Source organism: Pimelobacter sp. 30-1, from assembly GCF_018831735.1.
GTDB lineage: Bacteria > Actinomycetota > Actinomycetes > Propionibacteriales > Nocardioidaceae > Nocardioides.
In genome coordinates this window covers 337,282-393,552 of the sequence record NZ_NHTS01000001.1, presented here as the reverse complement: position 1 = coordinate 393,552, position 56,271 = coordinate 337,282, and the positions used below count along the sequence as shown (strand labels likewise).

The following is a 56,271-nucleotide window of genomic DNA, read 5'->3' as shown; positions in this document are numbered from 1 at the left end:
CCGGGCGCGCCTCCAGCGCGACGACCTGGGGGTGGGCGGGGCGGAGCTCGGCGGCGTCCTCGACGACGACGATCCGCTCGGTGGGGTCGACGGCGGCGAGGAGGGCGGCGAGGAGGGTGGTCTTGCCGGTGCCGGTACCGCCCGTGACGAGAAAGGCGGCGCGGGCCGCGACGAGGGCGTGGAGCACGTCGAGTCCCTCGGGGGTCAGCGCGCCGGCGGTGCGGAGCTCGTCGAGCGAGAAGCCGCCGCGGCGCGGGACGCGGAGCGAGACGGCCGTGCCCGGGTGGGCCAGCGGCGCGAGGACGGCGTGGCAGCGGGTGCCGTCGGGCAGGCGCACGTCGGCGTAGGGGGACGCGTCGTCGAGGCGACGGCCGCCGCTGGCGACGAGGCGCTGGGCCAGGCGGCGGCAGCTCTCCTCGGAGTCGATCCGGACCTCGGTCTGCTCCAAGCCCCGGCCGCGGTCGATCCGGACCGGGCCCGGTCCGTTGACCAGGACGTCGGTGACGCCGGGCAGGCGCAGGAGGGGGTCGAGCGGGCCGGCGCCGATGATGTCGCGGCGCAGCGCCTCGTAGACGGCGAGCACCGCGGCGTCGCCGACCGGGCGGCCGGCGGTGCGCAGGGCTTCGGCGACCCGGTGGGGGCTGAGCGCGCCGGGGCCGGCGGTGAGCCGGAGGCGCGCCTCCTCGACCAGGGCGGCGAGGGCGGGGGCGTCCGCGTCCATCAGGCCACCGCCTCGCCCGCCGGGCGGGCTGCCGCAACCGCGGCACCCGGGCCGGCCGCCGGCTCGCCGAGGATCCCCGCGACGGCCCGGGCGAGGGGCCCGCGCAGGGAGCGGAGGGGTCCGAGGCCGAGGTCGACCGCCTCGGACAGTCCGCGCTGGTCGCGCATCTGGACCAGGACGGGCAGTCCGACCGCGCGGGCGACCTCGTCGGGCGCGAACGTCTCGCCGCGCAGCACCAGGGCGGGATCGGCGTGGTCGGCGAAGCGGGTCCGCATCCGGGCCGCGCCGGCGACGCCGGTGACGCTGGCGAGCGTGACGACGAGGAGCTGGTCGCAGCGGGCGGCCACCTCGTCGACGAGGGGGTCGGGCGAGCGGGGCAGGTCGACGACGACCACGCGGTGACCGCGGCGGGCCGCGGAGAGCACCTCGCGCACGGCGAACGCCTGGAGGGAGGGGACCCGGGCGTCGACGTGCCACGAGAGGACCCCGAGCGAGCCGCGGCGGGGCAGGGCCTCGCGCAGGGCGCGCGCGGAGAGCCGTCCGGTGGTCCGGCTCAGGGCGTCCCAGCGGAAGCCGTCGCGTCCCTCGAGCCCGAGCATCCGGTCCAGGCCCGGACCCTGGGGGTCGCAGTCGACGACCGCGGCCGCGCCCGAGCGCGCCGCCCACTGGCCGAGGGCACAGGCGAGCGTGGTCGCCCCGGCCCCGCCGCTACCGCCGACGACGCCGATCACCCGTCCGCGGTCGGGCTGCTGCTCGGTGAGGTCGGCCAGCTGCTCGACCAGCCAGCCCGCGGATCCGGGCAGCTCGACGACCTGCTCGGCACCGAGGTGGAGCGTCGTGCGGAAGAGGTCGTCGGGAGCCCGCTCGCGACTCAGCACGAAGACGTGCGGCCGGGACTCGGGCGCCACCTGCGCCACGGCGGCGGCGAGGTCGGCGCCCACGAGCACCACGGAGGCGCGGCTCCAGGTCACCAGCGCGGTCAGGGGGTCGCCGGCGATCTCGGGGGTCACGTCGGCCGCGGCGGCGAGCGGGAGGAGCTCGGCCAGGAGGGCGTCATCAGCGGTCACCACCAAGGGCGGCCCGTCCGTACGACGACGGGCGGGCCAGGACGGGTTCGAGGGTCGGTTGCGGGTCATGACGACCTTCTCGCCCGGGCCCGCGAACCCCACGCCCCAGCGGCGCGGGGCTGTGGACGAGCGGCCCCCGGCGGCGCGCTGTGCACGGCTGGTGGAGCGGCCTGGGACGGGTGCGACCTACGATGGTCCCCATGGCCTCCGCGGGTACGCCGCCGACCGCTGCGTTCTTCGACCTCGACAAGACGATCATCGCCAAGTCGAGCGTGCTGGCCTTCAGCAAGCCGTTCCAGGCCGGCGGCCTGATCTCCCGCCGCGCGGTGCTGCGCTCGGCGTACGCCCAGTTCGTCTTCATGGTCGGCGGGGCCGACCACGACCAGGTCGAGAAGATGCGCCAGTTCATGTCCCAGCTGTGCGCCGGCTGGGACGTCGCGACGGTCCGCGAGATCGTCGCCGACACGCTCCACAACGTCGTCGACCCCCTCGTGTACGACGAGGCGGTGCGCCTCATCGAGGAGCACCACGCCGCCGGGCGCGATGTCGTCATCGTCTCCACGTCGGGCAGCGAGGTGGTCGAGCCGATCGGCGCCCTCCTCGGCGCCGACCGCGTCGTCGCCACCCGGCTCAAGGTCGAGGACGGCCGCTACACCGGCGAGATCGAGTACTACGCCTACGCCGAGGAGAAGGCGAACGCGATCCGCGACCTCGCCGAGAGCGTCGGCTACGACCTGGAGAACAGCTACGGCTACTCCGACTCGGTGACCGACGTGCCGATGCTGGAGGCCGTCGGCTTCCCCCACGCGGTCAACCCCGACAAGGAGCTGCGCAAGGTCGCGGCCGCCCGCGGCTGGCCGGTGCTGGTCTTCACCCGGCCGGTCGCGCTGCAGTCCCGGCTGCACCTGCCGCCGCCGAAGCCGACCCTCGCCGCGCTCGCGGTGGGCGGTGTCGTCGCGGTCGGCACCGCGGTCTGGATCGGCGCCCGCCGCCGCACGTTCAGCGACTGAACCGGCAGGCGGCCCCAACCGGCCACACTCCCCCGGCCACGCCGAAAAGACAACCCTTGAAGGTGCCTCGGCAGCGGCGTACAAAGGACTTCAAGAACTCAAGAGCAACACGTGATCCCGGTACCCACGCGGCGATCCACCCTTCCTAACAGGGCGCTGAAACTCGGAAAATGTCCGGGGCAGCAATTACCGGTGCACGCCTGGTAGCCATGGTTCACGTGTCAGCGGTGGCACCCGAGACGTTCGTCGGCTCGGGTGCCACCTGCATGTACGGGCAGGTGCGGGCTATTCCGCGTCGCGCACGAGCGGGCTCGCCTCGGCGGCCGCCGCATAGGCCTCGGTCGCGTAGAGCAGCCAGGCGTGCATCCCGGCCGGACCGCCGCCGGCCCAGCCGCGCAGGTTCGACTCGTACTGGGGCCGCAGCGCCAGGTGCGCCGCCTCCGGTACGACGAGCGACTTCTCGTCGACGCCCTTGGCCGCCAGCACCAGCCGCTCCGCGGCCCGCGCCACGACGCCGTTGTGGGAGCCGAACGGCGCCGCCGTGACCAGCTCGGCATGGACGACGGCCGCGACCGCGAGCGCCGGCGCCTCGGTGGGCGCGGTGACCAGCTCGGCGATCCCCCGCAGCTTGGCCGCGGACTCGCCGTCGCGCGGTCGGCCGAGGAGCTCGTCGGGGAGCACCCCGCGCGCGGCCAGGGTGTGCATCCGGGCGAGCGCCTGGAGCGGCTGGCGGCGCAGCACCGGGACGAGCGAGAGCAACTCGGTCGCCAGTCGTACGGCGTCCGCCGCGATCTCGTCCCCCTCGCCCGCCCGCACCTGAGCGAGCGTCGCCGTCGAGCCCTCGAGGACGGCGCTCGCGTGGGCACCGCGCAGCAGCGACTCGGCGGTCAGGTCCGGACCGGTCCGGCGCAGGCCACGGTCGCGCAGCAGGACGTCAATGCCGTCGCGGGCCGCGGCGAAGCCGGACGGGACGCCCTCGAGCGAGACGAGCCAGGCATGGGGGTCGGAGGTCACGGCAGCAGCCTAGAAGGGCCGTCCCGGACGACGTTGCGCGCCTGCTGAGCGTGCCTCCACGATCCGGGCGCCCGCTCGCCGTACCCTCGGCGGGATGGCTACCGACTCCACCCCCAGCGCTGCGCCCGGTCTCTGCTTCGGGGCCGTGGCCGAGGCGTACGACCGCGGCCGCCCGGGCTACCCGCGCGAGGCCGTGGCGTGGCTGACCGGCGACGAGCCGCTGTCGGTGCTGGAGCTGGGCGCCGGGACCGGCAAGCTGACCGAGCACCTGGTCGCGCTCGGGCACGACGTGCACGCCACCGATCCCGACCCGCGCATGCTCGACCGGCTGGCCCTGCGGCTGCCCGAGCTGCGGGTCTCGCAGACCAGCGCCGAGGAGATCCCCGCCGCCGACGCGACGTACGACGTCGTGGTGGTCGGTGAGGCCTACGCGTGGTTCGACCACGACCAGGCCCTGCCCGAGATCGCCCGGGTGCTCAAGCGCGGCGGCTCGCTGGCGTTCGTGCGCAACGTGCGCGACGAGCGGATCCCGTGGGTCAAGCGGCTCGGCGGCCTGATCGGTCGCCAGAGCGCCGGTACGGGCGTGGGCGACGAGCTCGAGGCGTCGCCCTACTTCGGGCCGGCCGAGGAGACGACGTTCAAGCAGTGGCAGGTCATCGACCGCGCGTCGGTGCAGGACCTGGTCCGCTCGCTGCCCGACGTCGCCGGACTCGAGCGCAGCGCGCAGGAGTCGCGGATCCGCGAGGTGCTCGCGTTCTACGACGACTTCGGCCGCGGCATGGACGGCATGCAGCTGCCCTACGTCACGGAGTGCTTCCGCGCGGTCGTCGGCATCCAGCCCAAGACCGTCGCGAAGAACCCGGAGCCGGTCGCCGCCGACGGCGGCCCCGAGACGGCCGAGGGCACCGAGCGCGCGGAGGGCGCGTCGGCCGCCGGTGAGTACGCCGGCGAGTACGTCGGCGAGCCCACCGTCCCGGTCGCGCTGGCGCCCGCCGTGGAGCCGCCGGCCGACGACGACTCCGGCATGCTGCTCATCGACTTCCGCTGACCTTGGCCCTCGCTCCGGCGAGGTAGCGCGCGACATAGGGCCGCACGGGCTGGTCGTCCGCGTCGCCGAGCCCGATCAGCACCCGGTAGACGAGTGGGCCGAGGAAGTCGGTGACCGCGGCGTCGAGGTCCGTGTTCGCCGGCAGGTCGCCGCGGTCGAGGACCCGCTGGAGGACCGGGCGGCCGCTCGCGACGAGCGGGTCGCCGTCGCGCAGGAGCGCGGCGATCTTGGCGTCGTGCTGGGCCTCGCCGAGCAGCGCGCGGTAGGCGAGGCCGGCGTGCGCGGAGCCGAGGAAGGCCAGGACGGCGCTCGCGTAGGCGCTGAGCTCGGCGGCGGAGCTGCGCCCGGGCGGCGTGCGCAGCTCACCCGCGGCGTCGTGGGTGGTGGCTTCGAGCAGGATCTCGGCCTTGGACGACCACCAGCGGTAGACGGTCTGCTTGCCCACCCCCGCCCGGGCGGCGATGCCGGTCATCGTCATCGCGGCGTAGCCCACCTCGACGAGGAGGTCGTCGACGGCGTGGAGCACGGCGGTACGGGCCGCCTCGCTGCGAGGGCGACCAAGGGCCGGAGGCAGCGGACTGCTCATGCGCGCGATCCTAGGCGGCGAGGGCGACGGGACGGCGGGCGCTGCGGAGGGTGAGCACGCCGACCACGGCGACGAGCACCGCGGCGGCGGCGACGAAGACCAGTCCGGCGTCGCGCAGCCCGATGGCGCTCGCGAGCAGGCCGACACCGATCGCCGGGACCGCGAGCATCAGGTAGAGCCCGGCGAAGAAGGACGACGACACCGCCCCGCGGCTGACCGGCTCGGCCTGCTCCACGGTGAGTGCGAGGCCGGCGTTGAGGCACAGCCCGCTCGCGAGGCCGAGGACCGCAGCGGCGACCAGCAGCGGGACGAGCAGGACGGCGGCGAGAGCGAGTGCCAGCGTGGCGGCAGCGACCACGAGTCCGGCGCAGCCGACGACGATCGCCGTGCGCGGGCCGGTGCCGCGGGCGGCGAGCTGGCCGAGCGCCATCCCGCCGAAGGCGAGGAAGACGACGAAGCCGGCGAGCGCGTGGCTGTCGTGGTGCAGCGCGCGGGCCAGGAAGAGCGACGAGACCGCGGTCAGCACGCCGATCGCGGCGAAGCCGCTGCCGGCGGCGAGCACCGCACGGACGAAGGCGCCGCGGATCTCGGCCGGGACGGACAGGCGCTGGAAGCGCACGCTGGCCCGGCCGGCGTGCTCCGGTGCCGGGACGAAGGCGTACAGGCCGGCCGCGGCGACGACGGCGAGGGCGAGGTGCACGCCGTAGGGGACGACGAGGGGCGCGCCCGCGAGCTCGGCGACGATCCCGGCGAGGAGCGTGCCGACCGCGAGGCCGCCGGCGTTGGCGCCCACGGCGAGCGCCCCGGCCGTCGTACGGCGCTCGGGGGCGAAGGCGTCGATGAGGGCGGCGGTGCCGGTCCCGCTCATCAGTCCGGCCGCGAGACCCGAGACGACGCGGGCCACGACGAGCAACGGGAGCGAGGGCGGCAGCAGGAAGAGGACGGCACTCAGGCCGGCGAGGGCGGTCGCGGCGACCAGGACAGGACGCCGGCCGACCTGGTCGGAGAGCCGGCCGAAGCAGAGCAGGGCGCCGACGACACCGAGGGCGTAGACCGCGAACAGGATCGTGACGGTGAGCTCGGAGAAGTCGAGGCGCGCGGAGTAGATCGCGTAGAGCGGCGTCGGGAGCGTCGTACCGAGCATGGTGACGAGGAAGGCGAACGCGATCGCGGCGATCGCGGGGCGCGGCAAGGGCTGGGGCGGGTTCATGGGGTCTGCCTTTCAGGAAACGAGACGCTCTGTCTCGTTTCTCGACGCTAGCAGAACCGAGACGGAGCGTCTCGTATTTGTGAGCAGCGGCACCCCGCTCCGCCGGTGCATGATGAGTCCCATGCGGACGGAGCGACGGTGGCGGCGCGGGCGCGGGCGGCTCGGGAGCGAGGCCGACCGGGCGGCGTTCCGGGCGCTGCACCAGGCGTCCCTGGCCGCGCCGGCGCTGCGCGAGGGACTGACCACGGCGAGCGCGGAGCGGGCCGTGCGGCACCTGCGCAACCTGCTCGGTACGCCGGCCGTCGCGATCACCGACACCGAGGCGGTCCTCGCCTGGGACGGACTCGGCACCCACCACCTCGACCAGGCCCCCGTGGTCGGACTGCTCGCGATCGAGAAGGGGGCGCCCCGGACCGTCGATCGCAGCCAGCTCGGCTGCTCGGTCGGTGGCTGCCCGATCCGGACCGGTGTGGTGAGCCCGCTGGTGGTGGAGGGGCGGGTGCTCGGGACCGTCCAGGCGTTCGCGCCGACGCCGACGGCGGGACTGGTCCGGGCGACCGAGGAGGTCGCCGAGTGGGTCTCCGGGCAGCTCGCGCTGGCCGAGCTCGACGCCCACCGCAACCGGATGATCGAGGCCGAGGTCCGCGCACTGCGCGCCCAGATCAGTCCGCACTTCGTCTACAACTCGCTCAACGCGATCGCGAGCTTCGTCCGGACCGATCCCGACCGGGCACGCGAGCTGCTGCTGGAGTTCGCGGACTTCACGCGCTACTCCTTCCGGCGGCACGGGGAGTTCACGACGCTGGCCGAGGAGCTGCGCTCGATCGAGCGCTACCTCCTGCTGGAGCAGGCGCGGTTCGGTGACCGGCTCCAGGTGACGCTCAACGTGGCGCCGGAGGTGCTGCCAGTCGTCGTACCGTTCCTCTGCATCCAGCCGCTCGTCGAGAACGCCGTCCGGCACGGCCTCGAGAGCGTCGAGCAGACCGGCCACCTGACGATCGTCGCGCACGACCGCGGGCACGAGGCGGTGCTGGAGGTCGAGGACAACGGGGTCGGCGAGGACCCCGACAAGGTACGGCGCGCGCTCGCCGGCGACGTCGCGCTCGACTCGGTCGGCCTCGGCAACGTGGACGCACGGCTGCGCGCGACCTTCGGTGACGACTACGGTCTGGTCGTGGAGACCGCTCCGGGGGCCGGGACCAAGGTGATCGTGCGCGTGCCGAAGTTCGCGCCGGGGGTGAGCGTGTGAGCGGCCTGCGGGTGCTGGCGATCGACGACGAGCGCCCGGCTCTGGACGAGCTAACCTACCTGTTGCAGGCCGACGACCGGGTCGCCGAGGTGGTCGCGTGCCAGTCGGCGACCGACGGGCTGCGGATCCTGCGCGAGCGCGAGGTCGACTGCGTCTTCCTCGACGTCCAGATGCCCGGCCTGAGCGGGCTCGAGCTGGCCGAGGTGCTCGGCCGGTTCAAGCAGCCGCCGCCGGTGGTGTTCGTGACCGCGCACGAGCAGCACGCGGTGGATGCCTTCGACCTGCACGCGGTCGACTACGTGCTCAAGCCGGTCCGGCCCGAGCGCCTCGCTGAAGCCGTACGACGCGTGCTCGGCGGCACCGCTCCCCCACCGCCCGCGAGCGACACCCAGGTCGCGGTCGAGCGCGGCGGCGTCACCCGGTTCGTCGACCGCGGGGACATCACGCACGTGGAGGCGCAGGGCGACTACGCCCGCCTGCACACCGCCAACGGCGAGGCGTACCTGGTCCGGGTGCCACTGACGACGCTGGAGGAGGAGTGGGCCGAGGCCGGGTTCCACCGGATCCACCGCTCGTTGCTGGTCGCTCTCGCCCACGTCACCGAGGTCCGCACCGAGGCCGGGCGCACCTCGGTACGGATCGGGGCGACCGAGCTGCCCGTCAGCCGGCGGCACACCCGCGGGCTGCGCGACGTGCTGGTCCGGCGGGCGCGCGCGGGCTCATGACCGAGCGGGTACGGGTCACCGGGCCGCCGCGGCACACCGCCGCGGCCGCGGGCCGACCCGCGAGCCGGCTCGGCGACGTCCACGAGCAGACCGCGCTGGGCGACGTCTACCTGCGCTCGCTGCTGCGCGAGCAGCTCGGGCTCGCCGCCCGGGTGCTCGGCGTCCTCGCGCTCACCCTCGGCGTCCTGCCGATCGCGTTCCGCCTCGCCCCGGGGCTGGCCGACGCGCACCCACTGGGGATCCCGCTGCCCTGGCTGTTGCTCGGCGTCCTGGTGCACCCGTTCCTGCTGCTCCTCGCCTGGCGCTACGTGCGCCGGGCCGAGCGCAACGAGCGCGCGTTCGCGGACCTCGTCGGGGGCGAGGAGCCGTGAGCTCGGCCGCCGTACCGGGGCTGGTCGCGGTCGTCCTGGTGACGCTGGTGACCCTGGCGATCGGCATCTGGGGGCTCAAGGTCTCGCGCACGACGAGCGACTTCTTCGTGGCCTCGCGGACCGTGCGGCCGGGGCTCAACGCGTCGGCCATCGGCGGGGAGTACCTCTCCGCGGCGTCCTTCCTCGGCATCGCCGGGCTGCTGCTCGTCGGCGGGGCGGACATGCTCTGGTACCCCGTCGGGTGGACCGCCGGCTACCTCGTGCTCCTCGTCCTGGTGGCGGCCCCGCTGCGCCGCTCGGGGGCGTACACGCTGCCGGACTTCGCCGAGGCGCGGCTCGGCTCACGCACCGTCCGCGCCGCCTGCTCGCTGCTGGTGGTCGGCATCGGCTGGCTGTACCTGATCCCCCAGTTCGAGGGCGCCGGCCTGACCCTGCGGACCGCGATCGGCGCGCCCGAGTGGGCCGGCCCGGTCGTCGTCGGCGGGGTCGTGCTCGCCAACGTGACCGCCGGCGGGATGCGCTCGGTGACCTTCGTCCAGGCGTTCCAGTACTGGCTCAAGCTGACCGCGATCCTGGTACCGGTCGCCGTCCTGCTCGTGGTGTGGTGGGGCGACGGGCGGCCGAGCAGCCCGGCGGGTGCCGACGGCTGGTCGATCCCGGTCGCGGGGGACGGCGGGATCGGGCTGTACACGACGTACTCGCTGATCACGGGGCTGTTCCTCGGCACGATGGGCCTGCCGCACGTGGTCGTGCGCTTCTACACCAACCCCGACGGCCGCGCGGCCCGCCGGACCACGGTCGTCGTCCTGGCGCTGCTGGGGCTGTTCTACCTCTGGCCGCCGGTCTACGCCGCCCTCGGCCGCGTGTACGCCGGCCGGCTGGTCGACGAGGGACGCTCCGACGTCCTCGTGCTCGAGCTGCCGCGCCTGATGCTCGGCGGCCTCGGCGGCGACCTGCTGACCGGCCTGGTCACGGCGGGCGCGTTCGCGGCGTTCCTGTCGACCTCGTCGGGACTCGCGATCGCCGTCTCCGGCGTGCTCACCCAGGACGTCACCACGCGCCTGGTCGGCGAGCGGCGCGGCGGGGTCGCGGCCTTCCGGCTCGCGGCGGTCGTCGCGGTCGTGATCCCCGTCGTCGCGGCACTGCTGGTGCGCAACGTGGGAGTGGCGCAGTCGGTGGGCCTGGCGTTCGCGGTGGCCGCGTCGACGTTCTGCCCGCTGCTGGTGCTCGGCATCTGGTGGCGGCGGCTGACCGACGCCGGTGCGCTGGCCGGGCTCGCGGCCGGCGGGCTCGGCGCGGGCGGGGCGGCGATCGCGACACTGGCCGGCTATGCGCCGGGGGGATGGACCGGGGCGCTGCTCGCGCAGCCGGCGGCGTGGAGCGTGCCGCTCGCCGTACTGGTGATGGTGGGGGTGTCGCTGGGGACGGCGAGCCGGGAGCCGGTGCATGCGCGGCGGTTCCTGGTGCGGCTGCACACGCCGGAGACGTTGGGGGCGGACCGGAGGTGACGGTGCTCGCCGGCTGATCTGCGTAAGGACGCGCGTGGTTCTGCGTCCCTCCAGTGGCCCCGGCGCCGAGGCCGTCCCTCCCGGACAGGCAGCGCACCACGGAGCTGCTGAGCGGCTGCGCGTCCCCACGGCACGCAGCCGCTCAGCGAACGGCGATCGAGTGATCGACCAGCGCGTGGGCGAGGTCAGCCGGTGAACTCGGCCGGGTGCGGTCCCACCCGCCCGTCCCGCTCCAGCCCGTCGACGGCGGCGAGGTCCGCCGCGGTCAGCTCGAAGCCGTCGAGGTCGAGGTTGGCCGCGATCCGGGACGGGGTGACCGACTTGGGGATGACGACGCGGCCCTGCTGGAGGTGCCAGCGCAGGATCACCTGGGCGGGCGTGCGGCCGAGGCGCTCGGCGATGGTGGTGATGGTCGGGTCGGTGAGGAGGGCGCCCTGGGCGAGGGGGCTCCAGGCCTCGGTGACGATGCCGAGGGCGGCGTCGGCGGCGAGGATGTCGCGCTGCTGGAGGGCGGGGTGGAGCTCGACCTGGTTGACGGCGGGGACGGTGCCGCCGAGGCCGGCGACCCGGTGCAGGTGGTCGGGCAGGAAGTTCGAGACGCCGATGGCGCGGACCCGGCCGGCGGCGTACAGCTCCTCGAGGCCGGTCCAGGCGTCGAGGTAGCGGTCGTTCGCGGGGGCCGGCCAGTGGATCAGGTAGAGGTCGGCGTGGTCGAGGCCGAGGCGCTCCAGGCTGGCGTCGTAGGCGGCGACGGCGGAGCCGTGGTCGCTGTTCCAGAGCTTGGTGGTGACGAACAGCTCGTCGCGGGCGATGCCCGAGGCGGCGAGGGCGCGGCCGACGCCCTCCTCGTTGCCGTAGATCGAGGCGGTGTCGATGCTGCGGTAGCCGGCTTCGAGGGCGGCGCTGACGGCCGCCTCGGTCTCGTCGTTCGGGACCTGGAAGACGCCGAAGCCGACCTGCGGCATGACGACTCCGTTGTTGAGCGTGACCTGCATCTGCATGGGATCCTCCTGGGGTACGGGGTGGGTTCAGACGGCGACGGGTGTCGCGACCGGAGCAGGGGTACGACGCAGCTCGCCGCCGGGCGCCAGAGCGGCGACGACGAGCACGACGAGGCCGGCGGCGGTGATGGCGGCGCCGGCCCAGAGGGGTGAGGTGTAGCCGAGGCCGGCGGCCAGGGTGAGGCCGCCGATCCAGGCACCGAGGGCGTTGCCGACGTTGAAGGCGGCGATGTTGGCGCCCGAGGCGAGGGTGGGCGCGCGGTCGGCGTAGGCCATGACGCGCATCTGGAGGCCGGGCACGGTCGCGAAGCCGACCCCGCCCATGAGGACCAGGGCGATCACGGTGAGGACCGGGCTGCTCGCGGTGAGCGCGAAGCCGGCCAGGACCACGATGAGGGCAGCGAGGACGACGAGCAGCGTGCGGACCAGGTTGCGGTCGGCGGCCCGGCCGCCGAGGACGTTGCCGGCGACCATGCCGGCGCCGAAGAGCACCAGCAGCAGGGGGACGGCGCCGGAGGCGAAGCCGCTCACCTCGGTGAGCGTGAAGGCGATGTAGGTGAAGCCGCCGAACATGCCGCCGTACCCGAGGACGGTGACGGTGATCGAGAGCCAGACCTGGGGGCTGCGGAAAGCGGCGAGCTCGGCGCGGGGGCTCGAGGCGGGCGCCGCGCCGCGGGCGGCGGGGACGAGCGCGGCGATGCCGACGAGGGCGAGGACGCCGATCACGGTGATCGCCCAGAACGTCGAGCGCCAGCCGGCGGCCTGGCCGAGCAGGGTGCCGAGGGGGACGCCGAGGACGTTGGCGAGGGTGAGTCCGCCGAACATGAAGGCGATGGCGCTGGCCTTGCGCTCGGGCGCGACGAGCTGGGCGGCGACGACGGAGCCGATGCCGAAGAAGGCGCCGTGGCACAGGGCCGCGACGACGCGGCCGGACATCATGGTGGCGTAGTCCGGCGCGAGGGCCGAGATCAGGTTGCCGAGGATGAAGAGCACCATCAGGCCGAGCAGCGCGGTCTTGCGCGGCACCCGGGTGAGGGCGAGGGTCAGCACGATCGCGCCGACGGCGACGCTGAGCGCGTAGCCGGAGATGAGGTAGCCGGCGGTCGTCTCGGTGACGGCGAAGTCGTCCGCGACCTCGGGCAGCAGGCCCATGATCACGAACTCCGTCAGGCCGATCCCGAACCCGCCGATGGCGAGCGCCACGAGTGCGACTGGCATGGGCAGTTGCTCCTACGAAGAGAGAGGTGCGGTGAGTAGCGTGGGGAGATAGTCGGCGTCTGCATTAGTTGCACACGCGCCTTATCGATAGTTGCACACGCGCACTATCCGCGCAACTCAGGTATGCTGACCCGAGCAGGGACCGACGAGAGGAGCCCCGATGGGCATCGCCGACGACGCCGTGGAGATCCGCGCGCAGGGCTGGCGCACGCTGGCCGCCGTCCACGGACTCATCGAGGCGGCCCTCGAGAAGGCGCTCCAGCGCGAGCACGGCCTCTCCGTGGTCGAGTTCACCGTGCTCGACGCGCTCAGCCGCCAGGACGGCTGGCACATGCGGATGCAGCAGCTCGCCCGCGCGGCGGCGCTGTCGGCGTCCGCGACGACCCGGCTGGTCACCCGGCTCGAGAACCGCGGGCTGCTGACCCGGATCCTGTGCGCCGACGACCGGCGCGGCATCTACACCGAGCTCACCCCGGCCGGGCGGGCGCTGCTCGCGAAGGCGCGCCCCCTCCACGACGAGGTGCTGCGCACGACGCTCGACGAGGCACAGGAGATCCCCGAGCTCGCCGGGCTCGCGGGCTTCGTCGGCTCGGTCGCCGCGAGCTAGGCCTTGGCGACGGTGCCGTCGGCGTCGCGACGCACGGCGTCACCGACCTCGACGGCGTTCCAGACGTCCTTGTCGACGCGGGCCTTGACGATCGCGCCGCCGGTGGTGCGCACCTTGAGCCGGCGGTACATGTTGGCTCCGTCGTAGAGCCCCCGCGACTTCTTGACGACGACACCTTCCCAGGCCTCGGTCATGACGGTCTCCTCTCCGAGGTTCGACGAACCCGTCAGGACCGACCTTAGTCAGGCGACCGCAAGCGCGGGGGCGAGCGCGCGGACGCGGTCGACGACGAGCTCGGCGACGCGCGGGTGCGGGCCGATGACGTCGGCGACGACGCAGGCACCGGCGGCGAGGGCGTCGTGGCGGGCCTTGCGGTGGAAGTGCCCCGTCGCCAGCAGGTACGACGACACGGCGTCACCGCGCCGCACGACCTCCGCGAGCCGGGGTCCGCGCCCCGACAGCGTCGCGAGGCGCACGGGCGCACCCCAGGCGTGGGCGAGCAGGTGGGCCGCGTGGTCGAGGTCGTCGAGCGCGGCCGGGTCGGAGGAGCCCGCGGCGACCATGACGACGGGCTGGCCGGGCAGGGCCCCGGCGGCGCGGAGCCGGTCGACCTGGGCGGCCGCGAGGTGCGGGTCGGGACCGAGCGCGGGGCCGAGCCGGACCAGGTCCGGGCGGGCGCCGGCCTCGACGGCGGCGGGGAGGTCCTGGCGCAGGTGGTAGCCGGTCGAGAGCAGCAGCGGTACGGCGACCACCGGGGTCGTCGCCGCGCCCACGGCGTCGGCGAAGAGCGGCGCGCACAGCTCGACGTACGACGTCGTGGCGGTCCAGCCCAGCCGCTCCCCCGCGACCCGCGTGATCACCCGGGCGACCTCGTTGCCGGCGGCGGTGCGGGTGCCGTGGGCGACGGTGACCAGGTGCGGGGCGCCCGTCACGACGCGACCGCCAGCCGGTAGCCGCGCTTGACCACGGTCTGCACGACGCGGGTGCCGAGGGCGGCGCGCAGCCGGGCCACGGCCATCTCGACGGCGTGCTCGGAGCCGGCGGTGCCCGAGGGCAGCGCGACGAGCAGGTCACGGCGCGAGACGACGGTGCCCGGGTTGACGAGCAGGGCCTGGAGCACGGCGTAGGGCGCGGGCGAGAGCTTGACCTCGACGCCGTCGAGGAGCACGTCGTCGCCGTGGAGCAGGAGGGTGTGGCCGGCGACGTCGATCGACGTACCGGCGGCGCGGGAGGGCAGCTCGGCCTCGAGCTGCTTGACCATCGCGGCGAGCCGGGAGCGGTCGGGGTAGATCGACGGCACGCCCCACATCTCGAAGGCGGCGGCGGTGACCGGTCCCACGCACGAGGCGATGACGTCGGCCTGGAAGGCGCTGACCACCTCGTCGCGGTGGCCGGTGGTGCCGGCGGCCTCCATCATCGCGGCGATCGCGGGGGCGGCGGTGAAGGTGACCGCGTGGACGCGGCGCTCGGCGACGGCCTCGATCAGGCCGAACATGGGCTCCGGGTCGGCCGCGCCCTCGACCCGGTAGACGGCGACGGTGGTGACGTCGGCGCCGAGCCGGCGCAGCGCGTGGGCGGCGAGCGAGAGCGACTGCCCGTGCTCCTGGACGACGATCCGCCGGCCCTGGAGGTCGCGTCCGCGCAGGTGCAGGAGCACGTCCTCGAACGCCTCGGACTCCGGCGCCCACAGCTCGCGCAGGCCGAACCGGCGCAGCGCGCCGACGCTCTTGGGCCCGCGGGCCAGGATCTCCGCGCCGGACAGGTGGGTGGTGAGGGCGTCGAGCCGTCCCCAGCGCTCGGCCGCGGTGAACCAGGACTTGAGGCCGATGCCGGTGGTGGCGACGAAGATGTCGACCGGCTGGGCCAGCACCTCCTCCGTCGCGGCGCGCAGGCCCGCCTCGTCGATCCGGTTGGGGTCGACGGACAGCGCCGGCGCGTGGACCACGGTGGCGCCGCGCCGCTCCAGCAGCGCGATCTGCTCCTCGGCCCGCCGCGCCGCGGTCACGCCGATCGTGAATCCGGACAGGGGCAGGTCAGTCACGACGCGATTGTCTCGCGCCGCGCGCCCACCACCACAACGCCGTCGACCACGCGGACGTCGTACGTCGGTACGGCGACCGCCGGGTCGTCCAGGCAGACGCCCGTACGCAGGTCGAAACGCTGCTTGAGCAGCGGGCTCGCGACGAACGGGACGTCGGTCTCGTCGCGCGCGGTCGTGCCGACGATGCCGCGGGAGAGCACGGAGGCCTGCCCGAACGGGTCGAGGTTGGCGAGCGCGAAGACCTCGTCGTCGTAGGTCCGGAAGACGGCGACGTCCTCACCGCCGACGAGCGCGACGACGCCGGACTCGCGCTGGACCTGGTCGAGGCGGCACACCGCGGTGCCGAGCGTGAGCGTCGTCGCGCGCGCCTCCTCCTGGAAGGCGATCGCGGGCGCGGGCATCCCGGGCGCGTTGACGAAGGAGACGAACCGGGCGAGCTTGTCGGGGTCGTCGATGGTCGCCTTCCACTCGTCGAAGTAGGAGTCGACGTGGCGCGCCATCGCGGCCTCCAGCTCGGCGCCGAGGCCGAGGACGTCGTCCACGACGACCGCACGGACCCGGTCCAGGCCGCCGATCTCGGCGACCCAGCTCGCGGTGCGCTGCAGCCGGTCGGCGGTGCGCACGTAGTACATGAGGAAGCGGTCGAGGTAGCGGACGAGCTCCTCGTGCGAGAGGTCGCCGGCGAGCAGCTGGGCGTGGGCGGGGACGGCGCCGCCGTTGCCGCCGACGTAGAGGTTCCAGCCCTTCTCGGTGGCGATGACGCCGAAGTCCTTGCCGCGCGCCTCGGCGCACTCCCGGGCGCAGCCGGAGACACCGCCCTTGAGCTTGTGGGGCGAGCGCAGGCCGCGGTAGCGCAGCTCGAGCTCGACGGCGAGGCCGACCGAGTCCTGCACGCCGTAGCGGCACCAGGTGGAGCCGACGCAGGACTTCACCGTGCGCAGCGACTTGCCGTAGGCGTGGCCCGACTCCATGCCGGCGTCGACGAGCCGCTTCCAGATGGCCGGCAGGTCCTCCATCCGGGCGCCGAAGAGGTCGATCCGCTGACCGCCGGTGACCTTCGTGTAGAGCCCGTAGTCGCGGGCGACCTCGCCGATCACGATCAGCTTGTCGGGTGTCACCTCGCCGCCGGGCAGGCGCGGGACGACGGAGTAGGTGCCGTTCTTCTGGAGGTTGGCGAGGTAGGCGTCGTTGGTGTCCTGGAGCGTCGCGTTGGCGCCGTCGAGGACGTGGTGGTTGAGCAGGCTGGCCAGGATCGACGCCACGGCGGGCTTGCAGATGTCGCAGCCGCGCCCGCGGCCGTGCCCGGCAACGATGTCGTCGAAGCGCTGGTAGCCGTGCACCGCGACGACGTCGAAGAGCTCCTGGCGGGTCAGCGCGAAGTGCTCGCACAGCGACTTGTCGACGGTACGACCGGTGGCGGCGAAGTGGTCCTCGACGATCTTCTTGACCACGCTCTTGCAGGACCCGCAGGTGGCACCGGCGCGGGTGCACGCGGTGACGCAGCCGGCGTCGTCGCAGGATCCGCCCTCGGCGACGGCGGCGACGATCTCGCCCTTGGTCACGTCGTTGCAGGAGCAGACCTGCGCCTCGTCGGGCAGACCGATCTCGGCCACGCCGCGCCCGGCCGGGAGGATGAGCTCCTCGGGGTTGTCGGGCAGTGCCATGCCGGAGCCCACGAGCGGGCGCAGGACGCCGTACGCCGAGGCGTCGCCGACGAGGATGCCGCCCAGCAGCTCGTAGCGGCCGCCCTCGTCCTCCCGGACCACGAGCTTCTTGTAGACGCCCGCGACGGCGTCGGCGAAGACCACCTCGAGCGCGTCCTCCGCCGTGGCGAACGCGTCGCCGAAGGAGGCGACGTCGACGCCGAGGAGCTTGAGCTTCGTCGACATGTCGGCGCCGGTGAAGGCACCGGCCGCGCCACCGAGCAGGGTGTCGACGACGACCTCGGCCATCGCGTAGCCGGGCGCGACGAGGCCGTACATCCGGCCGCCGGGTGCGGCGCACTCGCCGATCGCCCACACGTGCGGGTCGGAGGTGCGGCACTGCTCGTCGACGAGCACCCCGCCGCGCTCGGCGAGGTCGAGGCCGGCGGCCCGGGCGAGCGCGTCGCGGGGGCGGATGCCGGCCGAGAAGACGACGACCTCGGCAGCGAGCGGCTCGTCGCTCCCCTGGAAGCGCAGCCCGGCGACCCGGCCGGACGCACCGACGATCTCCTCGGTGACCACACCGGTGTGCACCCGCAGGCCGAGGTCGCCGATGTGGCGGGCGAGGGTCGCGCCGCCGGCGTCGTCGACCTGGACCGCCATCAGGCGCGGTGCCATCTCGACGACGTGGGTCTCGACGCCCAGCTGGTGCAGCGCGTTGGCCGCCTCCAGACCGAGCAGGCCGCCGCCGATCACAACGCCGCTGCGCGCGCCGGCGCAGGCCGCCCGGATCGCCTCCAGGTCCTCGATCGTGCGGTAGACGAAGACGTTGCCGAGGTCGTGACCCGGCACCGGCGGCACGAACGGCGCCGCGCCGGTGGCGAGCACGAGCTCGTCGTAGGGGTGGACGGCGCCGTTGGCGGTGACGACGGTGCGGGCCTCCGGGTCGAGCGCCACGGCCTCGGTGTCGAGGTGGAGCGCGACCCGCGGGTCGTCGTACCCACCGTCGGGGAGGAACGAGAGCGCCTGGGCACCCACCTCGAAGTAGGACGTCAGCGCCACCCGGTCGTACGCCGGACGCGGCTCCGCCCCGAGCACCGTGATGTCGTGGGTCTCGGTGAGCCCGCGCTCGATCGCCGCTTGCACGAAGCGGTGGCCGACCATGCCGTGGCCGACGACCACCAGGCGGCGGCGCTGCTTGCGGAGGTGCTCAGGTGCCATCACAGGCGTCCTTTCGTGGCGAGGGCCGGGCGGCTGGCGAGCAGCTGCCGGACCGTGCTGGCGCAACCACCGCAGCCGGTGGTCGCGCGGGTGGTGTCGCGGACCTGCTCCAGCGAGGAGCAGGCCCGGATCCGGCCGGCGGTGACGCCCGCGCAGGCGCACACCTCGGCGTCGTCGGGGAGCGTGCGCTCCGCGGCCGTGGGCTCCGGGAGGAGCAGCCGGCCGGGCTCACCGGGACCGAGCGCGGTGCGCCGGTCGAAGTGCTGGGTGATCAGGCCGACCCGGGACAGGTCGCCGACCAGCGTCGCGGCGACGATCCGGCCCTCGCGCACGACCAGGCGGCGGTGCGAGCCGGAGATCGGGTTGGCGACCTCGACGACCTCGCCACCGGCGGCGACCTCGGCCGCGGCGTCGCCGAGGACGGCGACGTCGAGGCCGGTGGCGCGGAGCCGGGCGACGACCCGGCTGCCGTCGTACCGGGTGGCCTCGCCGGCCAGGACCCCCGCCAGGACGCCGGCCTGCTCCCAGGCGGGTGAGACGAAGCCGGTCGTGCGGCCGTCGTGCTCGGCGCAGTCGCCGAGGGCGTGGACCGCCGGGTCGGTGACGCTGGCCAGCCGGTCGTCGACGACGATGCCGCGACGGACCTCGAGCCCGGCACCGCGGGCCAGGGCGGTCGACGGGCGCCCGCCGGCGGTCAGCACGACGAGGTCGGTGTCGAGCGAGTAGCCGTTGTCGAGCCGCAGCGCGACCCGGCCGGCGGACGGGTCGTCCGCGCGGTCGAGGAGCCGGACGGCACGGGCGCTCGTGTAGACCGCGACGCCGAGCCGGCGCAGGTCACGGGCGAGGATCCGGCCCGCGGCGGTGGTGAGCTGCTGGTGCAGCACGTGGTCGGCGCCCTCGACGATCTCGGTCACGATGCCGCGCGCACCCAGCGCCCGCGCCACCTGCAGACCCAGCAGGCCGCCCCCGACCACGACCGCGCGGCGGCCGGTGGGGAGGGCGGCGACCAGGCGCTCGCAGTCGGCGAGCGAGCGGAAGGCGTGCACGGCGTCGTGCAGCGCGCCGTCCGCGCGCACCAGGCCGCGGATCGGCGGCAGCGTGGGGATGGCGCCCGTGGCGAGCACCAGCGCGTCGTACGGGAGGCGGGTGCCGTCGGCGAGCACGACCTCGCGCCACTCGCGGTCGATCCCGCTCACCCGGGCGCCGCGACGCAGGTCGATGCCGTGGTCGTCGTACCACTGGGGGGAGCGGAGCGTCAGCGACGACGGCCGGTAGGTGCCCTCCAGGACCGCGGACAGCAGGATCCGGTTGTACGGCGGCGCGTCCTCGTCGCCCAGCACCGTCACGGCGAGCGAGCGGTGCGCGCCGCGCGCGACGAGCTCCTCCACCAGCCGGGTCGCGGCCATGCCGGAGCCCACGACGACGACGCGGCGGGGGCTCGGGTTCATGACGCCCATGCAACGGGACGGAGGTTTCGCTCCGGGTGCGTCGCGCTGCACCACGATGTCAACGAGTCCTCACGGCCTCACCGGACGGCGCCCACCCCCGAGGGAGGATGACGTCATGCCCGCACCGGCCCGGCGTCTCGGAGCGCCCCGGAGCACCTACCTCGCCGGTGTCCTCGTCGCCGCCGGCGTCGCCGCGCTGGCCCGGCTGCCGTTCCTGAGCCGGCCCCTGAGCGCGGACGAGGCGGGCTACTGGCTGCTCGCGCGGGACTGGTCGCCCGGCTCGTCGCTGTACGGCGACTACTGGGTCGACCGGCCGCCCCTGCTGCTCTGGCTCTTCCGGCTCGGCGGCGAGCTCGGTGGGGCGAGCCTCCCGGTGGACGGGCTCACCGTCCCGGGCGTGCGCTGGGTCGGGGTCGTCGCGGCGGCCCTGACCGTCGTGCTGACGGGCCTCCTCGCGGCCCGCGTCGAGGGCCGGCCGTCGCTGCTCGCTCCGGTGCTGGCCGCGGCGCTGCTCTGCTCACCGCTGCTGGGCATGCCCGAGGCCAACGGCGAGGTGCTCGGCATCCCGTTCGTGCTGCTGGGGCTGGCGGTCCTGGTCGGCACGCTCGGGGCACCCGCCGGGCGTCGTACGCTCGCGCTGACGGCGGTCGCGGGCGGGGCCGGCATGGCGGCCGCCCTGGTGAAGCAGAACCTCGTCGACGCCCTCGTCTTCGGGGTCGTCGTGCTCGTGCTCTCCCACCGCGACGTCGACCGGATCGGCCGGCGGCTCGCCGCGCTCGCCGCGGGCGCCCTCGCCGTCCTCGGTACGGCGCTCGCCGGCGCCGCCGTCCAGGGCACCACCCCCGCCGAGCTGTGGGACGCCGTGGTCACCTTCCGGATCGAGGCCTCCGCCGTGATCGGCTCGTCCGCGTCGGCGGCCACCCCCCAGCGGTTCGGCGAGGTCGCGGTCGCGTTCGTCGTCAGCGGAGCGGCCGCCGTGCTCCTGGCCACCGTGGCCGTCGTCGGCCGGAGGATCGCCGGCCCGGGCCCGCGGGCGGTCCCCGTGGCCGCGCTCGTCCTGGTGGCGTGGGAGGTCGTCGGGGTCGTGGGCGGCGGGAGCTACTGGCTGCACTACCTGACCGGGCTGCTGCCCGGGCTGGTGCTGCTGGTCAGCGTCTCCCGGGCGCCGGTGCCCGCCGGCCCGGCCGCGCCCGCGATCCCCGCCCGGACCGCCGCCCGGACGGTCGTCGGCGCCTGCGTGACGCTGGCCGTCGTCTCGGCCGCGATCGCCTGGGGGCACCAGGTGCGCACCCCGCACCGGATCGATGCCGATGCCCGGGCGGAGACCTGGCTGCGCGCCCACGCCGACCCCGGCGACGGGGTGGTGGTCACGTTCGGCAACCCCCAGGTGGTCGCCGGCAGCGGGCTGCGCAGTCCCTACCCGCACCTGTGGAGCCTCCCGGTGCGCGTCCGCGATCCCCACCTGCGCACGCTGCAGCAGGTGCTCGACGGCCCGGACGCCCCGCGCTGGATCGTCGTCTCCGGGCACGAGGTGGCGACCTGGGGCGTCGACCCGACGGCCGCGCGGCGGGTCGAGGACCACCTGCACCGGGCCTACGTCGAGCGCGCGGGCTTCGGCGTCCTGCACGTGTGGGAGCGCCGCGCGCCCTGACCCTGCGGCTTCATCTTCGCTTCATCGAGGAACTCCTACGGTCCGGGCATGCGCACCGTGATCCCACCGGACGGCCCCGCATGAGCCCGCGGGCCTGGGGCCGGCTGCGGTTCGCGGCGTCGTGGCTCGTGGCGCTCGGCCTGGTCGTGGTCGTCGTACCGCGGGCGGTGAACGTGTCGTGGACGGGCGTCCTGCCGGTGCTGCTCGCGATCCCCGTCCCGGCCGTGCTCGGCCTGGCCGGGCTGTGGCTGCTCGGTCTCTACGTCCACTCGTTCGTGCTCACCGCGGCGGCGCCGAGCCTGACCCACCGCCGTGCGCTCACCCTCAACGTCACCGGCAGCGCGGTGGCCAACGTCATCCCGCTCGGTGGTGCGGCCGGCGTCGAGCTCAACCGCCGCATGATGAAGGCCTGGGGCATCAACACCCGCTCGTTCACCGGCTACACGCTGCTCACCAACCTGTGGGACATCGGCGCCAAGCTGCTCCTCCCCCTCGTCGGGGTGCTCGCGCTGACCCGGGCCGGCGAGGCGGTGCTGCCGCCCCTGCGCGATGCGGCGCTGATCGCCTCGGGCGGGTTCGTGCTGCTCGTGGCGGCGGCCGGGGTGCTGCTGGCGACGTCCCGCGGGGCCGGGCTGATGGGCGGCGCGCTGCACGACGTACGCCGGGAGTGCACGGCCCTCATCGCCCGCGGCTGGATGCGGATGTCCCTCGGGATCACCGGGTACGTCGCCCTCCAGTGCCTGCTGCTCGGCCTCTGCCTCCACCTCACCGGCGCCGGTACGACGCCCGCCGACGTGATCGCCGGCTTCGCGGTCGAGCGCCTGGTCACGATCGTGCCGGTGACCCCGGGCGGGATCGGGCTCGCGGACCTCGGCCTCGCCGGCGTGCTGCTCGCCCTCGGCGGCGACCCGGCCGGGGTGGCCGCGGCGATCGTGCTCTACCGGCTGTTCGTCTTCGCCGTGGAGATCCCCGTCGGCGGCGGTGCCCTCGGCCTGTGGCTGCTCGGGCAGCGCCGGAGCGCACGGCGCTCGGCCACGCCGGGTCTCGAGCTGCGCAGCGGCCCGGTCCGCCGCGTCGCCCACGTGACCGACGTCTTCCTGCCCCGGCTGGGCGGCATCGAGACCCACGTCGACGACCTCGCCCGCCACCAGCGCGCGGCCGGTCTCGACGCCGAGGTGCTCACCCCTCCGGTCCCGGGCGCCGTCGCCGATCCCCCCTGGGTACGACGAGCGCCCGTGCGCGAGGCCCGGCGCGCCGTCCGCGAGGGCCGGTACGACGCGGTGCACGTCCACGTCTCGCTGTTCTCCCCCTACGGCCTCGGTGTCGCCCGCGCGGCGGCCGCGGCCGGCGTACCGACGCTCGTGACCGTGCACTCCCTGTGGACCGGCGCCGGTGGGGTCGTCCGGCTGGCAGCGCTGGCCTGGCTGCGCCGCTGGCCGGTCGCCTGGTCGGCGGTGAGCGAGGCCGCGGCACAGGTGTGCCGCCGGGCGCTGGGCGGCGCCGAGGTCGCCGTCCTGCCCAACGCCATCGACGTGGATCGGTGGCGCCCCGGACCCGCGGCCCTGGGGGGTGCCGCGGACCACCCGGTGGTGATCGTGAGCGTGATGCGGCTGATGCCGCGCAAGCGCCCACTGCAGCTGCTCAAGATGTTCCGGGAGGTCCGCCGACTGACCCCGGGACGCGACGTCCGGCTGGTCGTCGTGGGCGACGGGCCGCTCTGGGGGCGGGCCGATCGCTACGTGCGCCGGCACGGGCTGAGCGACTGCGTGACGATCACCGGCCGGGTCAGCCGGCGCGACGTGCGCGACGTCCTGCGGACCGCGTCGCTCTACGTCGCGCCGGCACCACGCGAGTCCTTCGGGATCGCCGCACTGGAGGCCCGCTGCGCGGGTCTGCCGGTGGTGGCCCACCGCGGCAGCGGGGTCACCGAGTTCGTCCGGGACCGGGTCGACGGGCTGCTGGTGCACGACGACGCCGAGATGGCCGTCGCGCTCGCCGACCTGGTCCAGGACGACGGGATGCGGGCGCGGATGGCGGCGCACAACCGCCGGGTCGCCCCGCCGCTCGACTGGTCGGACGTCCTGGAGCGCACGTCGACGCTCTACGGCGCGGCCGTCGTACCGGTCGCGGTGGGGGCCTGAGGTGACCACGATCGTCTCGCTCCACGCGCACCCCGACGACGAGGCGCTGCTGACCGCCGGCTGGTTGGCCCAGCGCTCGGCCGCCGGGGACCGCGTCGTCCTGGTCTTCGCGACCGACGGGGACGCCGGGCTCGCGGCGGCCGCCCAGCACGGCGACCTCGGCCGGACCCGTCGCGGCGAGGCCGCCGCGTCCGCGCAGGCGCTCGGCGCCGCGCGCGTGGTGTGGCTCGGGTACGCCGACTCCGGCATGGCCGGCGCACCGACCGCCGGCTCCGGCCGGCTCGCGGACGCCGGCGTCGACGAGGTCGCCCAGGCCCTCGCCGCCCTGCTCGACGAGGAGGACGCCGACCTCCTCACCGGGTACGACGACCGCGGTGGCTACGGCCACCCCGACCACCTGCAGGTGCACCGGATCGCCCGCCGCGCCCAGGACCTCGCCGTCCGGCGACCGCTGCTCCTGGAGGCGACGATCGACCGCACCTGGCTGGTCCGCCTGCTCCGCGTCGCGCGTCCGCTGGCGAGCCGGCTGCCGGGGCTCACGCTGCCCGGCGACGACATCTACTCCGCCCGCACCCCGGCGCTGCTGCGCATCGACGTGCGGGACCGGCTCGCGGCCAAGCGGGCCGCGCTCGCCGCGCACGCCTCGCAGGCGGGCGGGGGTGTGCGGACGATCCGCCTGCTGCTCGCCCTGCCGCGGCCGCTGGCCCGCCGGCTGCTGGGTGTCGAGTGGTTCCTGCGCGTGCCCTGACCGGGACGCTCAGCCGATGACCTCGGCCGCGCACACCTTGAACTCCGGCATCCGGCTCGACGGGTCCAGCGCGTCGTTCGTGAGCCGGTTGGCGCCGACCCAGTGGAAGGGCACGAACACCGTGTCCGGGCGGATGGTCATGACCACGCGGGCCGGGGCGGTGAGCTCGCCGCGACGGGTCCGGACGACGACCGGGCCGCCGTCGGTGGCGCCGACCCGCTCGGCGAGCAGGGGGTGGAGCTCGACGTACGGGCCGTCGTCGGGCAGCGAGCGGATCCGCCGGGTCTGCGCGCCGGACTGGTACTGCGCGAGCACCCGGCCCGTCGTCAGGTGCACGGGGTAGTCGGCGTCCGGCTGCTCGGCGGCGCCGGCGTGCTCGGCGACGACGAACCGGGCGCGGCCGTCGGGCGTCGCGAAGCCGTCGGCGAACATCCGTGGGGAGCCCCAGAAGACGCCTCCCTCGGCCCGGATCCGGTCGTAGGTGATGTCCGAGTAGTCGGCGCGGCCGCCCGCCGAGGCGCGGCCCAGCTCGGCGAAGACCTCCTCGGGGTCGGTCGCGAACGGGACCGGGGCGTCGAGTCGCGCGGCCAGCCCGGCGATGACGTCGAGGTCGCTGCGCACCCCCTCGGGCGGAGTGATCGCGCGCTGGCGCAGGACCACGCGGCCCTCCAGGTTGGTCATCGTGCCGGTCTCCTCGACCCACTGGGTCACCGGCAGCACGACGTCGGCGAGCGCGGCGGTCTCGGACATCACGAGGTCGCAGACGACGAGCAGGTCGAGGGCCTCCAGGCGCCGCGTGATGTGGGTGGCGTTCGGAGCGGAGACCACGATGTTGGACCCGTGCACCAGCAGCGCCCGCGGGCCGCCGGGCGTCCCCAGCGCGTCGAGCAGCTCGTACGCCGAGCGCCCCTTGCCCGGCAGCGACGCCGGGTCCACGCCCCACACGGCCGCGACGTGCGCGCGGGCGGCGGGGTCGTCGATCATCCGGTAGCCGGGCAGCTGGTCGGCCTTCTGGCCGTGCTCGCGGCCGCCCTGGCCGTTGCCCTGGCCGGTGAGGCAGCCGTAGCCGGCGTACGGGCGGCCGGGCATGCCGAGCGCGAGCGCCACGTTGATCCAGGCCAGCACCGTCGCGGTGCCCTGGGCGTGCTGCTCGGCCCCGCGGGCGGTCAGCACCACGACCCGGCCGGCGCCCGCGAGTAGGTCGGCCAGCGCACGCACCTCGTCGCTCGCGACGCCGGTCACCCGCTCGACCCGCTCGGGCCACCACGCCGCCACCGAGCGCCGTACGGCGTCGAAGCCGGTGGTGCGCGTGGCGACGTACTCCTCGTCGACCGCACCCGCCGCGTCGAGCAGGTGCAGCACGCCCAGGGCGAGCGCCAGGTCGGTGCCCGGGACGGGCTGCACGAACAGGTCGGCCCGCTCCGCGGTCGGCGTCCGCCGCGGGTCGACGACGACCACCCGGCCACCGCGCTCGCGGAGCCGGTCGAGGTGGCGCGCGGCCGGCGGCATGGTCTCGGCGAGGTTGGATCCGACGAGCACCACCACGTCGGCCTGCTCGATGTCGGCGAGCGGGAACGGCAGCCCCCGGTCGATGCCGAACGCCTGGTTGGCCGCACTCGCCGCAGAGCTCATGCACCACCGGCCGTTGTAGTCGATCTGGCTCGTGCCGAGCGCGACCCGGGCGAGCTTGCCGAGCTGGTAGGCCTTCTCGTTGGTCAGCCCGCCACCCCCGAAGACGGCGACCGCGTCGGCGCCGTGCTCGGCCCGCAGCGCGCGCAGCCGCCCGGCGACGAGGTCGAGCGCCTCGTCCCAGCCGGCCGCGCGGAGCGTGCCGGTGGCCCGGTCGCGGACCAGCGGGGTGGTCAGCCGCTCCCGGCTGCCGCGCAGCTCGCCCGCCGTCCAGCCCTTGCGGCACAGGGCGCCCTCGTTGACCGGGAACTCCTCCCAGGCACGCACCTCGATGCCCGCGCGACCGGCGCGCGCGACCCGCATCCCGCACTGGAGGCTGCAGTAGGGACAGTGGGTCTCGGTCACGCTCATGGGGCCATTGCACGGCGCCCCGATTTCGGGACCGCGAGCGCTGGGTGCACCCCCGCGTCAACGTCTCCTCACGGTCTCACGGGACGACCCGGCGTCGGCGGCCTCCGCCGGCGATGAGAACCTGTCCCTTCTCGGAGAACCGCCACCAACCCCCCGTGGCCGCGTCTGAAGGAGTGCTCGTGACCGCCCTGAACCCCACCTTGCAGCCGATCTTCGACGAGATCCTGGCCCGCAACCCCGGCGAGACCGAGTTCCACCAGGCCACGCGTGAGCTGCTCGACAGCATGGATCCCGTCGTCCGCCGGCACCCGGAGTACACCGACGCCGCGATCATCCGCCGCATCTGCGAGCCGGAGCGCCAGATCATCTTCCGGGTCCCGTGGGTCGACGACGCCGGCCAGGTGCAGCTCAACCGCGGCTTCCGGGTCGAGTTCAACTCGGCGCTCGGGCCGTACAAGGGCGGCCTGCGGTTCCACCCGTCGGTCTACCTCGGCATCGTGAAGTTCCTCGGCTTCGAGCAGATCTTCAAGAACGCGCTCACCGGCATGCCCATCGGCGGCGGCAAGGGCGGCTCGGACTTCGACCCCAAGGGCCGCAGCGACGCCGAGATCATGCGCTTCTGCCAGTCGTTCATGACCGAGCTCTACCGCCACATCGGCGAGTACACCGACGTCCCCGCGGGTGACATCGGCGTCGGCGGCCGCGAGATCGGCTACCTCTTCGGCCAGTACAAGCGGATCACCAACCGCTACGAGTCGGGCGTGCTCACCGGCAAGGGCATCGGCTGGGGCGGCTCGCTCGTCCGCACCGAGGCGACCGGCTACGGCACGGTCTACTTCGCCAACGAGATCCTCAAGGCCCGCAAGAGCTCGTTCGAGGGCAAGACCGTCGTCGTCTCGGGCTCGGGCAATGTCGCGATCTACGCCGCCGAGAAGGCCATCGAGCTCGGCGCCACCGTCGTCGCGTGCTCCGACTCCAGCGGCTACGTGGTCGACGAGAAGGGTCTCGACCTCGATCTCCTCAAGGAGGTCAAGGAGGTCCGCCGCGAGCGGCTGTCGGCGTACGCCGAGGCGCGCGAGTCGGCCCGCTTCGTCGCCGACGGCGCCGTGTGGGACGTCCCCTGCGACATCGCGCTCCCCTGCGCCACCCAGAACGAGCTCGACGGCGACCACGCGCTGGCCCTGGTCCGCAACGGCTGCACCGTCGTCGCCGAGGGCGCCAACATGCCCTGCACCCCCGAGGCCGTGAAGGTCCTCACCGAGGCCGGCGTCGCCTTCGCCCCGGGCAAGGCCGCCAACGCGGGCGGCGTGGCGACCAGCGCGCTGGAGATGCAGCAGAACGCCTCGCGCGACTCGTGGACCTTCGCCCACACCGAGGAGCGCCTCGAGGAGATCATGGTGGGCATCCACGCCCGCTGCCTCGAGACCGCCGACGCCTACGGCGTGCCCGGCAACTACGTCGCCGGGGCCAACATCGCGGGCTTCATCCAGGTCGCCGACGCGATGCTGGCCCTCGGCGTCATCTGAGGCCGGGCCGCACCAGGCTCACACCCCGGTGTACGTGCGTCCCCGGCGCACGTACACCGCCCAGGTGACCAGCGCGCACAGCGCGTAGAACGCGGTGAACACCGCGAAGGCGCTCTTGGTGGCGGCCAGCGGCTCGCTCACCCACGGGCTGTTGAACGTGATCGGGATGAGGAAGCCGCCGATCGCGCCGACGGCGCCGATGATCCCGACGGCGGCGGACGACGTACGGGTGCCGTCGAGGAGGGCGAGCTCGCGCTCCGGGCTGCCCGCGGCCGTGGCCCGCACCGCGTCGGAGCGGTGGATCGCCGGGATCATCTTGTACGTCGAGCCGTTGCCGATCCCGGTGCACGCGAAGACGACGAGGAAGACCCCGAGGAACAGCGGGAAGACGTCGGCGTTGGCCTCGACCGCGGCCACCTGGGCCTCACCCGCCTGGGCCGGGATCGGCGTGAGCAGGCTCAGCGTGCCGAGGATCCCGATCGTGCCCAGCACCAGGCCGCCGAAGGCGATCAGCGTGACCCGGGCACCGCCGAAGCGGTCGGCGAGGTAGCCGCCGAACGGCCGGGTGACCGAGCCGACGAGCGCGCCGAGGAAGGCGTAGTAGGCGAAGTTGATGCCGGTCCCCGGTGCGCCCGGGCCGGCCTGGTGCCAGAAGTTGAGCTTGATGAGCAGCGGCATCGCGGCGGAGTAGCCGATGAACGAGCCGAACGTGCCGATGTAGAGCAGCGCCAGGACCCAGGTGTGGCGGTGCCGGACGACGCCGATCTGCTGGCGGACGTCGGTGCGGGCGTTGGCCAGGTTGTCCATCCGGAAGCAGGCGGCGAGGACGGCGACCACGGCCAGGCCGGCGTACGCCCAGGCGGCGCGCTCGAGGTGGACGCCGCCCGCGCTCGCGGTGACCAGGCCGAACAGTCCGGCGCCCCCGACGAGCACCGGCAGGAACAGCTGGATGATCGCGACGCCCAGGTTGCCGCCCGCCGCGTTGAGGCCGAGCGCGGCGCCCTTGAGGTGGGCGGGGTAGAAGAAGTTGATGTTCGCCATCGAGCTCGCGAAGTTGCCGCCGCCGAAGCCCGCGGTCGCCGCGATCACGCAGAACACCCAGTAGGGCGTGCTCGGCTGGGTGACGAACCACGCGAACGTCAGCGTCGGCACGAGCAGCAGCGCGGCGCTGACCATCGTCCAGTTGCGCCCGCCGAAGCGGCCGACCGCGAGCGTGTAGGGCACCCGGATCAGCGCGCCCACGAGGTTGGGGATCGCGACCAGGAAGAACAGCTGCTGCGGCGAGAACGTGAAGCCCTGGGCCAGCAGGAACGCCGAGCTGACGCTCCAGATCAGCCACACCGAGAAGCCGAGGTGCTCGGCGAAGATCGACCAGACCAGGTTGCGCCGGGCGATCGGGGCGCCGGTGGACTCCCAGAACGCCGGGTCCTCGGGGCGCCAGTCGTCGATCCACCGACCGCGGCGGCGGGCCGGGGCGAGCAGATCGGTACGTGGGCTGGTGATCGTCATCGGGACTCCTGCGGTCGAGCGACTGGTCGCCCTCAGCCTGAGGCGGCTCCGTTTCGCCCTGCGGCGCCCGCGGATGTCGTCAGGTCAACTCCTGCTCACGGGCTCACGCGTCCATCAGGCCGGACTCCCACGCCCGCGCCGCGACCTCGACCCGGTTCCGGGCGTCGAGGCGCTGCTGGATGCTCGTCAGGTGGGCCTTCACGGTGCCGAGCGCGATGTGGAGCTCGGCGCAGATCTCGGCGTTGGTGCGCCCCCGCGCCACCAGCCGTACGACGTCCAGCTCGCGGGCGCTCAGGTCGGGCAGCGGCCGCCCGGTCCGGTGCGCCTGCCCGCGGGTGCGCTCCAGCAGGGGGACCGTGAGCTCGGGGCTGATCAGCGCGTCACCGGCCGCGGCGGCGCGCACGGCGGCGACCAGGAGGGCGGGGCCGGAGTCCTTGAGCAGGAAGCCGTAGGCGCCTGCGGCGAGCGCCTGGTCGACGTACTCGTCGTGGCCGAAGGTGGTCACCACCACGACGTTGGTCAGCGCACCGACCTGGGCGGCGACGTCGAGCCCGCTGAGCCGCGGCATCCGGATGTCGAGCAGCGCGACGTCGGGCCGCAGCCGCCGGATCGCCTCGACCGCGGCGACGCCGTCGCCGCACTCGGCGACGACCTCGATGTCGTCCTGGGCGCCGAGGATCATCGCGAACCCGGTCCGGACCATCTCCTGGTCGTCGGCCAGCACCACCGTGATCGTCATGGGCCCTCCCGGGGCAGGATGAGCTCGGTCTCCCAGGCGCCACCGGGCGCTGCTCCGGCGCGCAGCGAGCCGCCGAGCAGCTCGGCGCGGTGCCGGACCCGGGCCAGGCCGGAGCCGTTGCCGGCGCCGACCCCGCCGGCGGCGACACCGTCGTTGCGCACCAGCAGACGGATCCCCTCGGGGTCCATGGTCCGGTCGAGCCGGACCAGGACGACGGTCGGCCGGGCGTGCCGGTGCACGTTGGTCAGGCTCTCGGTCAGGGCCCGCTGCAGCACCGCACCGGCGGCTCCGGGCGCCTCGGCGGAGCCGGGCAGGTCGATCTCGACGTCGACCCGGGCGTCGGTGGTCGTCGCGAACCGCTCGGCCACGTCGTGCAGCGCGGCCAGACCGGCGCCGGGGGCCGAGGCGGGTGCCTCGCCGGACTGGGCGACCAGTGCCCGGATCTCGCTGAGCGCCTCGTGCGCGGAGCGCTCGATCCGGGCCAGGGCCTCGGCGGACCGGGGATCGGACGAGACCGCGCCCGCAGCCTGGGCGAGCACCACGATGCCGGTCACCTCGTGCGCGACGAGGTCGTGCAGGTCGGCGGCCATCCGGGCCCGCTCCTGGGTCCGCATCAGCTCCGCGGCGGCGGCGACCCCTTCTTCCTGGGTGCGCACCAGGGCGCCGATGGCGAGGCTGACGGTGCAGGCGGTGAGGCTCGCGAGCATGAGCAGCGGGCCGATGCCCTCGTACCAGAGGCCCACGGGCTGCCCGACCGCGAGGAGGACGGTCAGCCCCACCAGCAGCCGGTCGGCCGGGCCGCGCTGGCGCCAAGCACCGACGCCGGTCAGGAGGACCAGGCCCCAGGTGAGCGTGGCGCTCCACATGCCGTCGAGGGCGAGCACGGTGCCGAGGGCGGCGGCGAGGACCAGCCCGGCGGCGTACCAGCCGCGGGCGAGGGGGCGGCGCTGCGGACGGCCGACCCAGGCGCCGATGGTGAGCTCGGCATCGACGTGGAACGCCGTGCCGAGCACCATCGCGAGCAACACCAAGGGGTCCGCCCACGCGACGAGGTCGAGGAGCAGCACCAGCGGCAGCGGAACCACCACCAGCCGGCGCAGCCTCGTCATGTCCGTCACCCTACTGAGCCGGGGCGGCTCAGCCGGCCATCCGGACGTCGCGGCTGATCAGCTCGACGAGGACGCCCTTGGGCACGGCCGTGGCCTCGCCGACGAGGCTCTGGCCCGGCAGGGACGGCGCGGTGACCGTGCCGAGGTCGGGGCCGCCCTGGGTCGTGACGGTGACCTTGCCGCCGGAGAAGCGGGCGTGGAACGCCAGCTCCTTGCCGTCGACCGTCGCCCGCGAGCTGTAGGAGCCGTCGGGGTTCTCGATCGGCTTGCCCGCCCCCGGGTAGGGCAGGGTGAGGAACACCCGGACCCGGCCCGCCCGGTCCTTGTTCAGGTCGAGGTTCTGCACGAGCAGCTGGGCGGACGCGCCCTGCTCGGCGGTGTCGATGTCGACGTACGCCGTGGAGACCTCGTCGTTGTTGCGCGAGACGACGTACGGCCGGCCGCGCAGGTTGACGTGGGTGACGTCGGCGCCGGGCAGCGCCTTCTCGACGCGCTCGGTGAGGTCGTTGGTCAGGGAGCGGGCACTGGCCTGCTCGGCGACGGCGACACCTCCGACGAGGACGACCGGGACGGCGAGGCTGGCGATGATGGGCATGATGCGCATGGTTCTTCCTTCTCTGGTTGGGTTTCTTGCTTCTTGGGGGTTCAGGAACGGGCGACGGCGAGCAGCAGCGGACGGCTGCAGCGCACGGCCAGCAGGACGCCGGCCAGGCCGATCGCGGCGGTGAGGGCGAGCATCCCGACGCCGGAGGCGGAGACCCCGCCGCCCTGGAGGGTGAGCGGTGCGGCGGCGAAGATGCCGGCGCCGGTCGCGAGGGCGGTGCCCACCACGACGGGGACCAGGCTCTCCAGGGTCCGGGCCCGGTCGAGGACGGTGACCGGGACGCCGGCGTGCCAGAGCCGGCGGTAGGTCTCGCGCCGGTCGAGCGTGGTGGCGGCGACCGTGATCGCGGTGGCCGACGCGGCGACGAGGAACGAGGTGAGCAGCACGACGAGGGCGGCCACGGCGAAGTCCTCGGGGAACTGCGCGTCCCGGCTGGCGACGTCCGCGCCGCTCGCGGCGGGAGCCCCCGGGAACGCGGCGGCCAGCGCGCCCCGGGCCTGGTCGGCCGCGGCGGGCGCCGTGGGCAGCCGCACCTGGAGGGTGGTCGTCTCGGTCCCGGCGGCCGAGACCGCCCACAGGACGTCGGGGTCCCCGACCCGGACGGGCAGGTCGAGACCGGCGGTACGGAGGGCGTCCTCGGCACGATCGGCAGCGGCCCGGGCGCCGTCCGCCGGGACGACGACCTCGTAGGTACGGGCCGTTCCGGTCCCGAGGTCGCCCGCACCGGCGACCTGGAACAGAGCCAGGAAGCCCGCGACGAAGGCGGCCAGCACCACACCGGACACCACCCGCCAGACCGCACGGGGGTCGTCGAGCACCCGGCGGGCGGCGAGCAGCAGGCCCGGTCCGCGACCGCGGGCGAGGACCAGCATGATCCGGCCGAGCAGCGTCACGACGAGCGGACCGATCACGTTGAGGACGCCGAACAGGCCGGCGAACACGATCATGACCAGCACCAGGCTCGCACCGTCGCTGCGGGCGACCTGGCTGAAGACGACGACCACCAGCGCGGCGACGGCGACCCGCCACCAGCCGGGGCTGCGCGGCGTGTGGGCCTGGACGACGGCGAGCGGGTTGCGCAGCGCGGCGCGCAGCGTCGGGGCGGCGCTGGCGGTCAGCAGCAGACCGGCGCCGGCGACGAGGCCCAGCCAGGCGATCGCGTCGAGCCGCAGGTCGCCGGTGCGGAACCGGCCCCCGCCGACACTCACCCGGGCCACGAGCGGGGTCAGCGCGAACGTGACGAGCCAGGCCGCGGCGGCACCGGTGACGACGACGAGCCCGACCTCCAGGGCGAGGCAGCGTCGCAGCAGACCCGCCGGGGCGCCGGCCAGGCGCAGGGCGGCGAAGCGCTCCGAGCGGCGCCGGGCGCCGAGGCGTACGGCGGCACCGCCCAGCGTGAGCACGGGCACCACGAGCAGGACGGCCGCGATCCAGCCGAGGGCGACGTACTGGGTGCCCTCGGACTCCTCACCGGACGCCGTCCCCGCGAACCCGTCGATCCGGGTCGGCGCGACGAGCGTGCCGTGGGCGACGGGGTCCTGCCAGATGGGGGTGTCGCGCAGCGTGCGCACCGGGACGCCGACGACGGCGACGAGCTGGTCCGGTCCGGCGACGGCGTCGTCGCCCAGCGTGACGGCCCCGGCGTCCTTTCCACCGAGGGCCGCGGCCTGGGCCGGACGGTCGGCGAGCAGCGCCCGGAGCGCCGGCGACCACGCGGCCTGTCCCGGCGCGGGGAATGCCCGCATGCCCGGCGGCACCGGCAGGTCCGCGGCGTCCGCACCGGGCAGGGCCGCGAGCCGGACCACCTGGACCGGGCGGCCGTCGACGTACGTGGTGCTGAGGGACTGCACCGCGGTCGCGGAGTCCGCGGCGGCGGCCGCGGGCCGGGTCCAGTCGGCACGGTGGTCGCGCTCGGACAGCCCCTGGATCGCGCCCAGCGTCAGCGCGACGACGGTCAGCGCCAGGGCGACGGCGAGCACCGACAGGGCCAGCGTCTGCCGGTCCCGGCGGCCGCCGCCGAGCAGCAGCCGGCGGCTGAGGTCCAGCGCGGGGCTCATCGGACCGCTCCGTCGCGGAGCGTCACGACGCGGTCGCAGCGCGCGGCGATCTCGGGGTCGTGCGTGACCACGACGAGCGTGACGCCGGTGGCACGCTGCGCGTCGAGCAGCAGCCCCATCACCTGCTCCCCCGTACGACGGTCCAGCGCCCCGGTCGGCTCGTCCGCGAACAGCACGGTCGGCCGCGGCACCAGCGCGCGAGCGATGGCCACCCGCTGCTGCTGGCCGCCGGAGAGCTCACCAGGCCGCCGCTCCTGCAGGCCGTCGAGACCGAGCGGCGCGAACATCGCAGCCGCCGCGGCCTGCGCCTCGCGGGCAGGACGCCCCTCGAGGAGCAGCGGCAGCGCGACGTTCTCGACCGCGGTCAGCTCGGCGAGCAGCTGCCCGGACTGGAACACCATCCCGAACGTGCCCCGCCGCAGCCGGGCCCGCTCCTCCGCGCCCGCCTTGGCGACCGCGACCGGGGCACTGCCCGCAGCGGCGAGGACGACCTCCCCCGCGTCCGGCACCGCGATCCCGGACAGGACGTGCAGCAGCGTCGTCTTGCCCGACCCGGACGGACCGGTCAACGCGACCGACTCCCCCGACGCGGCGGCGAAGTCGACGCCGCGCAGCACCTGCTGGTCGCCGTACGAACGAACGATGCCGCGGGCCCACAGGGCGGCCGGCGGACGGGGCGTGATCTCCTCGAAGCTCATGCCGATGACGTTAGGAACGCCGGCAGGTGCGGCCCATCGGCCGTTGGTCCACGCTCTGGTGGAGGCCCTCGGCCGTTCGGCCTAGGGGCACACCCCACCCTTCACCCCCGCCGAAGTGCGTGGGTTGCTGGTCCGAGATCGGGATCTCGGACCAGCAACCCTCACACTTCGTGGACCAGACCCCGGGCGAGGTCGAGCGCCCGCTCCCGGTCGAGGAAGAAGAACTGCGCGGGCTTCTCCGAGATGCTCGTCCGCAGGTCCACCAGCGGCCCCCGCTCCGCGCCGAGCCGCTCCATGAGCCCGACGGAGGCGATGTTGCGGGCGTCGGGCTCGAAGACGATCCGGCGGCAGCCGGGCAGGTGCGCGACGAAGTCCATGCCGGCCGCGAGCACCTCGGGCGTGCGGCCGGCCCGGTGGTGGTCGTCGGCCAGGAGCAGGTGGACGCCGACGTCGCCGGGGCGGCGCTCGTACCACTCGCCGATCTCGTCGACCGCCGGGTCATAGGTCTGGAGCAGGCCGACGGGGTGGTCGTCGAGCACGAGCAGGTACGCCGCGAGGTGCGGCTGCTCGGCGATGTAGGTGTAGACGTGCGCCACGGCCTCGACCGCGTGGTCGGCCATGCCCCAGAACGCGGCCCGTGGTGCGCTCACCCAGGCGTGCAGCAGCGCCGCGTCCTCGGCCGGTACGACGGGGCGGATCGTGACGGTCACAGGGGCTCCTTGATCGGGACGGTGCCGCCGGCGGCCCAGACCGCCTGCTGGTCGTGGTGGTACGGCGACGCGGGGTCGCCGGAGGCGCCGAGCGGCACCACCCAGCGGCTCTCGCCGGCCAGGTCCCAGACGTAGCGGGCGACGGGCCCGTGCACGCACGCACCGGTGCCGCCGAGGGCGCGGGCGGCGAAGACGCAGTCGTCGTCACCGGGGACGGCGACCGAGGGGATCGGCTCGGGCGCGGGGAGGCCGAACTGCTGGTGGGGTGTGAGCGGCACGATGACGTGCTCGATGCCCCATGCCGTCGGGGGTTCGGGCCGCGTGGCGACCTGGTCGAGAGCGACCGCGACGACCTGGAGGACGTCGATGCCGAACGGCTTGTCCGTGGCCAGGATCGCCGGCAGGCACAGGCGGAGCCGGCCGCGCAGGTCGAACCACGGCGCGAACAGGTCGCCGTAGGGGGAGCCGTCGACACCGCGCAGCAGGGGCGCGTCGTGCAGGCCTTCGACGACGGCGGCACGCACCGCGGCGAAGAGGGCAGCGTCGACGCTGTCGGTGGCCATCGTCCGGTCCCAGGCGAGCAGCCGGTCGCGCAGCGCGGCCGCGGGGCCGGTGAGGTCGACGAGCGTGGCGACGGTGTCGAGCAGCGCCGCACCGGCGTTCTGCCGGACGTCGGCGAGCACCGCGGCGGCGCCCTCGACGTCGATCGGGCCGGCGGAGAGGCGCTCGCGCAGGAGCGCGCGGATGCGGGAGGCCCGGTGCGGTGGGGCGAAGTCGCTGCCGACCCGGGCGAAGTCCGGCGTGGCGCGGTCGTTGGCGGTCACCAGCAGCGGGCCGGTCCGCCGTGGCAGGTCGGTGACCCAGCCGGTCCAGCGGCCGTCGGGCGCGCGCTCGGGGATCCGGCCCGCGACACGGTGCTCGACCGCGCCGTGCACGTCGGCGACGAGCAGGTTGTCGACCGGGCCGACCCAGTGGCCGGTGAAGGCACCGGTCACGTCGGCCGCGGTCCGCGCCCGCAGCAGCGGCAGGATCGCGTCGAGGCCCAGGTCGCCCAGCACGTACGCCGGCGTGCGCAGGCTGAACGTCTCGGCCTCGCCGGGGCCACCGATGACGACAGGTCCGCGCTCGGTGACGAGCACCTCGACCTCGTGGACGTCGTAGGTGCTCTCGCCGGTGCGCACCCGGACCTGCTCGACCCGGCGACCGACCGGCTCCCACCCGGCGGGACCGCGCGCGATCACCGTGCCGTTGCGGCGCTCCAGCTCCTCGACGGCGATGTCCTCGTCGTCGGCGACGGCGTTGGTGATGCCCCAGGCGACCGCGCCCGCGTGGGCGAAGTGCTGGACGCCGGGGACGCCGGCGAACGTCAGCCCGCGGACGTCGAAGGAGTCGTCGGGGTCGGTGCAGACGAGCCGCACCTGGGCGTAGCAGCCGGGCGCCTCGATCACCCGGTGCGGGTCGCCGGCGAGGATCGGCAGCCCGCTCGCGGTGAGCGTGCCGTCGACGACGAAGGCGTTGCTGCCGCCGGGCAGGCCCTCGGCGCGGAACAGCTCGACCCACTCGGGCCCGGCGGTCGCGGCGAGGTGACGGCGCCAGAGCTTGCTCGGGAAGCCCGAGAACAGCAGGTGCTGCGCGGCGAAGACCGCGAGCGGCGTCCACGGGTGCCAGCGCCGCTCCAGGACCTCGTTGACGCCCTCGACGTAGGCGTCGACGAACGCGCGGCTCTCGGCCGACAGCGCGGCGTACGCGCGCCGGGCGATGTCGGGCAGCAGCGCCCGGCGGGCCAGGACGTCCCACTCGAGCGCGGCCGCGCCGAACACCTCGGCACACGTCCCCTCGCCGCGGCGGCGCTCGACGTCGAGCTGCCAGGCCCGGTCCTCTGCGGTCGCCCGACCCTGGGCCCGGGCTACTGCGAGCACGGAATCGCCCACCACGTGGGGGATCCCGTGCTCGTCGCGCGTGATCGTCATGGCGCGACCGCGACCGGGTTGGCGAGCGTGCCGGCGAAGATCAACGACTCCGCCTGATCCGTGAGGTCGACCATCTGAAGAGTGTTGCGCAGCTGGAGCCGGTTGAGGCAGCTGTGCCGGAACTCCGGCCGGAGCAGGTCGTAGCGTGCCGCCGCCTCGGCCAGCTCGGGGTGGTCCGCGGCGTGCTCCTCGATCGTGGCCCGGGCGATCGCCCAGAACTCCGTCTCGGGGAGCATCCCGTCGTCGTCCAGGATCGCGGCGACGAAGCGCAGCACGCCGTCGAAGACGTCGGTGTGCACGGCGAGCGCCTTGACGTCGTCGGGGAAGGAGCCGCGGATCCGCTCGACCTCGGCGGGCAGCGGCAGGTCGCCCATCACGGCGACCTCCTCGCCGATGTCCTTCATGAACGCGCCGACCGGGACGTGGTCGCGCAGCCGCAGCAGGAGGTTCTCGCCGTGCGGCATGAACGCCAGGTCGTAGGCGTGCAGGCAGTGCACCAACGGGCGCAGGTAGGCCCGCAGGTAGGCGCGCACCCACGTCGCCGCGTCCACGGGCGAGGCCTTGATCCACGCCGTCACCAGGGCGTCGCCGTCGGCGTCGCGGTGCAGCAGCGCGGCCATGGTGGTGAGCTGCTCCCCCGCGGGCGTGCGCGGGACCGGGCTCTCGCGCCACAGCGCCGCGATCATCTTCCGGTACGGCGACGGCCCGGCCGTGCGGTGGAAGGCATCGCCTGTGTAGCCGATCGCCGCCAGCTCGCGCAGCACCTCGAAGCCGCACCCGCGCAGCTCGTCGTCGGCGTGCACGACCGAGGCGACCCAGTCGTTGATCGCCGGCGTCGCCGCCATGTAGGCGGGCGAGAGCCCCCGCACGAAGCCCATGTTCTGGATCGCGAGCGCGGTCTTCACGTAGTGCCGCTCGGGCCGGCTGCCGTTGAAGAACGTGCGGATCGACTGCTGCGGGTGGTGGTCGTCCTCGCCCTCGCCGAGGTGGACGAGGTCGCGCCGGGCTACATCGGGCGCGAACGTGATCGCCAGCTTGTGCTGCCACTGCCAGGGGTGCACGGGCAGGTAGCGGTAGTCGGCCGGGTCCAGGCCGAGCCCGCGCAGCCGCTGCGCGAAGCGGTCGCGGACGGACGGCGCCAGCTCGCCATCGTACAGGGCGGCCTCGGTGCCGTCGGCCGCGAGCGAGAGCGGCGCCAGCGCGCGCCGGGCGGCGAGCCAGTGCAGCCGCACGGGCTGCCCGGTCTCGGGCGCGTAGGCGCGGTAGTCGTCGAGGGAGAACCCGATCCGCCCGTTGTTGGCGACGAACGCCGGATGTCCCTCGGTCATCGCCGACTCCAGCTCCTGGTAGCCGGCGTCGACCAACCGCGCGACCGGCACCCGCCGGTGGCGCAGCTTCCAGGTGCCCGCGGCCAGCGTGGCGGCGAGCTCCTCGAGATAGGTCGGCAACAGCTGGTCCGGGATCCCCAGCGCGGGCGCCAGCTCGGCGACGAGCTCCTGGGCGTCCGGGGCGGCGACCGCGCCGTCGCGGTGCCGCTCGATCGAGGCAGCGTCGACGACCCAGTGGTCGAGCAGGTGCCGCCGCGCCGCGAAGGTGTACGACGACGGGCCGGCCACCACCCGCCAGCGGTCCTCGCCCGGCACCGGCGTCGGCACGACCAGCCGCTCGTGCGCGAACTCCCCCAGCGCCTTGGCCACCAGGTGCCGTTGCGCGCGGTCCATCAGCTCGGGCGTCAGGTGGTCCGCCCCGGTCGCGGCGGCGAACGCCTCGCGGGTGCAGGCCGAGAGCATGCTGGTCTTGGCCTCCAGCGCGACCTCGCGCAGCTCGACGAAACCGGCCGCGACGTTCTTGGCGCGGATGGCGTCGTTGCGCACGTCGGGCTCGACCACGACCCGGCGCACGGCCGGATCGGCGAAGCAGTGCGCCACCACGGCGGTGAACACCCGCGTGGTGAAGCCTGGCTCGGGCTGCCCGACGGGGGGTGCGACGAGGACGTGCATGCCCAGGTCCCCGTCAGCGATCTCGGGCAGCCCGGCCAGGGGCGAGAAGGCCGGGTCGTAGGTCTCGGCGAGGAACGCCGGGCGCCCGTCGACCCGGCCCAGCCAGGCGTGGTGGTGGGCATTGGCCGCGATGCCGTCGTACTCCTCGCGGACGTCGTCGCGGCTCGCGCCCTGCATCATCCAGTAGACCGAGCGGGGGTGGGTGACCCACGCGTGGAGCAGGTCGAGGTCGCGCTCGACGTCGACCGGCTCGATCGTGATCACGACACGCTCCGCAGGTGGTCGGGGACGCCGAACGTCTGCACGGCGATCCGCTTCTCGACCGGGTAGACCTCGCGGCCGAGCATCGCGGCGAGGATCACCGAGTTGCGGTAGGCGCCCATCCCGAGGTCGGGCGCGAGCAGCGAGTGGGTGTGCTCCTCGGCGTTCTGGACGAAGATCTCGCCGCCGCGGACGTCGACCGAGTAGTCGCCGGCGACGTCGTAGCGACCGCGCTCGTCGTACCGGATCCGGTCGCGGACGCCGTCGAGGAAGGCCGGCTGCGTGGGGGCGTATCCGGTCGCCAGCACCAGGCCGCCCGTGCGCAGGCCGAACCTCTCGCCGGTCTCGGTGTGGAGCAGGTCGAGCTCGCTCCCGCCGCGCCCGGACAGCGGCCGGACACCGGTGACCTCGGTGTTGGTGAGCAGCGTCGTGCGCGGGCCGACACCGGTGACCCGCTGCTGGTAGTGCTGGTCGAAGATCGCGTCGACCAGGTCGCCGCTGATCCCCTTGAACAGGTGGCGCTGCTCGCGCGCCAGCCGGTCGCGGGTCTCCAGGGGCAGCGCGCGGTGGTACTCGCCGTACTCGGGCGAGGTCATCTCGAGGGTGAGCTTGGTGTACTCCATCGGGAAGAACCGCGGGCTGCGCGTCAGCCAGACCAGCTCGTATCCGTGCTCGGGCGCCTCGGCCAGCAGGTCGCTGTAGATCTCCGCGGCGCTCTGGCCGCTGCCGACGATCGTGATGGTGTCCTGCTGCTGCAGCGCGGCCTTGTGGGCCAGGTAGTCGGCCGAGTGGGTGACCGTGCTGCCGTGGCGCAGCAGGGGGCGCAGCGGCTCGGGTACGCGCGGCGACGTACCGATGCCGAGGACCAGCCGCCGGGTGCGGAAGGCGTTGCCCGTCCCGCTGCGCACGACGTACGCCGACCCGTCGTGCTCGACGGCGGTGACCTGCTCGCCGTACCGGACGCCGTCGAGGCGGTCGGCCGCCCAGCGGCAGTAGTCGTCGTACTCGCGGCGGAGGGGGTAGAAGCTCTCCCGGATGTAGAACGGGTAGAGGTTGCCGGTCTCCTTGAGGTAGCTGAGGAACGACCAGCGCGAGGTCGGGTCGGCCATCGTGACGAGGTCGGCGAGGAACGGGACCTGGAGCGTCGCGTCGTCCAGCAGCATCCCGGGGTGCCAGTCGAAGCGGTCCCGGGCCTCCAGGAAGACGCCGTCGAGGTCGTCGCTGCCGCGCAGCGGGTCGGCGAGGCAGGCCAGGCCGAGGTTGAACGGGCCCAGGCCGATGCCGACGAAGTCGTGCGTGATCACCGCGCCGCCTCCAGCACCGGCTGGGGCGCGAGCCGGGCGCCGGTCGCGCGGACGAGGTCGAGGATCCCCGTGATGTCCTCGACCGTCGCCATCGGGTTGAGCAGCGTCAGCTTGAGGTGCTGGATGCCGTCGACCTTCGTGGCCGCGACCATCGCCCGGCCCGAGGCGTAGAGCTCCTCGCGGATCGCGTTGTTGAGCGCCGCGCTGCGCTGGTCGTCGAGCGCGGCACCGCGCGGGACGTAGCGAAAGACCAGGGTGCTCAGCTCGGGCGCGGCCGCGAACTCCAGGTCGTCCGCGTCGCGGTGGGCGTCGTGGACCGCGGTGGCGAGGTCGATGACCGCGTCGACGTACGCGCCGACGAGGTCGGGACCCATCGTCCGCAGCGTCACCCAGAGCTTGAGCGCGTCGAAGCGGCGCGTGGTCTGCAGGCTCTTGTCGACCTGGTTGGGGTTGGTCGCCTCGCGCGGGTTGAGGTAGTCGGCGTGCCAGGTCGCCGGGCGCAGCGTCGCCCGGTCGCGCACGATGATCGCGCTCGACGAGACCGGCTGGAAGAACGTCTTGTGGAAGTCGATGGTCACCGAGTCGGCGCGCTCGATGCCCTGGAGCCGCTCGCGTCGCGTCGGCGAGACCAGCAGGCCGCCACCGTAGGCGGCGTCGACGTGGAGCCACGCGTCGTACGCGAGGGCGAGGTCGGCGATGGGCTCGAGCGGGTCGATCGCGCCGAAGTCCGTCGTACCGGCGGTGGCGACGATGGCCATCGGCCGCAGGCCCAGCGCGGTGCACGCCACGAGCGAGCGCTCCAGCGCCACCGGGTCGAGCCGGTGCCGCTCGTCGGTCGGCACGCTCACCACCGACTCGTCACCGAGCCCGAGCAGCCGCGCCGACTTCTGCACCGAGAAGTGGCTCTCGGCCGACGCCAGGATCCGCAGCCGCTCGGCCGGGACCCGCTCGTGCCGCCCGCGCGCCAGCAGCAGGCCCTGGAGGTTCGACTGGCTGCCGCCGCTGGTGAACACCCCGTCGGGGTCGCTCCCCTCGCCGTACCCGATGCGCTCGGCGGCCCACTCGACCAGCCGCCGCTCGATGAAGGTCCCCCCGACGCTCTGGTCGAAGGTGTCCATCGAGCTGTTGACCGACGCCACGAACAGCTCGGCCAGCAGCGCCGGCACGACGACCGGGCAGTTGAGGTGCGCGGCGTACGACGGCTCGTGGAACCACACCGCGTCGTCCAGCCACAGCCGCGACATCTCGTCGAGGACCTGGCCGGTATCGGCCAGCGGCCGGTCGAGATCGACCGCCGCGACCCGCGCGGCCGCATCGGCCGGCGTCGCGCCGGTGGCCGGTCCGGCCACCCCCTTGAGGTGGCGCAGCAGGTGGTCGAGACCCTCGCCGAGGGAGGACGCGTAGTGGTCGGCGTGAGCGGGGTGGAAGACGTGGTGCAACGGGAGCTGGGGCACGACAGGCTCTCCTAGTCCGAGATCAGGTAAGCCTTACCTAAGCAGCATCGCGGGGTGGCTGTCACCCCCGTCCCGGGTGCTGAGCATCACAGGCCGTCAGCGGACGAGCTCGTCCTCCACGACGTCCTCGCCGGGGCCCACGACGGCGCTCGCGGGGATGGCGTAGCGCTGGCAGAACGTCGCGGCGTCCAGGCCGAGCAGGGCGGTGCGCAGCTCCAGCAGCCGCTCGGAGATCAGGCGCTCGCCGGTCTCGGGGAAGGTCGCGACGACCGTGTCGTCGTCGCGGCGGAGTACCTCGATGAGCGCGCGCTGCTTGACCCCGAGGTCCCAGAAGCCCAGCGAGACCACGTAGGCGACGACCCACCCGACGCGCCACCGGACCCGGTCCTCGCGCGTCGTCGGCGCGTCGTCGAGCCGGAGGACGAACCAGCGAGCAGCCACCTGCGCCGTCTGCACCGGCCTCACACCCTTCTCAACCGGCGTTCGAGCCGCGCGAGGATCGCCTCGTCCTCGAGCTCCGCCTCCCGGAGCCACTCCGCGTCGCGGTCGGGGGACGGCGTCGGCCAGCGCAGGGGCGGGAGCCCTCTCGTCTCGCACTCGACATCGACGTAGTACTCGTGGGAGTGGCCGAGGTCCCCGAGCCCCGTGAGATCCGGTGCACCGGTGGGCTCGCCGCGGGCGCACCGGTGGCGCTCCTCCAGCGGCCACATCCGCTCGAGGACGCGCCGTTCCACCGGCAGCAGATCGGCGTCCCGCGCCACCAGCACCCGCGCGAGGGGCTCGAGACGTCCCACGGAGGTGAAGTACCCCACGGCCAGCGGAAGCTCGCCGAAGTCCCAGATCTTGCGGTCCTGCCGGCCCTGCATCCGGCGCCGCACCCAGGCCTCGGCGTCGCCGGCCGCAACGCCCGTAGGGTCGTGGAGGCGAAGCATGCCCAGCGCCAGCATCTGGACGAAGAGGTCACGGTCACCGAGCGCCGTCCGGTACGCCGCGAGGCCGTCAGCACCGCGCAGCTGGGCGAGTCCCTGCAGGGCCGTGGCGCGCTCCGAGGACGGCGCCTTCACCGTCCGCTCGACGATCGGGGCGAGGACGGCCTCGGACCGCCGGCCACCGACCTGTCCCAGCCGCGACAGCAGACGCTCCCGGTCGAACCCGCGCGCGAGCGGGAGGACCGCGAGGAGCCGAGACTCGAGGTCCGGGTCGGGCGAGCGCATCGCCCGACCCTAGCCCGCCGGGCACCTCAGCCCAGGTACTTCTCCCACGGCCCGGTGATCGCGAACGTCAGCCCCGGCGTCTGCATGTTCACGAACAGCACCTTGCCGTCGTCGGAGAACGTCGGCCCGGTGAACTCCGAGTCGTTGAGCATGTTGCGCGCGATCGCCTGCGCCGGCCCGTACGGCGCCGCGGACAGCACGTGCGAGGCGCCGTTGCCGTCCTCGGCGAGGACGAGGGTCCCCCACGGGGTGAGCGTGACGTTGTCGGGGCCGTCGAAGGTCAGGTCGTCGTAGCGGGCGGCGGCGCCGGAGGACGCGGTCTTCTGGTGGGGGAAGTAGGCGACGAGCTGGATGGTCTCCGCCTCGTAGTCGTAGAACCACACCATCCCGTCGTGAGGGACGGCGTCCGCCGGCAGGTCGCCGTCGGAGAAGGCGTAGGAGTTCACGACGTAGCAGCCGCGCTCGTTGCCCCACACGCCCTCGAACTTCTTGCCGCGGGTGACCTCGCCGTCGGCGAGCTGCTTGCGGCAGGACGTCGTCCGCGCGTCGCGGTCGGGGACCTTCTTCCAGCGGACCGGGAAGGGGAGGCCGAGCTGGGCGGAGGTCAGGTAGGCGACGTCGGGGAGGACCGAGCCGTCGGGCATGAGGATCTGCATGGCCTCCAGGACGCCCGCGTCGTCGGCCAGGCGGTCGGCGAGGCCGGCGCCCAGCTTGGTGCCGCGCGGGGCGGTCCACCGGTAGAACAGGCCGTTGGGGCCGGAGGCGTCCTCGGACAGGAAGATGTGCTTGCCCGCGGCGTCCACGGCGAGCGCCTCGTGGGCGTAGCGGCCGAGCGCCTTGATCGGCTTGGGCAGGGTGCGGCCGTCGTGGAAGACCTCGAAGACGTAGCCGTGGTCCTTGGCGTAGGTGCCGCTCTTGCCGTTGCCGCTCCAGGTCTTGCCGGCGCGGTCCTCGGTCTCCTCGCAGGTCAGCCAGGTGCCCCACGGCGTCGGTCCGCCGGCGCAGTTGGTGGAGGTGCCGGAGATGGCGACGTGCTCGCCGAGGTTGCGGCCGCGGCTGTCGGTCTCGATGACGGTGCAGCCGCCCGCGTCGAGCGCGCCCTCGTCGTACACGGTGCCGCGCAGGTGGGGGACGCCGAGCGGCGAGCCGGCCTTGAGCTCGTGGTTCTGGATGAGCCGGTAGCGGCCGCGGCCGACGGTGAACGCGGCGGTGCCGTCGTGGGCGTTGGGGGTGACGCCGCCGTCCTCGAGGCGGGTCACGCCGGCGCGGGTGATGACCGTGTAGGCGAAGCCGGCGGGCAGCGCGAGCAGCCCGGCCGGGTCGTCGGTCAGCGGCGGGAACGGCGTGACCTCGCGCCGGTGGCGACCGTGGCCGTGACCGGGGCCGGGGCCGTGCCCGTGACCGGGGCCGCGGTGGTCCGCGGCGGACGCGGCGAGGGAGGGCACCGCACCGGTGACGGCCAGGCCGACTCCGGCGGCAGCACCGCCGGCGAGCATCGAGCGACGGGTTGCAGTCATGGCGTCAGGCAAGCCCCCGGCGGTGGCGGTACCGCGAGCGCGCGTCGTCCCGCAGGTGAACGACGGCCGACCGTTCGTCGCGCCGGACCGACCGCTCATCGACTGCCCGGCCCCACTCGGCGCGCAGCCGGACCGGACCCCTGCCGGGGTGACCGCGGTCACTCCTAGCGTCGGGAACGCCCGTGACCCCGGTCACACCCGCCCACCCGAGGAGGTACGCCGTGACGTCCGACATCTCGCCCCACGACGTGGCCGCACGCCACGATCCCGTGTACGACGAGCTCCACGCCGCACCGGAGTTCGCCGAGCTGAGGCGGCGCTACCGGGGCTTCGTCTTCCCGGCCACCCTCGCCTTCCTGAGCTGGTACCTGCTCTACGTCGTGCTCTCCAACTGGGGTGGCGGCTTCATGAGCCAGAAGGTCGTCGGCAACATCAACGTGGCGCTGGTGTTCGGCCTGCTGCAGTTCGTGACGACGTTCGCGATCGCCTGGCTCTACAGCCGCTACTCGACGAGCCGGCTCGACCCGCTGGCCCGGACCCTCGACGAGCGGTTCATCGAGCTCGCCGGCAAGCCTTCGGACGGACGGAGCGACCACTGATGAACCACCAGGCACTCACCGCGATCCTCTTCCTCTCGGTCGTCGCGCTCACCCTCTTCATCACCATCCGGGCGAGCCGGCAGACCAGCGGCGCGGCGGACTTCTACGCCGGCGGCCGGTCGTTCTCCGGCTTCCAGAACGGTCTCGCGATCGGCGGCGACTACATGTCGGCCGCGTCGTTCCTCGGCATCTCCGGCGCCATCGCGCTGTCCGGGTACGACGGCTTCCTCTACTCGATCGGCTTCCTCGTCGCCTGGCTGGTGGCGCTGCTGCTGGTGGCCGAGATGCTGCGCAACTCGGGCAAGTTCACGATGGCCGACCAGCTGGCGTACCGGATGCGGCAGCGGCCCGTCCGCACCGCCGCGGCGACGTCGACCGTGACCGTGTCGATCTTCTACCTCCTGGCCCAGATGGTCGGCGCGGGCAGCCTCGTCGTGCTCCTGCTGGGCATCGACAAGGACAACACCCTCGCCGTCAGCGCGGTCATCGCCGGCGTCGGCGCGCTGATGATCGTCTATGTCACCGTCGGCGGCATGAAGGGCACCACCTGGGTGCAGATCGTCAAGGCCGTGCTGCTGATGGTCGGCTCCGCGGTGATCGTCGTGCTGGTGCTGGCGAAGTTCGACTTCAACCTCTCCGACCTGCTGGGGGCGGCGTCCTCGGCGTCGGGCAAGGAGGGCTTCCTGGAGCCGGGCCTGAAGTACGGCATCGACACCACCCACAAGCTCGACTTCCTCAGCCTCGGCATCGCGCTCGTGCTCGGTACGGCGGGCCTGCCGCACATCCTGGTCCGCTTCTACACGGTGCCCACCTCGCGCGACGCGCGGAAGTCGGTGCTCTGGGCGATCGGCCTGATCGGCGTCTTCTACCTCTTCACGCTGGTCCTCGGATTCGGTGCCGCGGCACTGCTCGACACCGGCAAGGACAGCGAGGTCGCGGCCAGCGGCGGCAACCTCGCCTCGCCGCTGCTCGCCGAGGCCGTCGGCGGCGGTGCCGGGTCGACCGGCGGCGCGATCCTGCTCGCGGTGATCTCGGCGGTCGCCTTCGCGACGATCCTCGCCGTGGTCGCGGGCCTCACCCTGACCTCGTCCACCTCGGTGGCGCACGACATCTACAACTCCGTGCTCCGCAAGGGCAAGGCCACCGAGAAGGAGGAGATCCGGGTGACCCGGTACGCCGCGGCCGGGCTCGGTGTGATCGCGATCCTGCTCGCCATCCCGGCCCGCAACCTCAACATCGCGTTCCTGGTGGCCCTGGCCTTCGCGGTCGCCGCCTCCGCGAACCTGCCGGCGATCGTCTACAACATGTTCTGGCGGCGCTTCAACACCCGCGGTGCCACCTGGAGCATCTACGGCGGTCTGCTCTCCTGCGTCACGCTGGTGTTCTTCTCGCCGGTGGTCTCCGGCAAGCTCAACGCCGACGGCTCCAACGCGGCGCTCTTCCCGGCCGGCGTGGACTTCCACTGGTTCCCGCTGGAGAACCCCGGCCTGGTCTCGATCCCGCTCGGCTTCTTCTTCGGCTGGCTCGGGACGGTGACCTCCAAGGAGCCCGAGGCCGAGGAGCGGTTCACCGAGCTCGAGGTCCGCGCGCTCACCGGGGCCGGTGCCGAGCAGGCCGTCGCGCACTGACCTGGCGACCGAGACAACGACCAGGGGCCGGGGCGGGCACGATGCCGTCCCGGCCCCTAATGTGAGCAGGACCACCCGTTCCGAACGTCGAAAGGCACGACCGTGAGTGACACCGAGGAGACCCTGGCGAACCTGCTGCGCGAGGACCGTCGGTTCGAACCGCCGGCCGAGCTCGCCGCCGCCGCCAACGTCAAGGCCGACGTCTACGACGCCGCGCGCGCCGACCGCGACGCCTTCTGGGCCGCGCAGGCCGAGCGGCTGACCTGGGCCACGCCCTGGGAGCGGGTCCTCGACTGGGACAACCCGCCGTTCGCGAAGTGGTTCGTGGGCGGCACGCTCAACGCGGCGTACAACTGCGTGGACCGGCACGTCGAGGCCGGTCGCGGCGACAAGGTCGCGATCCACTGGGTCGGCGAGCCCGAGGGCGACACCCGCGACCTCACCTACGCCCAGCTCAAGGACGAGGTGTCCCAGGCCGCCAACGCGCTGACCGCGCTCGGGGTCGGCACCGGCGACCGGGTCGCGATCTACATGCCGATGATCCCCGAGGCGATCGTGGCGATGCTGGCCTGCGCCCGCATCGGCGCGCCCCACACGGTCGTGTTCGGCGGCTTCTCCGCCGACGCGCTCGCCTCGCGCATCGACGACTGCCAGGCCAAGGTCGTCATCACCTCCGACGGCGGCTTCCGCCGCGGTGCCCCGTCCGCGCTCAAGCCCGCGGTCGACGAGGCCCGCACCAAGACCGACAAGATCGAGAAGGTCCTCGTCGTGCGCCGCACCGGCCAGGACGTCGCCTGGGACGACAGCGTGGACGTGTGGTGGCACGACGCCGTCGGCGGCGCCTCCACCGAGCACACGCCCGAGGCGTTCGACGCCGAGCACCCGCTCTACGTCATGTACACCTCCGGCACGACCGGCAAGCCCAAGGGCATCCTGCACACCACCGGTGGCTACCTGACCGGCGCGTCGTACACGCACCACGCGGTCTTCGACCTCAAGCCCGAGACCGACGTCTACTGGTGCACCGCCGACATCGGCTGGGTGACCGGGCACTCCTACATCGTCTACGGCCCGCTGGCCAACGGCGTCACGCAGGTGCTCTACGAGGGCACGCCCGACAGCCCGGAGCCGGGTCGCTGGTGGAAGATCATCCAGGACTACGGCGTCACGCTGTTCTACACCGCTCCGACCGCGATCCGCTCGTTCATGAAGCAGGGCCGCGAGGTCCCCGACCGCTACGACATGTCCTCGCTGCGGATCCTCGGCTCGGTGGGCGAGCCGATCAACCCCGAGGCCTACGTCTGGTACCGCCACGTCATCGGCGGCGACCGTACGCCGGTCGTCGACACCTGGTGGCAGACCGAGACCGGTGCGGTGATGATCTCCCCCCTGCCCGGCGTCACCGCGGGCAAGCCGGGCTCGGCGATGACCGCCATCCCCGGCATCGAGGCCGACGTCGTCGACGACGAGGGCCGCTCGGTCCCGAACGGCTCCGGCGGCTACCTCGTCATCACCTCGCCGTGGCCCTCGATGCTGCGCACGCTGTGGGGCGACGACGCCCGCTTCGTCGACACCTACTGGTCGCGGTTCAAGGCCCAGGGCTACTACTTCGCCGGCGACGGCGCCAAGAAGGACGAGGACGGCGACATCTGGGTGCTGGGCCGGGTCGACGACGTCATGAACGTCTCGGGTCACCGGCTCTCGACCACCGAGATCGAGTCCGCCCTGGTCTCGCACCCCAAGGTCGCTGAGGCGGCCGTCGTGGGCGCCTCGGACCCCGACACCGGCCAGGCCGTGGTCGCCTACGTCATCCTGCGCAACGAGGCCGGCGACGGAGGACCCGACATCGTCAAGGAGCTCTCGGACCACGTCCGCAGCCAGATCGGCCCGATCGCCAAGCCGCGCCAGATCATGATCGTCCCCGAGCTGCCCAAGACCCGCTCGGGCAAGATCATGCGCCGGCTGCTGCGCGACGTCGCCGAGGGCCGCACGGTCGGGGACACCCAGACGCTCGCGGACGCCTCGATCATGGACCTGATCTCGGCCGGTCAGGCCACGTCGACGGAGGACTGAGCGTCAGGACGTGAGCCAGCCGCGCACCGCGGCGGCGAACTCCTCGGGGGCGTCGGACTCGACGTAGAGTCCGGCGCCCTCGACGATCACGGTGGTGTGGTCGGGGAAGCTCGCCTCCAGGCGCTCGCGCTCCTGGGGCCGGAAGACCCGGTCCGCACCGCCCCACACGATGAGCAGCGGCAGGTGGGACAGACCGGCCAGGCCGGACTCGACCTCGGCGAGGAACGACCGGCTCGCCGTGATCCGGCTGGGGAGCACGGCGGCCGCCTGGCGCCGGGCGGGCGTGGCCTGGGCCTGGCGGTAGTGCGCCATCTCGGCCGCGGTGACCTTCCGCCGGCGGTGGCCGGTCGGCACGAAGGCGTTGACGACGAGGTTCAGCCGCCGGGCGAGGAAACGCAGCGGGCTCGACCCACCGATGCGGGAGAAGAACTCGAAGTAGAGGTCCCCGTTGACCGGCCAGGCCCAGGTGTTGGCGAGCACGAGCCGCTCGAACACCTCGGGACGCCGCCGCGCCACCGCGAGCCCGATCGGGCCACCCCAGTCCTGGCCGACCAGCGTGACGCCGTCGAGGCCGAGCGCGTCCACGAACCCCGCGACGACACCGGCGTGCTCCTCCGGCAGGAACCGGTAGCCCGGCGCCGGGCTCGACAGGCCGAAGCCCGGGTAGTCGAGCGCGATGCAGCGGAAGTCGGCGCGCAGCGCGGTGATCACGTCGCGCCACAGGAAGGACCAGGTCGGGTTGCCGTGCAGGAGCAGCAGCACCGGGCCGGTCCCCTCGTCGACGTAGTGGACGGTGTGCCCGTCCACCTCGACGAAGAGGCTGCGGAACGGGAACAGGTCGTCGTCGACCCAGGCAGGACGGGTGCGCAGGGCGGGCTGCTCGGCCATGGGGAAGGACTCCTCTGTCGGCAGGCACGGGAGTAGACTTGAAATTGTCAGACTCACTTGAGAAAAACAAGTAGGTGCCCGTGAAGAGCTACGGTCAGTTCTGCGGCCTCGCCCGCTCCCTCGACACGGTCGGCGACCGGTGGAACCTGCTCATCGTGCGCCAGCTCCTCATCGGCCCGGCCCGGTACGGCGACCTGCGCGCCGGCCTGCCCGGGCTCGCGACCAACCTGCTCGCCGACCGGTTGCGCGACCTCGAGTCCGCCGGCGTCGTACGACGCGAGGTGGCCACCGAGGGCAACGCGGTCGCCTACGCCCTCACCGAGTGGGGCGCCGAGCTGCGGGAGCCGATCGAGGCCCTGATCCGCTGGTCGACCCCGCTGATGGTCGAGGGGCCCCGTACCGACCACTTCGACCCGGGCTGGCTGCACGTCGCGCTGCCCGCGCTGCTGCGCGAGCGGGCCCCGGGCCGCCGTACGGTGACGATCGGGCTGGCCGTCGACGGCGCTCCCCTCCTGCTCCGGTTCAGCCGGTCCGGCCCCACCGTCGAGGCGGCCGACGGGCGGGCGGTCGACGCCACGGTCCGCACCTCGGCCCACGTGCTCCTCGGTCTCGCCGCGGGGGCCCTCACCCTGGCCGATGCCCAGGCCTGGGGTGCGGTCGAGGTGGAGGGTGACCTGGACGCCGTGCGCGAGGTCCTCGCGGGCGCCGCGTAGCGTGGCCCCGTGCCGTCCTACGCGCCCGTCGACTGGTCCGCGCTGCCCGCGCCCCTCGCCGACTTCTGGTCCGAGTACCACCTCTGCACGCTGAGCACGCTCGACCGCTCCGGCGCCCCGCACGCCGTCCCGGTCGGCGCCACGCTCGACCCCGACCTCGGCTGCGCCTGGATCATCACGCGCCGCGGGTCGCAGAAGGTCCGCAACATCCTGCGCGACCCGCGCCTCACGATCACCCAGGTCGACCGCGGCCGCTGGGCATCGCTCGTCGGCACCGGCGAGGTGCTCGAGGACGAGGAGTCGATCGCCCGGGCCTGCGAGCGGTACGCCGCCCGCTACCGGACGCCGACGCCCAACCCCGAGCGGGTCGCCGTACGGATCAGCGTGGAGCGGGTGCTCGGCTCGGCTCAGGTGCTGCCGGACTGACCTCCGCCGCGGCCGGGCGTCCCCGCCCCGCGAGTAGAAGCAGCCCGACACCCACGACCGCGGCGACCATCGACGCGACGAGGATCCCGACCTTGGCGTCGTCGGTGAGCACGGGCGAGCCCGGGAACGACAGCCCGGCGATGAACAGCGAGACCGTGAACCCGATGCCGGCCACCGCGCCGACCCCGATGACCTGGAGCCAGCCGGTGCCCTCGGGCATCCGGGCGATGCCCAGCCGGACCGCGACGAAGCAGGCCAGCGCGATGCCGAGCGGCTTGCCGAGGACCAGTCCGGCGCCGATGCCGAGGCCGACGGTCGAGGTGAGCGCGTCGCCGAGGACGCCGCCGCCCAGCGCGACGCCGGCGTTGGCGAGCGCGAACACCGGCAGCACGACGTACGCCGACAGGGGGTGGAGCCGGGTCTGCAGCCGCTCCACCATCGGCACCGACTCCCCGATGAGGAAGCGCAGCCGGCGCAGCTCGTCGGCGTCGAGCTCGTTGTCGCGCAGCCCGTCGACGGCGTAGTCGGTGGCGACCTCGGGCCGCAGCAGCGCCCCGGCCGGGGTGAGCAGGCCGATCGCGACGCCCGCGAGCGTGGCGTGCACGCCGGACTCGAGCAGCGCGAACCAGGCGCCGACGCCGATCACGACGTAGACCGGGACCGCCCACACGCGCAGCGCGCGCAGCACCGCCATCAGCGCGATCAGGGCCACCGCGACGGCGAGCCACACGAAGGAGACGTCGGCGGTGTAGAAGACGGCGATCACCAAGATCGCCCCGATGTCGTCGACGATCGCGAGGGTGAGCAGGAACAGGCGCGCCGCCGACGGGACCCGGCGCCCGAGCAGGCCGAGGACGCCGACCGCGAACGCGATGTCGGTGGCCATCGGGATGCCCCAGCCGGCCCCCGTCTCGGGACCGCCGGCGATCGCGACGTAGACCAGCGCGGGCACGACCATGCCGCCGACGGCCGCGACGATCGGCAGCGCGGCCGTGCGCGGGTCGCGCAGGTCGCCGTGGACCATCTCGTGCTTGATCTCCAGGCCCACGACGAAGAAGAAGATCGTCATCAGGCCGTCGTTGACCCAGTGCTGGAGCGACTCCTCGATCCGCCAGCTGCCGATCTCGAGCGCGATCGGGGTGTGCCAGAACCGGTCGTAGCCCTCGGCCCAGCCGTGGAACGGCAGGTTGACCCAGAGCAGCGCGGCGATCGTGGCCGCGAGCAGCAGCACCGAGCCCGCGGACTCGATGCGGAGGAACTCGCGCACCGGGCGGCCGACGTACTTGGCGAGGGGCTTGTCGCTCGCGGTCCAGACCGGCCCTTGGCGCCAGAGGTCGTCGGAGGGGGGCGGGGTTGCGGGCACAGAGAGCTCCTGGTGTCAGGTGGGGTCGGGCATGCACATGCCGACCAGACTTCCCGGCTCACCTGCCGCCCATCGTATCGGGAGTCGCTCCCCAATCGGTAAGGTCGGCGCCATGGCCATCGAACCGCTCCGCGAAGAGCCGACCATCGGGCGCCTCATCAAGGACGCGCAGACCGACTTCTCCACGATCATGCGCAAGGAGATCCAGCTCGCCAAGGCCGAGCTCAAGGTCAGCGTGACGGCCGGTGGCGTCGGGCTCGGTCTGGTCGCGGCGGCGGGCTTCCTGCTGGTGCTCGCGGTGATCATGCTGTCGGTGGCGATCGCCTACTTCATCCACTGGAACGGCCAGGGCCTCAGCCTGCACTGGGCCTTCCTCATCGTGTTCGGCTTCTACGTCCTCCTGGCCGCGCTCCTGGTGTTCCTGGCCGTGCGCAGCTTCAAGAAGGTCAAGGCGCCCGAGCGCGCCATCGAGCAGGGTCGCGAGATCCCGCGCGCCCTCAAGGGCCAGGCCCAGGCCTGATCCGACGAAGGACGAGGGGGTCCGATGGCGCGGCAGCCGGTCGTCGCCGGTAGGGCCGAACAGCTGCTCGGCTCGGCCGTGGTGGCGACCGCGCCCGTGGCCGGCGGCGACATCTCGACCGCGGTCAAGCTGCGGCTGTCCAACGGCCGGACCGCCTTCCTCAAGACGCTCACCAACGCACCGCCGCGGTTCTTCGCGACCGAGGCCGCCGGCCTGCGCTGGCTCGCCGACGGCGCCGACGACGGCGGGGTCGCGACCCCCGAGGTCCTCGCCGTCGACGACGACTGCCTGATCCTGGAGTGGGTCGAGGCGGGTCGCCCCCACGCCGAGGGAGCCGGACGCTTCGGCCGCGCCCTCGCGGCCACCCACGCCCGCGGCGCCGACGCCTTCGGCGCTCCCGACGACGGCTACATCGGCCGGCTGCCCCTGCCCAACCGGACGCTGCCGACCTGGGCCGAGTTCTACGCCGAGCGGCGGATCGCGCCCTACCTCAAGGTGCTGCGCGACAAGGGGATCGTCTCGGCCGAGGACGCCGCCACCGTCGAGGCGGCGGTCGCGCGCGGCGCGGCCGTCGTACCGGACGAGGCGCCGGCGCGCCTGCACGGCGACCTCTGGAACGGCAACGTCATCTGGACCAACGACGACCGTGCCGTCGTCGTCGACCCGGCCGCCTACGGCGGGCACCGCGAGGTCGACCTGGCGATGCTGGCGCTCTTCGGACTCCCCCAGCTGCCCCAGGTGATGGCGGCCTACGACGAGGCCGCCCCGCTCGCCGACGGCTGGGAGGAGCGGCTCGGGTTCCACCAGCTGTTCCCGCTGCTCGTGCACGCCTGCCTGTTCGGGGGCCAGTACGGCGCCCGCGCGGCCAAGGTCGCCCAGCGCTACCTCTGAGGCGCGCCTGCCGCACCTCTCAGCCCGCACTCAGGGGGTTGGGCCATGATGGGGGCGTGTCCAGCCGCTCCCCCGTGCCCCACCGCGTCCTCGTCGTCGACGACGACCGTGCCGTGCGCGAGTCGCTGCGGCGCTCCCTCGCCTTCAACGGGTACGACGTGCACCTGGCCGGCGACGGCGCGGAGGCGCTGGCCGGCATCGGGGCCGTGGCCCCCGACGTGGTCGTGATGGACGTGATGATGCCCAAGCTCGACGGGCTCGAGGCGACCCGCGCGCTGCGGGCCGCGGGCAACGACATCCCGATCCTGGTGCTGACCGCGCGCGACGCCGTCGGTGACCGGGTCGAGGGCCTCGACGCCGGCGCCGACGACTACCTGACCAAGCCCTTCGCGCTCGAGGAGCTGCTGGCCCGGCTGCGCGCGCTGCTGCGCCGGGTGACGCCCATCGAGGACGGCGCCGAGGAGGAGGTCCTCTCCTTCGCCGACCTCACCATGAACGTCACCACCCGCGAGGTCCGCCGCGGCACCCGCCTCATCGAGCTGACCCGGACCGAGTTCACCCTGCTCGAGATGTTCCTGCGCCGGCCCCGGCGGGTGCTCGACCGCAGCTTCATCCTCGAGGAGGTGTGGGGCTACGACTTCCCCACCACCGCCAACTCCCTCGAGGTCTACGTCGGCTACCTGCGCCGCAAGACCGAGGCCGAGGGCGAGACGCGCCTGATCCACACCGTCCGCGGCATCGGGTACGTCCTGCGCGCGACCGAGTCATGACCGGCTGGGGTCTCGCGGTCGGCCCCGGCGTCGACGGCCGCTGGCACTACCGCCGCTCCCTCGCGAGCCGGGTCATCTGGCTGACCACCATCGCGGTCGCGATGTCGGTGGCGCTGGTCGCGGTCGGCGCCTACATCACCGCGCGGGTCCAGATGCAGCAGGCGCTGGACGACGCGCTGGTCTCGCGGGCCCAGAGCGCGGCCAAGTCCGACACGCTGCTCAAGGCCGGCGCCGCCGGGGTCCCGCCGTGGGCGCTGGGCGCCGGCGACGTCCGGATCGCGTTCCTCTACTTCGAGGGCACGCGGGTGATCCTCGACCGCGGCCCGGACATCGAGTTCGGCGAGGCGGAGCTGGCGGTCGCGCAGGGCGAGCGGTCCGAGAGCCTGCGCACCATCCTCATCGCGGGCGCGCGCTACCGGATGGTCGCCGTCCCGGTCCGGAGCAAGGCCGGCCTCGCGCTGATCATCGCCCAGCCCTTGGCCGACCAGGACCGCACGCTCGCCCGGCTCGGCTGGGTGACGCTCGCGTTCGGCATCTTCGGCGTCCTCGCGGCCGGCCTCGGCGGTTGGGCGGTCGCGAGCAACGGCCTGCGCCCGGTCCGCCGGCTCAGCGCCTCGGTCGAGGAGATCGCCCGCACCGAGGACTTCACCCCCCTGCCCGTCGAGGGCGACGACGAGGTCGCCCGCCTCTCGACCGCCTTCAACCACCTCCTCATCGCGCTCGACGCCAGCCGGGTCCGACAACGCCAGCTCGTGGCCGACGCCAGCCACGAGCTCCGGACGCCGCTGACGGCGCTGCGCACCAACATCGATCTGCTCACCATGACCGCGCGCGGGGACGGCGGGCTCGAGGGCCTGCCGCCCGAGGCGCGCGACGAGCTCCTGGACGACGTCCGTGCCCAGATCGAGGAGCTCACCACGCTCATCGGCGACCTCACCGAGCTCGCCCGCGACGAGCCGATCCCGATCCAGGTCGAGCCGGTCGACCTCGCCGACGTCGTCGACCACGCCGTCCAGCGCGTACGCCGGCGCGCGCCCGGCATCACCTTCGAGGTCTTCACCCGCTCCTGGTGGGTGATCGGCGAGGACGCCGAGCTGGAGCGGGCGGTGACCAACCTGCTCGACAACGCCGCCAAGTGGAGCCCCGAGGGCGGGCAAGTCGACGTACGCCTCAGCGACGGGGTGCTCACCGTCGACGACCAGGGCCCCGGCATCGCCGAGAACGACCGGGCGAGCATCTTCGACCGGTTCTGGCGCTCGCCGGACGCCCGGACGATGCCCGGCTCGGGCCTCGGCCTGGCCATCGTGCGCCAGGTCGCCGAGCGCCACTCCGGCTCGGTCCACGCCACCGCCAACGCCAGTGGCGGAGCACGCCTCGTGCTCCGCATCCCCGGACGGGAGAAGAACCCCCATGTCACGACGTAGCGCCGTCCCCTTCCAGCTCGCGGGAGTCGCCGTGCT

At 74.0% G+C, this 56,271-nt stretch carries 50 protein-coding genes and 1 pseudogene (2 of these 51 cut by a window edge); 21 read left to right on the top strand and 30 right to left on the bottom strand.

Annotation, left to right across the window (positions count from 1 at the left end; genetic code table 11):
- Both CCO04_RS01830 and ssd read right to left on the bottom strand, forming a co-directional pair.
- Positions 1-721, bottom strand: partial view of a TadA family conjugal transfer-associated ATPase gene (locus tag CCO04_RS01830; protein ID WP_215812379.1) — the 5' portion only. Its footprint begins 482 nt before the window's first position; only the first 721 of its 1,203 coding nucleotides appear in the window; the start codon lies at positions 719-721; its stop codon lies beyond the left edge, outside the window.
- The gene (gene ssd / locus CCO04_RS01825; RefSeq protein ID WP_215812378.1) at positions 721-1,857 is read right to left on the bottom strand and encodes a septum site-determining protein Ssd; all 1,137 of its coding nucleotides are present in this window, start codon (positions 1,855-1,857) and stop codon (positions 721-723) included. The genes CCO04_RS01830 and ssd overlap by 1 nt, the downstream gene beginning before the upstream one ends.
- A gap of 131 nt (positions 1,858-1,988) precedes the next feature.
- Between ssd and CCO04_RS01820 the strand changes: the two genes are divergently transcribed.
- Positions 1,989-2,798: an HAD family phosphatase gene (locus CCO04_RS01820; RefSeq protein WP_215812377.1), complete on the top strand. Its 810-nt coding sequence runs from the start codon at positions 1,989-1,991 to the stop codon at positions 2,796-2,798.
- A 285-nt stretch (positions 2,799-3,083) separates the two neighbouring features.
- Here CCO04_RS01820 and CCO04_RS01815 read toward each other — a convergent pair whose 3' ends face one another.
- The gene (locus CCO04_RS01815; protein WP_215812376.1) at positions 3,084-3,812 is read right to left on the bottom strand and encodes an oxidoreductase; all 729 of its coding nucleotides are present in this window, start codon (positions 3,810-3,812) and stop codon (positions 3,084-3,086) included.
- Between the two features lie 94 nt (positions 3,813-3,906).
- Between CCO04_RS01815 and CCO04_RS01810 the strand changes: the two genes are divergently transcribed.
- Positions 3,907-4,860: a class I SAM-dependent methyltransferase gene (locus tag CCO04_RS01810; RefSeq protein ID WP_215812375.1), complete on the top strand. Its 954-nt coding sequence runs from the start codon at positions 3,907-3,909 to the stop codon at positions 4,858-4,860.
- Here CCO04_RS01810 and CCO04_RS01805 read toward each other — a convergent pair.
- Positions 4,844-5,446 (bottom strand): TetR/AcrR family transcriptional regulator, encoded by a 603-nt coding sequence (locus CCO04_RS01805; protein WP_215812374.1) that lies wholly within the window; start codon positions 5,444-5,446, stop codon positions 4,844-4,846. The two genes, CCO04_RS01810 and CCO04_RS01805, sit on opposite strands and share 17 nt — an antisense overlap.
- A gap of 10 nt (positions 5,447-5,456) precedes the next feature.
- Positions 5,457-6,656 carry an MFS transporter gene (locus tag CCO04_RS01800; protein WP_215812373.1) on the bottom strand — a complete coding sequence of 400 codons (1,200 nt, stop codon included), beginning with the start codon at positions 6,654-6,656 and terminating at the stop codon, positions 5,457-5,459.
- Between the two features lie 121 nt (positions 6,657-6,777).
- Here CCO04_RS01800 and CCO04_RS01795 point away from each other — a divergent pair, with 121 nt between their 5' ends.
- The 4 genes from CCO04_RS01795 to CCO04_RS01780 are packed head-to-tail and all read left to right on the top strand — an operon-like array spanning position 6,778 to position 10,509.
- Positions 6,778-7,905: a histidine kinase gene (locus tag CCO04_RS01795; protein WP_308281101.1), complete on the top strand. Its 1,128-nt coding sequence runs from the start codon at positions 6,778-6,780 to the stop codon at positions 7,903-7,905.
- The gene (locus CCO04_RS01790; protein WP_215812371.1) at positions 7,902-8,630 is read left to right on the top strand and encodes a LytTR family DNA-binding domain-containing protein; all 729 of its coding nucleotides are present in this window, start codon (positions 7,902-7,904) and stop codon (positions 8,628-8,630) included. Before CCO04_RS01795 ends, CCO04_RS01790 begins: the two co-directional genes overlap by 4 nt.
- Positions 8,627-9,001, top strand: a complete 375-nt coding sequence (locus tag CCO04_RS01785; RefSeq protein ID WP_215812370.1) for a hypothetical protein — start codon at positions 8,627-8,629, stop codon at positions 8,999-9,001. Before CCO04_RS01790 ends, CCO04_RS01785 begins: the two co-directional genes overlap by 4 nt.
- The gene (locus CCO04_RS01780; protein ID WP_215812369.1) at positions 8,998-10,509 is read left to right on the top strand and encodes a cation acetate symporter; all 1,512 of its coding nucleotides are present in this window, start codon (positions 8,998-9,000) and stop codon (positions 10,507-10,509) included. The genes CCO04_RS01785 and CCO04_RS01780 overlap by 4 nt, the downstream gene beginning before the upstream one ends.
- 185 nt (positions 10,510-10,694) lie before the next feature.
- Here CCO04_RS01780 and CCO04_RS01775 read toward each other — a convergent pair whose 3' ends face one another.
- Both CCO04_RS01775 and CCO04_RS01770 read right to left on the bottom strand, forming a co-directional pair.
- Complete coding sequence (locus CCO04_RS01775; RefSeq protein WP_374196937.1) at positions 10,695-11,510, bottom strand: aldo/keto reductase; 816 nt, start codon at positions 11,508-11,510, stop codon at positions 10,695-10,697.
- A 27-nt stretch (positions 11,511-11,537) separates the two neighbouring features.
- The gene (locus CCO04_RS01770; protein ID WP_215812368.1) at positions 11,538-12,728 is read right to left on the bottom strand and encodes an MFS transporter; all 1,191 of its coding nucleotides are present in this window, start codon (positions 12,726-12,728) and stop codon (positions 11,538-11,540) included.
- A 160-nt stretch (positions 12,729-12,888) separates the two neighbouring features.
- Between CCO04_RS01770 and CCO04_RS01765 the strand changes: the two genes are divergently transcribed.
- On the top strand, positions 12,889-13,335 hold the full coding sequence (locus tag CCO04_RS01765; protein WP_215812367.1) for a MarR family winged helix-turn-helix transcriptional regulator: 447 nt from the start codon (positions 12,889-12,891) through the stop codon (positions 13,333-13,335).
- Here CCO04_RS01765 and CCO04_RS01760 read toward each other — a convergent pair.
- The 6 genes and pseudogenes from CCO04_RS01760 to CCO04_RS01740 form a co-directional block, all read right to left on the bottom strand.
- The gene (locus tag CCO04_RS01760; RefSeq protein WP_215812366.1) at positions 13,332-13,529 is read right to left on the bottom strand and encodes a hypothetical protein; all 198 of its coding nucleotides are present in this window, start codon (positions 13,527-13,529) and stop codon (positions 13,332-13,334) included. The two genes, CCO04_RS01765 and CCO04_RS01760, sit on opposite strands and share 4 nt — an antisense overlap.
- Positions 13,530-13,577: 48 nt before the next feature.
- Entirely contained in the window at positions 13,578-14,267 is a 690-nt protein-coding gene (locus CCO04_RS01755) for a sirohydrochlorin chelatase (RefSeq protein WP_215812365.1), read from the bottom strand.
- Positions 14,264-15,376, bottom strand: a complete 1,113-nt coding sequence (locus CCO04_RS01750) for a uroporphyrinogen-III synthase (protein WP_215812364.1) — start codon at positions 15,374-15,376, stop codon at positions 14,264-14,266. Before CCO04_RS01750 ends, CCO04_RS01755 begins: the two co-directional genes overlap by 4 nt.
- Positions 15,373-15,777 carry a nitrite reductase small subunit NirD gene (nirD, locus tag CCO04_RS30070; protein ID WP_252372688.1) on the bottom strand — a complete coding sequence of 135 codons (405 nt, stop codon included), beginning with the start codon at positions 15,775-15,777 and terminating at the stop codon, positions 15,373-15,375. The genes CCO04_RS01750 and nirD overlap by 4 nt, the downstream gene beginning before the upstream one ends.
- Before the next feature lie 63 nt (positions 15,778-15,840).
- Positions 15,841-18,183 (bottom strand): annotated as a pseudogene (nirB, locus tag CCO04_RS01745) (nitrite reductase large subunit NirB); the annotation flags it as partial.
- 56 nt (positions 18,184-18,239) lie between these two features.
- Complete coding sequence (locus CCO04_RS01740) at positions 18,240-19,688, bottom strand: FAD-dependent oxidoreductase (RefSeq protein ID WP_215812363.1); 1,449 nt, start codon at positions 19,686-19,688, stop codon at positions 18,240-18,242.
- 115 nt (positions 19,689-19,803) lie between these two features.
- Here CCO04_RS01740 and CCO04_RS01735 point away from each other — a divergent pair, with 115 nt between their 5' ends.
- The 3 genes from CCO04_RS01735 to CCO04_RS01725 all read left to right on the top strand — a co-directional run bounded on the left by CCO04_RS01735 (position 19,804) and on the right by CCO04_RS01725 (position 24,228).
- A complete protein-coding gene (locus CCO04_RS01735) occupies positions 19,804-21,339 on the top strand; it encodes a hypothetical protein (RefSeq protein WP_252372593.1) in 1,536 nt (511 codons plus the stop codon).
- An 80-nt stretch (positions 21,340-21,419) separates the two neighbouring features.
- Positions 21,420-23,480: a glycosyltransferase gene (locus tag CCO04_RS01730; protein WP_215812362.1), complete on the top strand. Its 2,061-nt coding sequence runs from the start codon at positions 21,420-21,422 to the stop codon at positions 23,478-23,480.
- Position 23,481: 1 nt separating this feature from the next.
- Positions 23,482-24,228, top strand: a complete 747-nt coding sequence (locus CCO04_RS01725) for a PIG-L family deacetylase (protein ID WP_215812361.1) — start codon at positions 23,482-23,484, stop codon at positions 24,226-24,228.
- A 9-nt stretch (positions 24,229-24,237) separates the two neighbouring features.
- Here the strand turns inward: CCO04_RS01725 and CCO04_RS01720 are convergent, their stop codons facing one another.
- Positions 24,238-26,268 (bottom strand): molybdopterin oxidoreductase family protein, encoded by a 2,031-nt coding sequence (locus tag CCO04_RS01720; RefSeq protein WP_252372592.1) that lies wholly within the window; start codon positions 26,266-26,268, stop codon positions 24,238-24,240.
- Positions 26,269-26,456: 188 nt separating this feature from the next.
- Here CCO04_RS01720 and gdhA point away from each other — a divergent pair, with 188 nt between their 5' ends.
- The gene (gene gdhA, locus CCO04_RS01715) at positions 26,457-27,794 is read left to right on the top strand and encodes an NADP-specific glutamate dehydrogenase (protein ID WP_215812888.1); all 1,338 of its coding nucleotides are present in this window, start codon (positions 26,457-26,459) and stop codon (positions 27,792-27,794) included.
- 18 nt (positions 27,795-27,812) lie between these two features.
- On the opposite strand, the gene CCO04_RS01710 is transcribed toward gdhA, so the two are convergent.
- The 14 genes from CCO04_RS01710 to CCO04_RS01645 all read right to left on the bottom strand — a co-directional run bounded on the left by CCO04_RS01710 (position 27,813) and on the right by CCO04_RS01645 (position 44,940).
- Entirely contained in the window at positions 27,813-29,303 is a 1,491-nt protein-coding gene (locus CCO04_RS01710) for an MFS transporter (protein WP_215812360.1), read from the bottom strand.
- Between the two features lie 103 nt (positions 29,304-29,406).
- Complete coding sequence (locus CCO04_RS01705; protein WP_215812359.1) at positions 29,407-30,042, bottom strand: response regulator transcription factor; 636 nt, start codon at positions 30,040-30,042, stop codon at positions 29,407-29,409.
- Positions 30,039-31,151 (bottom strand): sensor histidine kinase, encoded by a 1,113-nt coding sequence (locus CCO04_RS01700; RefSeq protein ID WP_215812358.1) that lies wholly within the window; start codon positions 31,149-31,151, stop codon positions 30,039-30,041. The genes CCO04_RS01705 and CCO04_RS01700 overlap by 4 nt, the downstream gene beginning before the upstream one ends.
- Positions 31,152-31,179: 28 nt before the next feature.
- Positions 31,180-31,755: a hypothetical protein gene (locus tag CCO04_RS01695; protein WP_215812357.1), complete on the bottom strand. Its 576-nt coding sequence runs from the start codon at positions 31,753-31,755 to the stop codon at positions 31,180-31,182.
- Between the two features lie 41 nt (positions 31,756-31,796).
- Positions 31,797-33,812 carry a hypothetical protein gene (locus CCO04_RS01690; RefSeq protein WP_215812356.1) on the bottom strand — a complete coding sequence of 672 codons (2,016 nt, stop codon included), beginning with the start codon at positions 33,810-33,812 and terminating at the stop codon, positions 31,797-31,799.
- Complete coding sequence (locus tag CCO04_RS01685) at positions 33,809-34,510, bottom strand: ABC transporter ATP-binding protein (RefSeq protein ID WP_215812355.1); 702 nt, start codon at positions 34,508-34,510, stop codon at positions 33,809-33,811. Before CCO04_RS01685 ends, CCO04_RS01690 begins: the two co-directional genes overlap by 4 nt.
- Before the next feature lie 161 nt (positions 34,511-34,671).
- Complete coding sequence (locus CCO04_RS01680; protein ID WP_215812354.1) at positions 34,672-35,220, bottom strand: GNAT family N-acetyltransferase; 549 nt, start codon at positions 35,218-35,220, stop codon at positions 34,672-34,674.
- Positions 35,217-37,190, bottom strand: coding sequence for a penicillin acylase family protein (locus tag CCO04_RS01675; RefSeq protein WP_215812353.1), 1,974 nt, complete (start codon positions 37,188-37,190; stop codon positions 35,217-35,219). The genes CCO04_RS01680 and CCO04_RS01675 overlap by 4 nt, the downstream gene beginning before the upstream one ends.
- Positions 37,187-39,454: a GNAT family N-acetyltransferase gene (locus CCO04_RS01670; protein ID WP_215812352.1), complete on the bottom strand. Its 2,268-nt coding sequence runs from the start codon at positions 39,452-39,454 to the stop codon at positions 37,187-37,189. The genes CCO04_RS01675 and CCO04_RS01670 overlap by 4 nt, the downstream gene beginning before the upstream one ends.
- Positions 39,451-40,755 (bottom strand): lysine N(6)-hydroxylase/L-ornithine N(5)-oxygenase family protein, encoded by a 1,305-nt coding sequence (locus tag CCO04_RS01665; RefSeq protein ID WP_215812351.1) that lies wholly within the window; start codon positions 40,753-40,755, stop codon positions 39,451-39,453. Before CCO04_RS01665 ends, CCO04_RS01670 begins: the two co-directional genes overlap by 4 nt.
- Entirely contained in the window at positions 40,752-42,209 is a 1,458-nt protein-coding gene (locus CCO04_RS01660; RefSeq protein ID WP_308281099.1) for an aspartate aminotransferase family protein, read from the bottom strand. Before CCO04_RS01660 ends, CCO04_RS01665 begins: the two co-directional genes overlap by 4 nt.
- A gap of 96 nt (positions 42,210-42,305) precedes the next feature.
- Positions 42,306-42,665, bottom strand: coding sequence for a hypothetical protein (locus CCO04_RS01655; protein WP_215812350.1), 360 nt, complete (start codon positions 42,663-42,665; stop codon positions 42,306-42,308).
- Positions 42,666-42,670: 5 nt separating this feature from the next.
- Entirely contained in the window at positions 42,671-43,423 is a 753-nt protein-coding gene (locus CCO04_RS01650) for a hypothetical protein (protein ID WP_215812349.1), read from the bottom strand.
- Between the two features lie 26 nt (positions 43,424-43,449).
- On the bottom strand, positions 43,450-44,940 hold the full coding sequence (locus CCO04_RS01645; RefSeq protein ID WP_215812348.1) for an alkaline phosphatase PhoX: 1,491 nt from the start codon (positions 44,938-44,940) through the stop codon (positions 43,450-43,452).
- Between the two features lie 221 nt (positions 44,941-45,161).
- Between CCO04_RS01645 and CCO04_RS01640 the strand changes: the two genes are divergently transcribed.
- The 3 genes from CCO04_RS01640 (at position 45,162) to acs (ending at position 49,240) form a co-directional block, all read left to right on the top strand.
- Positions 45,162-45,539, top strand: coding sequence for a DUF485 domain-containing protein (locus CCO04_RS01640; protein WP_257752851.1), 378 nt, complete (start codon positions 45,162-45,164; stop codon positions 45,537-45,539).
- Positions 45,539-47,167, top strand: coding sequence for a cation acetate symporter (locus tag CCO04_RS01635; protein WP_215812347.1), 1,629 nt, complete (start codon positions 45,539-45,541; stop codon positions 47,165-47,167). The genes CCO04_RS01640 and CCO04_RS01635 overlap by 1 nt, the downstream gene beginning before the upstream one ends.
- Positions 47,168-47,269: 102 nt before the next feature.
- Positions 47,270-49,240 carry an acetate--CoA ligase gene (acs, locus tag CCO04_RS01630; RefSeq protein WP_215812346.1) on the top strand — a complete coding sequence of 657 codons (1,971 nt, stop codon included), beginning with the start codon at positions 47,270-47,272 and terminating at the stop codon, positions 49,238-49,240.
- Between the two features lie 3 nt (positions 49,241-49,243).
- On the opposite strand, the gene CCO04_RS01625 is transcribed toward acs, so the two are convergent.
- Complete coding sequence (locus CCO04_RS01625) at positions 49,244-50,128, bottom strand: alpha/beta fold hydrolase (RefSeq protein ID WP_215812345.1); 885 nt, start codon at positions 50,126-50,128, stop codon at positions 49,244-49,246.
- An 80-nt stretch (positions 50,129-50,208) separates the two neighbouring features.
- Between CCO04_RS01625 and CCO04_RS01620 the strand changes: the two genes are divergently transcribed.
- Both CCO04_RS01620 and CCO04_RS01615 read left to right on the top strand, forming a co-directional pair.
- Positions 50,209-50,841: a winged helix-turn-helix transcriptional regulator gene (locus CCO04_RS01620; RefSeq protein WP_215812344.1), complete on the top strand. Its 633-nt coding sequence runs from the start codon at positions 50,209-50,211 to the stop codon at positions 50,839-50,841.
- A gap of 9 nt (positions 50,842-50,850) precedes the next feature.
- Positions 50,851-51,267 (top strand): pyridoxamine 5'-phosphate oxidase family protein, encoded by a 417-nt coding sequence (locus CCO04_RS01615; protein ID WP_215812343.1) that lies wholly within the window; start codon positions 50,851-50,853, stop codon positions 51,265-51,267.
- On the opposite strand, the gene nhaA is transcribed toward CCO04_RS01615, so the two are convergent.
- On the bottom strand, positions 51,221-52,630 hold the full coding sequence (gene nhaA, locus CCO04_RS01610; RefSeq protein WP_215812342.1) for a Na+/H+ antiporter NhaA: 1,410 nt from the start codon (positions 52,628-52,630) through the stop codon (positions 51,221-51,223). The two genes, CCO04_RS01615 and nhaA, sit on opposite strands and share 47 nt — an antisense overlap.
- A gap of 112 nt (positions 52,631-52,742) precedes the next feature.
- On the opposite strand from nhaA, the gene CCO04_RS01605 reads away from it, so the two are divergent.
- The 5 genes in view from CCO04_RS01605 to CCO04_RS01585 are tightly spaced (at most 56 nt apart) and all read left to right on the top strand, a layout consistent with a single transcriptional unit that may run on beyond the window.
- The gene (locus CCO04_RS01605) at positions 52,743-53,150 is read left to right on the top strand and encodes a phage holin family protein (protein ID WP_215812341.1); all 408 of its coding nucleotides are present in this window, start codon (positions 52,743-52,745) and stop codon (positions 53,148-53,150) included.
- A 24-nt stretch (positions 53,151-53,174) separates the two neighbouring features.
- Positions 53,175-54,041 carry a fructosamine kinase family protein gene (locus CCO04_RS01600; RefSeq protein ID WP_215812340.1) on the top strand — a complete coding sequence of 289 codons (867 nt, stop codon included), beginning with the start codon at positions 53,175-53,177 and terminating at the stop codon, positions 54,039-54,041.
- Between the two features lie 56 nt (positions 54,042-54,097).
- A complete protein-coding gene (locus tag CCO04_RS01595) occupies positions 54,098-54,811 on the top strand; it encodes a response regulator transcription factor (RefSeq protein ID WP_308220337.1) in 714 nt (237 codons plus the stop codon).
- A complete protein-coding gene (locus CCO04_RS01590; protein WP_215812339.1) occupies positions 54,808-56,235 on the top strand; it encodes a cell wall metabolism sensor histidine kinase WalK in 1,428 nt (475 codons plus the stop codon). The genes CCO04_RS01595 and CCO04_RS01590 overlap by 4 nt, the downstream gene beginning before the upstream one ends.
- A protein-coding gene (locus tag CCO04_RS01585) for a hypothetical protein (protein ID WP_215812338.1) crosses the window boundary here: on the top strand, positions 56,222-56,271 show its beginning. 538 nt of this gene lie beyond the right edge of the window; the window shows 50 of its 588 coding nt (coding positions 1-50); the start codon lies at positions 56,222-56,224; the stop codon falls past the right edge of the window. Before CCO04_RS01590 ends, CCO04_RS01585 begins: the two co-directional genes overlap by 14 nt.

What these genes read in the sequence shown, in the direction of transcription:
- ssd (WP_215812378.1), bottom strand. Translation starts at nt 1,857, where the DNA reads ATGACCCGCAACCGACCCTCGAACCCGTCCTGGCCCGCCCGTCGTCGT.
- CCO04_RS01820 (WP_215812377.1), top strand. Translation starts at nt 1,989, where the DNA reads ATGGCCTCCGCGGGTACGCCGCCGACCGCTGCGTTCTTCGACCTCGAC.
- CCO04_RS01810 (WP_215812375.1), top strand. Translation starts at nt 3,907, where the DNA reads ATGGCTACCGACTCCACCCCCAGCGCTGCGCCCGGTCTCTGCTTCGGG.
- CCO04_RS01805 (WP_215812374.1), bottom strand. Translation starts at nt 5,446, where the DNA reads ATGAGCAGTCCGCTGCCTCCGGCCCTTGGTCGCCCTCGCAGCGAGGCG.
- CCO04_RS01800 (WP_215812373.1), bottom strand. Translation starts at nt 6,656, where the DNA reads ATGAACCCGCCCCAGCCCTTGCCGCGCCCCGCGATCGCCGCGATCGCG.
- CCO04_RS01795 (WP_308281101.1), top strand. Translation starts at nt 6,778, where the DNA reads ATGCGGACGGAGCGACGGTGGCGGCGCGGGCGCGGGCGGCTCGGGAGC.
- CCO04_RS01785 (WP_215812370.1), top strand. Translation starts at nt 8,627, where the DNA reads ATGACCGAGCGGGTACGGGTCACCGGGCCGCCGCGGCACACCGCCGCG.
- CCO04_RS01775 (WP_374196937.1), bottom strand. Translation starts at nt 11,510, where the DNA reads ATGCAGATGCAGGTCACGCTCAACAACGGAGTCGTCATGCCGCAGGTC.
- CCO04_RS01770 (WP_215812368.1), bottom strand. Translation starts at nt 12,728, where the DNA reads ATGCCAGTCGCACTCGTGGCGCTCGCCATCGGCGGGTTCGGGATCGGC.
- CCO04_RS01765 (WP_215812367.1), top strand. Translation starts at nt 12,889, where the DNA reads ATGGGCATCGCCGACGACGCCGTGGAGATCCGCGCGCAGGGCTGGCGC.
- CCO04_RS01760 (WP_215812366.1), bottom strand. Translation starts at nt 13,529, where the DNA reads ATGACCGAGGCCTGGGAAGGTGTCGTCGTCAAGAAGTCGCGGGGGCTC.
- nirD (WP_252372688.1), bottom strand. Translation starts at nt 15,777, where the DNA reads ATGCCCGCGCCCGCGATCGCCTTCCAGGAGGAGGCGCGCGCGACGACG.
- CCO04_RS01740 (WP_215812363.1), bottom strand. Translation starts at nt 19,688, where the DNA reads ATGAACCCGAGCCCCCGCCGCGTCGTCGTCGTGGGCTCCGGCATGGCC.
- CCO04_RS01735 (WP_252372593.1), top strand. Translation starts at nt 19,804, where the DNA reads ATGCCCGCACCGGCCCGGCGTCTCGGAGCGCCCCGGAGCACCTACCTC.
- CCO04_RS01730 (WP_215812362.1), top strand. Translation starts at nt 21,420, where the DNA reads ATGAGCCCGCGGGCCTGGGGCCGGCTGCGGTTCGCGGCGTCGTGGCTC.
- CCO04_RS01720 (WP_252372592.1), bottom strand. Translation starts at nt 26,268, where the DNA reads ATGAGCGTGACCGAGACCCACTGTCCCTACTGCAGCCTCCAGTGCGGG.
- CCO04_RS01710 (WP_215812360.1), bottom strand. Translation starts at nt 29,303, where the DNA reads ATGACGATCACCAGCCCACGTACCGATCTGCTCGCCCCGGCCCGCCGC.
- CCO04_RS01705 (WP_215812359.1), bottom strand. Translation starts at nt 30,042, where the DNA reads ATGACGATCACGGTGGTGCTGGCCGACGACCAGGAGATGGTCCGGACC.
- CCO04_RS01700 (WP_215812358.1), bottom strand. Translation starts at nt 31,151, where the DNA reads ATGACGAGGCTGCGCCGGCTGGTGGTGGTTCCGCTGCCGCTGGTGCTG.
- CCO04_RS01695 (WP_215812357.1), bottom strand. Translation starts at nt 31,755, where the DNA reads ATGCGCATCATGCCCATCATCGCCAGCCTCGCCGTCCCGGTCGTCCTC.
- CCO04_RS01690 (WP_215812356.1), bottom strand. Translation starts at nt 33,812, where the DNA reads ATGAGCCCCGCGCTGGACCTCAGCCGCCGGCTGCTGCTCGGCGGCGGC.
- CCO04_RS01685 (WP_215812355.1), bottom strand. Translation starts at nt 34,510, where the DNA reads ATGAGCTTCGAGGAGATCACGCCCCGTCCGCCGGCCGCCCTGTGGGCC.
- CCO04_RS01675 (WP_215812353.1), bottom strand. Translation starts at nt 37,190, where the DNA reads ATGACGATCACGCGCGACGAGCACGGGATCCCCCACGTGGTGGGCGAT.
- CCO04_RS01650 (WP_215812349.1), bottom strand. Translation starts at nt 43,423, where the DNA reads ATGCGCTCGCCCGACCCGGACCTCGAGTCTCGGCTCCTCGCGGTCCTC.
- CCO04_RS01645 (WP_215812348.1), bottom strand. Translation starts at nt 44,940, where the DNA reads ATGACTGCAACCCGTCGCTCGATGCTCGCCGGCGGTGCTGCCGCCGGA.
- CCO04_RS01635 (WP_215812347.1), top strand. Translation starts at nt 45,539, where the DNA reads ATGAACCACCAGGCACTCACCGCGATCCTCTTCCTCTCGGTCGTCGCG.
- CCO04_RS01625 (WP_215812345.1), bottom strand. Translation starts at nt 50,128, where the DNA reads ATGGCCGAGCAGCCCGCCCTGCGCACCCGTCCTGCCTGGGTCGACGAC.
- CCO04_RS01605 (WP_215812341.1), top strand. Translation starts at nt 52,743, where the DNA reads ATGGCCATCGAACCGCTCCGCGAAGAGCCGACCATCGGGCGCCTCATC.
- CCO04_RS01600 (WP_215812340.1), top strand. Translation starts at nt 53,175, where the DNA reads ATGGCGCGGCAGCCGGTCGTCGCCGGTAGGGCCGAACAGCTGCTCGGC.
- CCO04_RS01590 (WP_215812339.1), top strand. Translation starts at nt 54,808, where the DNA reads ATGACCGGCTGGGGTCTCGCGGTCGGCCCCGGCGTCGACGGCCGCTGG.